Genomic DNA, 55,202 nt, shown 5'->3' on the forward strand with positions numbered 1-55,202 from the left:
AGCGGCGTAAGCCGCGTCCTCCCCTCTTGCTCTATCAATAATGAGGCGGAGGCGCCTCCTGATTCCCCCCCTCGTATTGCCCCGCCATTTCTTCCTGACGCTTGAGCATTGCCGCGAGCTGCATCTGCAGCCGCTCGATTGCACGTTGCTGCAGCACCAGTTCATCGCTCAGAGCGCCGAGGGTGTCATCCTGGAAAGCCAGTCGGGTTTCCAGCTCCATCACGCGGTCTTCCAGACTCATGCTCCAGTCCCCGCCCATACGAACTCTGCAGGCAGCTCAGCCTTCACCTTGTCGCGAAGTGCCTGCAACTGCGTTTCACTGTAGGGAATACCCGGCACCTTGCCCCATACTGGCGCCGGCCAGGCTGCATCGGTTTGCTTGCGAACGATCACGTGCATATGTAGCTGGCTAACTACATTACCCAGTGTCGCGATGTTCATCTTGTCTGCCTTGAAACTGCGATGCAGCAACTCAGCCAGGACGTTAGTTTCTTTCCACAATTGCTCGCGATCAGCGTCATCAAGTTGAAACAATTCGGTGATTGCCTCACGTCGTGGCACCAGAATGAACCATGGATAGTTGCTGTCGTTACTCAACAGCAGACGACACAGGGGAAAGTCGCCGATGACATGGGTATCTTGCACAAGGCGGGGGTCAAGGCTGAACACAGGATGCTCCGATGGGCTGTGGGACCGATGCACGGTCAGGCTAGCAATTTCCAGCGCACAGGATACCCCGCTTTGACCGAAGCTTCACGGAGGCGCTTTGCGATGCGCTTACCGCCCTGCTATCGAACAGCGCTGCCCTGCCCTATCTCGAGCAAGAGTCGGCACAACAATGGTGCCCGATGCCCCAGGACGATCCGAGCCGCCGGTCCGTTCGCGACTGGAGAGCCGAACTCCTCATACCGCGCATGCAGAAAGTCACGTAACTGGCTGACCAGTGGTGATTCATTCATCAGGGTGCAGGTTGCCAAATCGTGGACCTGGGCTAGCCTCTGTGTTCCAGGCGCTACTTTTCGCACCAAAAAGGTACGGGCTGGTTGGAATCAGTGCGCAGTGTTCCCGTGCGCTACCCACTTGGCCGGCCGAGCGGTAACGTTTTAGCCTGATGGAGGGCCTCTTGATGGTGGTGACTACGGAACCGTCATGGACCAAAAAAGCCTTAGCCCCCCGTTTTTATGAGGCTTTGAGAGGTACCGGAAAAAAAAGTGAAAAAATCGTGAACTGCTGGCACGTTTGTGCACGCTTGTTGCATTGGTACTGACATGGCCGTCTGGGCAGCGTGGGAAGACGCGGACCGGCGGCAAACAGCGACAGTTGCATGGTTTGGGCCATGGCGTTTTCAAAGTCGCTAGTGTCAGAAAACCTGACCTGGTGTTTAAGAAAGCGGTGCTGAAGTTGTGCAGCCTGAAACACGAGGCTGTGATTTGCGACACCGACGTAACTGTTAACGCCACGGCGTAAAGAACGGATACAGGCAGACTTGCAAGTATCGCCAACATGACCGGCGTGATATAAGTTTTGCGCCGTCAATAAAAGAAAGAACTGCCTCAGATAAAAAAACAGGTGAGGCAGTGGTTACTCTTCTTAAAACCAAAGGAGCAAATCACGATGCGCGTGATGAAGTGGAGCATGATCGCACTGGCTGTAACGGCCGGCACCTCGCAAATGGCACAGGCGTTGGAACTGCAGCCTTCTGCCCAGGCCGAGTCCAAGGGTTTTGTGGAAGACAGCACCCTGAACTTGAAGCTGCGTGCGCTGTACATGAACCGTGACTACAAGCATGGTGCAGGCAACCCTACCGCCGGCTCCGACAAGGGCTACCGCGAAGACACCGGTCTTGGCGCGCAGATGTTCTACGAGTCGGGCTTCACTCAAGGCACCATCGGTACCGGTGTAGACGTTCTGGGCTTCGGTTCCGTGCGCCTTGACGGTGGCACCGGCCGCCGCAGCAACGGCCTGTTCGCCAGTGACAGCGACGGCAACCTGGAACACAGCCAGACCAAAGGTGGCGCGGCCGTCAAGTTCCGTGTCTCCAACACCGTACTGAAATATGGCCAACAAATCGTCGCCAGCCCGGTCTTCGCGACCGACGACGGTCGTTTGCTGCCTGAAGTGGCTACCGGTACTTCGATCACCAGCAACGAGATCGAAAACCTCACCCTGAACATCGGTCGTTTCACCGCCATGAGCGCACAGACCGGCATGGGTTATGACTCCATTGTTGGTAGCGGCCTGAAATCGGCTGACATCGCCGGCGCCACCTACGCCTTCACCAAGAACTTCAGCGCTACCGTTGCAGCTTCCGACGTTGAAGACTACTGGAAGCGTCAGTACGTCAACCTGAACTACACCCTGCCAATCGACGACATCCAGTCGGTAAACGTTGACTTCAACGCCTACCGTACCAAGAGCCAAGAGCAGGAGTTGGGCGGCGAAGTCGACAACAAGATCTGGTCCACTGCCGTGGCCTACAGCCTGGGCGCGCACAAATTCACCCTGGGTTACCAGCGCAGCTCCGGCGACACCGGCTACAACTACGGCGTCGACGGCGGCGGTACCGTGTTCCTGAACAACTCCGTTCAGTACTCCGACTTCGTCGGTGCCGAAGAGAAGTCGTGGCAGGTTCGCTACGATCTCAACATGGCTACCTACGGCGTGCCTGGTCTGAGCTTCATGACCCGCTACATCACTGGCGATAACATCGAAGCCAGCAACGGCGAGGAAGGCAAAGAGCACGAGTGGGACTTCGAAACAAAATACGTCGTTCAGCAGGGCCCAATCAAGGACATGTCCTTCCGCCTGCGTAGCGCTGTATACCGCGCGAACAACGCATACGATGCAGACTACGGTCCGTCCAACAACGACCTGCGCCTGATCGTGGAATACCCTCTGAGCATCATGTAACACGCCCAGGGCAAGCAATACCTCGAGAAGCCCGGCCCATGCCGGGCTTTTCTTTGCCTGCCAATTGCCCAGCCATAAAGCGGCAAGCCCTACGCCTGTACGTCGCCGGATCACCGCCGTACAATGCCAGGCCTCTATAAAATTCAGCAACAGACAACGGTCAACCATGCGCACCAGTCAATATTTGCTCGCCACACAGAAAGAAACCCCTTCCGATGCGGTCGTGATCAGCCATCAGCTGATGCTGCGTGCCGGCATGATCCGCAAGCTCGCCTCGGGCCTCTACACCTGGCTGCCGATGGGTCTTCGTGTGATGCGCAAGGTTGAAAACATCGTGCGCGAAGAAATGAACGCCGCTGGCGCCCTGGAAGTGCTGATGCCTGGCATCCAGCCGGCAGAACTGTGGCAGGAATCGGGGCGCTGGGAACAGTACGGTCCTGAACTGCTGCGCCTGAAGGACCGTCACGACCGCGACTTCTGCGCAGGTCCTACCCATGAAGAGGTCATTACCGACCTGATGCGCAATGAGTTGAACAGCTATAAACAGCTGCCTATCAACCTGTATCAGATCCAGACCAAGTTTCGCGATGAAATCCGCCCACGCTTCGGCCTGATGCGCGGCCGCGAGTTCATCATGAAGGACGCCTACTCCTTCCACGCTGATCAGCCGTCGCTGCAGGTCACCTACGACCGCATGCACCAGGCGTACAGCAATATATTCACCCGTCTGGGCCTGAAATTCCGCGCAGTGGAGGCCGACAACGGTTCCATCGGCGGCGCTGGCTCCCACGAGTTCCACGTGCTGGCTGAGTCCGGCGAAGACGATATCGTGTTCAGCGACACTTCCGACTACGCCGCCAACATCGAGAAGGCTGAAGCCATTCCTCGCGAAACCGCCCGCGGTGCCGCCACCGAGGAACTGCGCCTGGTCGACACGCCGAACGCCAAGACCATCGCGCAACTGGTGGAAAACTTTGGCCTGGCTATCGAGAAAACCGTCAAGACCCTGGTGGTTCACGCCGCAGAAGAAGGCAAGCTGATTGCCTTGATCATCCGGGGTGATCACGAGCTCAACGAAATCAAGGCGAGCAACCACCCGCTGGTGGCCAGCCCCCTGGTCATGGCCAGCGAAGCTGAACTGCGTGACGCCATTGGCGCCGGTGCAGGCTCCCTCGGCCCGCTGAACTTGCCACTGCCCTGCATCATCGACCGCTCGGTCGCATTGATGAGCGACTTCGGCGTGGGTGCCAATATCGACGACAAGCATTACTTCGGCCTGAACTGGGAGCGCGATCTGCCGCTGCCGGAAGTCGCCGACCTGCGCAACGTCGTCGACGGTGACCCAAGCCCTGACGGCAAAGGCACCCTGACCATCAAGCGCGGCATTGAAGTGGGCCATATCTTCCAGCTGGGCACCAAGTACAGCGAAGCGATGAAGTGCCAGGTGCTGGGCGAGAACGGCAAACCCGTGACCCTGGCCATGGGCTGCTACGGCATCGGCGTGTCCCGCGTAGTGGCTGCCGCCATCGAGCAGAACAACGACGAAGGCGGCATCATCTGGAGTGACACTCTGGCGCCGTTCCAGGTCGCACTGGTGCCGCTTCGCTATGAAACCGAGCAGGTTCGCGAGGCCACCGACAAGCTCTACGCCGAGCTGACTGCGGCCGGCTACGAAGTGCTGCTCGATGACCGCGACAAGAAGACCAGCCCCGGCATCAAGTTTGCCGACATGGAGCTGATCGGCATCCCGCATCGCATCGTCATCAGCGACCGCGGCCTGGCCGACGGCAATCTGGAGTACAAGAACCGCAGCGAAAGCGCGCCTCAAGCACTCCCGGTAGCCGACGTGCTGTCTTTCATCCAGGCTCGCGTGCGCCGCTGACAGACTCGAGAACCCATGTTCAAGCAACCGACCTTGACCCTTGGGGGCGCCGCCTTGTGCGGCGCCTTGCTGGTAAGTGGCTGTGCCAACCACATGTCCCAGCGCAACGAACAGGAAGAGCGGGTGGAGCGCAAGCTTCTGGAGCACACGCTGCAGATCGACGTGGGCGAGCCCAGCATCATGGAGCAGCCACAACGCCGAGTGCGGGTGCATGAATTGAAGGACTTCGAAGTCACCACCTTCGAAACCACCCGTCACTATGACCGCTACACGCCCTACCAACCCTGGCGGGAAATCTACGAGATCCCGCTCGGCGCGGTAGCAGTGGTGGCAGGCCTGGGCGCCAACGTGGTCAATGTGGCGACCTTCGGCAGTTTGCCGGAGAGCGTTACCAAGGACTGGATCGGCTACGGCTTCGCTGGGCTCAACCCGTTCATGAACACCCAGTCCAATGGCCGCGCCGAGCAGAACCTGGCCGGTATCGACGAGTTGCAGAAAGACAAGCGCCTGGAGCACACCAGCCTGCCCTGGAGTGAGCGCGCTGTTCAGGTGACCGCCGGACGCAAGACCTACGATCTGGAAACCGATCGCAATGGTCTGCTGCGCATCGACCTGCTCGACAGCCCCTTTGCCGAGCAGGACCTGACCCGCGTGCCCCGCCTGCAATTCAGCGTTGTCGACGAGGAAAGCCAGACCAGGTCCACTGCACTGCTGTCCATCGGTTCGAGCCTGCGCAGCAAGCTGGTCGAGGCTCATGCGTTGATCTATGACGACCTGGAAGACGACGAGGTCAGCCAGTGGGTGCACCGGGTCAAGCGCCTGTCCGAACTGGGCCTCGAGAACGAAGCCAGCGAGCTGGAGCGAAGCTTGATCGAGTTGACCGGCAACGATCCTGAATTGCAGCAGGAATTTCTCAAGCTGCTGAAAAAGGAAACCGGTCGGGTGGTGGCACAAGCAACCAAGTGAGCGATCGCTCAGCGCCTTTCGAACAGTTCCAACTGCTCATGGGCGCTACGCAAGTCCTCCAGCCGCACACCGATACCCAGTAAGCGCACAGGCTTGCCGCCCCGGGCGAACGCCTGGCTGAGCAGTTGCTGGTAGCTGCCCAGGTCTCGACCCGCCCCAGCCTGCTCCAGGGTGGTTTGGGTGAAGTCGTGGAACTTCACCTTGACGAAAGGTTTGCCTGGACGATAGCTGCTGTCGATCCGACTCATGCGCTCGCTCAAGGTCAGCATCAGTTCGGGTAGCTTAGCCAGGCAACTGGCCAGGTCTGGCAAGTCGCTCTCGTAAGTGTTTTCAACACTGATCGACTGCCGGCGACTGTCGTTCTGCACGATTCTCTCGTCGATTCCCCGCGCCAAACTGTACAGCCGCTCGCCAAAGCTGCCGAACTCGCGGACCAGTTTCAGCTTGCTCCAGTCGCGCAGTTGCAGGCAGCTCTCGATACCCAGCCGGGTGAGCTTGTCCGCCGTCACCTTACCCACGCCGTGCAATTTCTTCACCGGCAATGCCGCGACGAAATCCTCGACTTCTGGCGGGGTAATCACGAACAACCCATTGGGTTTGCGCCAGTCACTGGCGATCTTGGCCAAGAACTTGTTCGGCGCTACCCCGGCCGACACCGTGATGTGCAGCCTTTGCGCGACCTTGCGCCGGATGTCCTGGGCAATGCGCGTGGCGCTGCCGGAAAAATGCGGGCATTCGGACACATCCAGATAGGCCTCATCCAGTGACAAGGGCTCGATCAGATCGGTGTATTCCCGGAATATGCCCTGAATCTCCCGTGAAGCTTCCTTATAGGCGTCCATGCGTGGCTTGACGATGGTCAGGTCGGGGCACAGCTTCACGGCATGCCGCGAGCTCATGGCCGAGCGCACTCCGTATGCACGGGCCTCATAGTTGCACGTGGCGATCACTCCACGGCGCTCGGCCGAGCCCCCTACGGCAAGCGGCTTGCTGGCCAGACTGGGGTCGTCGCGCATTTCAATGGCTGCATAAAAGCAGTCACAGTCGACGTGGATGATCTTGCGCTGCGTCATGGCGTGGACAGACTACCAATCCGGTGGATTATTCGTACAACAGGACCGGTATTATCCCACCAGCGCACTGAACTGGCACCTGAAACCAAAGCCCAGGATTTATTTCATCAATCGAAAAGACGCCACCAATAGCCCTGAAACCCCCGCCCAGCCTGCTTCGAACCGCCTAAGGCGGCCCCTAACCGATTGAACGAAAAGAGTTTTCCCGAAATGAGCGTTTGACAAGCCACGGCTGCGCTGTAGAATAGCCCACACAGACGCGGGATGGAGCAGTCTGGTAGCTCGTCGGGCTCATAACCCGAAGGTCGTCGGTTCAAATCCGGCTCCCGCAACCAAACAACGAAGAAGGCCACTTGAAAAAGTGGCCTTTTTTGTGCCCGTCGTTTGGCCGGATCAGTCCGATGCCTGCCTCATCCCAAATCGGTGGGCACGTCGATGTCACGATAGATACCAGGGTCATCGGTCAGCACTTGCTGAACGGCTCCGGCAGCGAACAGCCTTCTCGCGCCCTGATCGCCGCGCAGTGCCAGCAGCGACTTCTTGAATGCGCCACCGAAAGCCACGGGATGGCCATACCCGCCCTGCCCGACCGGCACGCAGATAACTTCGTCAGACAAGGCAGTCAATACGCTGTGGAAGGTTCGGGGCTGGATGAAAGGCATATCCCCCAGGCAAATCAGCCAGCCGGCAGCGTCCGCGCTCGCTGCCACACCGGCGGCCAGACTGTCGCCCATTCCCGCGGAATCGAGCAATACCACCTCGCAGTCATAGGCTCGCGCCAGAGCGAGGACGTCGCGCTTGTGCGGCCGGGTGACGACGACCCGGCGCACGGCAGCCTGACTCAGGTTCAACAGGCAATGCTCGAACACTGCTCGCTCGACGCCGTCCAGACCTTGGCAAGGCGCCAGGAGTTTGTCCACGCCCTGTCCGGCCAGCGCCTGGTAACGTTGGCCGTGGCCGGCGGCGAGAATCACGGCACAGGGGGCGCGATAGGCAGTCATCAGTACAGGTTGGGCTCCATTTCCAGCACCACAGCGAAGCGCTTCTGGATATCGGCCTGGATGCGCTGTGCCAGGGCATGCAGCTGAGCCCCGGTGGCCTGACCATAGTTCACCAGTACCAAGGATTGCTGTCGATGCACGCCCGCATCACCGTCGCGAAAACCTTTCCAGCCGGCGCGCTCGATCAGCCACCCGGCGGCCAGCTTTGCCTGCCCATTGGCGAGTGGGTATGCCACCACGTCGGGATGTTCGCGACGTATGTTCTCCAGCACTTCGGCCATCACCACCGGGTTCTTGAAGAAGCTGCCGGCGTTGCCGAGCGTGGTCGGATCGGGCAGCTTCTCCCGGCGAATGCTGCAAATGGCCTCGCTGACGTCCATCGCTGTTGGCTGCTCGACACCGCGCTCTGCCAGACGTTGGCGAACAGGTCCGTAGTCCAGATGCAACGCGGCGCTGGCGGACAGCGCGAAACGCACACGCAGAATGACCCAGCGCCCGGGCTCGCGCTTGAACAGGCTGTCGCGATAGCCGAACTCGCACTCCTCCAGAGTGAACACTCGTTGCTCCAACGTGTGCCTGTCCAGCGCGACAAGGCTGTGAAACACATCCTTGATCTCGACCCCATACGCGCCGATGTTCTGCATCGGCGCGGCACCCACGGTGCCTGGAATCAGACTCAGGTTTTCCAGGCCAACCAGCCCCATCTTCAGGGTCTTGAGCACAAAAGGATGCCAGGGCTCGCCGGCCTCTGCCTCGACTATCTGCTGCTCACGGGCTTGATCCAACACCCGTACGCCACGGCTGGCCATGCGAATGACCAGCGCATCGACGTCGCCGGTGAGCAGCAGATTGCTGCCACCGCCGATCACCAGCGCCGGACGATCCTGTCGATGGGCCAGCGCCAGCGCGTCCTTCAGTTGCGCGTCGTTTTTCACCTCGACGAACCATCGGGCACTGACATCGATGGCGAAGGTATTGAACGGTTTCAGAGAAACGTTGGCGCGCAGATCCAGGCTCATGACGCCACCTGCATCAAAGCCGGAGGGCTCGTCGACATGCGCACCATCAGGCCCCCAGCAAGCGCCTTACGCGCTCCAGGTCATCGGGTGTGTCCACGCCCGCCGGTGGCGCCTCGACGGCATCAGCAACGTGAATGCGCACCCCGTGCCACAGGGCACGCAACTGCTCCAGACGCTCGACGTTTTCCAGCCAGCAAGGCCCCCATGCCACGAAATCCTGAAGAAAGCCGGCGCGGTAGGCATAGATGCCGATATGGCGACGGTACGGAACACCAGCAGGCAACTCGCTGCGATCTTCGGCGAACTGATCCCTGGCCCACGGCAACGGTGCCCGGCTGAAGGTCAGGGCCAGGCCGTGTACATCGGTCGCCACCTTGACCACATTCGGATTGAACAGCGACTCGACGTCCACGATCGGCTCGGCCAAGGTCGCCATGGCGGCGGCCTGGGCGCTGGCGAGATTGGCCGCGACCTGATCGATCAACGCCGGTGGAATCAGCGGCTCGTCTCCCTGGACATTGACCACGATGGCGTCGGCCGCCAGGCCCAGCGCCTGGGCGACTTCGGCCAGGCGGTCGGTACCGGATTCGTGATCGGCGCGGGTCATGACCACCTGGGCGCCAAACCCCTGGCAAGCGGCGACGATACGCGGATCGTCGGTGGCGACCACGACCTGTTCGGCGCTGCTTTTGCAGGCCTGTTCCCACACCCATTGAATCATCGGCTTGCCGGCGATCAGTTGCAGCGGCTTGCCGGGCAGGCGCGTGGACTGGTAACGCGCCGGAATCACCACGGTGAACGCGGTAGTCATTTATCCAGGCGCTCGTCGTCGGTCAAGGTGCGTGCTTCGGTTTCCAGCATCACCGGAATGCCGTCACGGATCGGATAGGCCAAGCCTGCGCCCTTGCTGATCAGCTCGGTCTTGTCGGCGCTGAGCTTGAGCGGGCCCTTGGTGATGGGGCAGGCGAGGATGTCGAGCAGTTTGGTGTCCATCGAAGAGTCCTTGAAGACGAAATGAATCAGAGTTTCAGGCTGGCCAGGCGCTGGTCGAACCAGGCCCGGAAGGCTGTCGACGGTTGCGCATCCACAGCCAGGTACCACCAGTCGGCGCCGGCAAAGGCACGGCACTTCACCGCATCCTTTTCGGTCATCACCAGCGGCAGGGCCGGATGGAACTCCAGGGCCTGGGCCGTGAACGGCGCGTGGTCGGCAAAGGGGTGCGCGATGGGCTGCCAGTGTAGCGCCTGCAGCGTGGCGAAGAAACGCTGGGGGTTGCCGATGCCGGCGACGGCGTGCAGCGCTTGACCCGCTGGGAAATACTCGAGGGGCTGGCGTTGCCCGGTCCGGACGTTGATCAATGCCTGGGGCTGCAACGTGAAGGCAAAACCACCGTCGCGATCCGCGCTGGCGCCGTTGTACAGCACTGCATCGACCGACTGCAGGCGTTCGGCAGGCTCGCGCAAGGGGCCGGCCGGCAGGCAGCGACGATTACCCAAACCCCGCACAGCGTCGACCAGCACCAGTTCAATGTCCCGAGCCAGGCGGTAGTGCTGCAGGCCATCGTCGGACAGAATCAGGTCCAGGGGCTCGCTGGCGAGCAAGGCGCGCACCGCCTGGCTGCGATCGGGATCGATCATCAAAGGCACGCCACTGCGCTGGACAATCAGCAGCGGCTCATCACCGGCCTGCGCCGGGTCCTGCTCGGCGCTTACCCGCCAGGGCAGGCTTGGAGGCTTGGCGCCATAGCCGCGACTGACCACGCCCACGCGCAGGCCGCGCTGGCGACAATGCTCGATCAGCCAGAGAATCATCGGTGTCTTGCCGGTACCGCCCACGGTGATATTGCCCACCACCAGCACCGGTACCGGGGCACGATAGATATCACCCTCGCCGGCTTCGAAGCGCCGCCGTTTACTGGCCACCACGCGCCGGTACAGGCACTCCAGCGGGCGCAGCAACATCAGGGCCGGGTGGCCCGCATACCATGCGGCGGTCAAGCGCTCGGCGAAGGCCATCAGGGATTCGCCTGCGCCTCGACCGTGGTCATGCTGATCTGGCCGAAGCCCAGCTTGCCAGCGGCGTCCATGGCAGTGATAACCGCTTGATGCGGGGTCTTGCCATCGGCACTGATCGACAACGGCAGCGTGCTGTCGCCACCCGAGGCTCTCTGCAGCGCAGCCATCAAGGTGCTCAGATCACTTTTGGGCAGCAGTTCGTCATTGATGGCATAGACACCTTCGGCACTGATGGCAATATCCAGCCGCTTGAGATTGGCGGCCTGCTCGGGTGCACCGTTCACTGCCTCGGGCAGCTCGACACGCAATTGGGTTTCGCGCGTGAAGGTGGTGGTGACCACGAAGAACAGCAGCAGCACGAACACCACGTCGATCAGCGAGATCAGGTTGAGCTCGATGTTTTCTCGGCTTCGACGGCGGAATTTCACGCTTTGTCCTCGCCCAGATCGACCTCGCGGTCCCCCTGCACCACTTCCACCAGCTTGATGGCTTCCTGCTCCATGCCCACGACCAGCTCATCGATACGGCGCTGCAGCAGGCGATGGAAGAACAGCGCCGGAATGGCCACGATCAGACCCGAGGCGGTGGTCACCAAAGCCTTGGAAATACCGCCAGCCATGACCCCGGGGTTACCGCTGAGGCCGGAACCGGTAAAGGAGCTGAAGATGTCGATCATGCCCAGCACGGTGCCCAACAGGCCCAACAGCGGCGCCATGGCAGCGATAGTGCCCAGGGTGCTGATGTAACGCTCCAGCTCGTGGATGACCCGGCTGGCGGCTTCCTCGATGCTTTCTTTCATGATCTCGCGGCCATGCCGGGAATTGGCCAGGCCGGCGGCCAGGATTTCACCCAAAGGCGAGTCGGCGCGCAGCTCCTTGAGCTTTTCCTTGTTCAGCTGTTTGTCTTTCATCCAGCGCCACACCTGGCCGACCAGATGGGCCGGCGCAACCCGGCTGGCGCGCAAGGTCCAGAGGCGTTCGGCGGTGATGGCCAGGGCGACGATGGAGCTTACTATGATTGGCAACATCATCCAGCCGCCAGACTTTACCAATTCCCACACAGTCGCTATCCCCTTGCAAAAGTCCGCCACTCTACCATAGGGGTCGAGCGCGTCGAATAGCGCGATGACGGCTGGAGCGCTCAGGGCGCCTGCACCGGATCACGCCAGAAACGTCGCTGCGCCCGCCAGCCTTGCACTGGCTGATAGGTGCCCAGCTGAACCCGCAGGGCGCCGAGCAGCGCAGTGTCGTAGGCCGCAATGCCCATCGCCCGATAGCGTGCCAGGACGGTTTCATGGGGGTGGCCGAAGGTATTGCCCTGACCGCGGGAGATCAGCACGCCCTGGGGCCGTACGGCGTGCAGAAAAACCTTGCTCGAGGAGGTGCGACTGCCGTGGTGCGGGGCTTGCAGCCAATGGGCCTGAACGGGCAGAGCGCTGGCGAGCAGCGCCTGCTCAGCCGCGGCGTCGATGTCACCACCGAGCAGCAACACCTCGCCGTTGGCCTCGACCCTGAGCACGCAGGAAGCCGCATTGCTGTGCGCAGCAGCACTCCAGCGCCAAAGCTCGAAGCGCACGCCGTCCCACTCCCATGCGGCACCCGTCTCACACGCCTGGGCCTGCCATGCCGGGGGCAGTGCCTGCGGCTCGCCGCTGATGACCCGCGCCACCGGCAGGCGGCGACGAACGCTGCCGGCGCCGCCGAAATGATCCAGGTGCGCGTGGCTGATGACCAGCGTATCCAGGCGTCTCACACCGACGGACAGCAGGCTTGGCACCACCGTACTGGTGCCGGCATCGGTCTCGCCCATGGCCGGGCCGGCGTCGTACAGCAATTGATGATGAGCGGTGCGCACCAGCACCGCCAGCCCTTGTCCGACATCCAGCTGCCAGACCTCGGCCTGCCCGTGGGGCGGCCCGTTGCGGGGCGCGAACAGCGCCAGCCCCATCATCGGCACCCCGAGCAGTCTCAATGGAATGCCTGCCGGCAATAGCAACAGCAGCGTCCCGATCACCATCAGTCCCCACAAACCCGGGGACAGGCCAGGAGGCAACCAGGCCGGTGCCAGTGCGGCGGCTTGTTCGAGCACCTCGAACAGCACTGCCAGCGCACCTCCGGCCAGCCACAGCAGCGACTCGCCAAGCAGCGGTACGGGTAGCAGCAGCGTACCCAGCAGTGCCAGGGGCAACACCACGATACTGATCCAGGGCACCGCGACCAGGTTTACCCACGGCCCCGTGACGCTGATCGGCAACGCCAGGGCGACCATGGCCGGCAACAGTCCGAGGGCCACACAGCATTGGGCGCGGGTCCAGGCTCGCCACCAGGACCAACCGCCCAGGCGCCCGGAGAACGTCAGCAGCAACACCGCAACGGCGCAGAACGACAACCAGAAGCCTGGCTGCAGGCTGACCAGCGGGTTGAACAGCACCACGAGGGTCAACGCCACCAGCAACGGCCACCACACACCCAGATGGCGAAAACGCAGTCGCCACAGCAGCACCAGCGCAATCATGATGCATGCGCGGCGCACCGGCACCTGAAAGCCTGCCAGCAGTCCATAGGCCAGTGCCGCGACGAACGCCAGGGCGCAGGCCCACGGCAGCCATGGCCAGCGTCGGGGCCACAGTCCCACCCGAGCCGCACCACTGACCAGGCCATAGACCAACCCCGCCAGCAAACCGACGTGCTGACCGGAGATCACCCATAAATGCACCGTGCCCGTCGCTTGCAGCGTGTCCCATTGGGTCCGCGACATCCCTGAGCCGTCGCCCAGCACCAAGGCGGCCAACCCGGCGCCCTGCCCCTGACTGTCGACGGCCAGCAGCCGCTTGCGCAGCCGATCCCGCCAGGCCATGCCGGCCTCGCGCAGGCGTTCGCCGGCCTTGATGCTGCCCGCTGCCCCGATGCCCCTGCCCAATGCCCAGGCCTGAGCATCGAAGCCGCCGGGGTTGGCTGAGCCCCGCGGGCGTTTGAGCTTCACCGCCAGGCGCCAACGCTCACCACTGGCCACCACCGGCCCACCGTACCAGGACAATCGCAGCAATCTGGGCAACGCAGCGCGGCGTGACCAGGGTTCGGCCAGCTCGAAACGCACCGATGTGCCGCTGTAGGCGGGCAGCCCGACCACTTCACCCTCCAGCCATACGGTCTGGCCATCGAGCGCCGCATCCAGCCGATCATCGAGCGCCACCTGGGCGCAGGCACAGGCCCAGCACAAGCCCAACACGAACAGCCCCACAGCGAAGCCGCGCGTCAGCGCCAACAACAAGCCTGCCGCTGCGGCCAAGCCCAGCCAGCCGGGTGACGGCAACAAGGGCAACAGCCGCAGGCTCAACATGCCCAGAGCAAACGCCAGCATCCCTGCGCGCATCCAATCCTCCTTGGCAGCATGCGTGACATCCTCCATGAACGTCTCTGTACGCAAGGCTACGGCCAAAGGCCGGGGGATGGCCCTTATCAAATGTCACAAAGTCTGAATTATGTGTAACGGGAAACTGTGCATACTGGCGGCACACATCCAGTCGAATATGCACGAGTCCGTTATGCCGCGTCGCTTGTTCAAGCGCTACATGCCCGACCCCAGCACCATCCGGGAACACAAGTCATTGCGGTTCCTGGGGCGCCTGCTGCACGACCCCAACCTGTGGCACCTCAATCGACACTCGGTAGCGCGGGCCATGGCGGTAGGCTTGTTCGCCGCGTTCATGCCCATCCCGTTGCAAATGCTCCTGGCGGCAGCACTGGCCGTGCTGGTGCGCGCAAACATGCCCATCGCGGTCAGCCTGGTGTGGTTGACCAACCCCATCACCATGCCCCCGGTGTTCTATTGCACCTACAAGGTGGGCTCCTGGTTGATGGGGCAGCCGCCACGGCATCTGCCTGATGAATACACCTGGGACTGGGTGATGAGCCAGATGTCGACGCTGTGGCAGCCGTTCCTGCTCGGCTCGCTGGTCACCGGGCTGGTACTGGGCGCGCTGGCGTATTGCCTGACCATGGTGTACTGGCGCTGGTGGGTAGCCCGCCAATGGCGCCGCCGCAAACACCGCAATCTGTAGCAGCGGCGTAAGCCGCGTCCGCATGTATCCGCGCCGGCGGGTCAAACCCTGTAGCAGCGGCGTAAGCCGCGTCCGGCCTTTTGACGCGGCTTACGCCGCTGCTACGGTTTTGTTTGTGCGGTAAAAACTCAGGGGCTTGGCAACTTGCCACCAGCTCGGTTGTCTTAGCCTCGAACGTCAAGAAAGCATTCTCCTCTAGGGACTCCGTCATGCTCCGATCATTGCGCTTCGCTGCCCTGCTTGGCGGCCTCATCATGAGTGCGTCCGCGTTGGCGAAGGATATCGACCCCGCCACCTATGGCTATCCTTTGACCAACCCGTTCGAGGCCACTATCGCTTCGACACCGCCAGACCTGCGGCCCAAGCTGCCTTTGGACGAAGACATCAATCAGGCCGACTACAGCCTGAACCTGCGCCCTGAACGTGAGTTCATCCTGCCCGACAATTTCTGGGCGGTGAAGAAACTGCGCTATCGCCTGGCCGAGCAGGATCATGCCGCGCCACTGATCTTTCTGATTGCCGGTACCGGCGCACCCTACACAAGCTCACTCAACGAATACCTGAAGAAGCTTTATTACCAGGCTGGCTATCACGTGGTGCAACTGTCGTCACCTACCAGCTTCGACTTCATCAGCGCCGCCTCTCGTTTCGCCACGCCCGGCATCACCCGCGAAGACGCCGAAGATCTGTACCGCGTGATGCAAGGCGTACGCGCTCAACATCCGAAGCTGCCGATCACCGACTTCTACCTCACCGGTTACAGCCTGGGCGCGCTGGATGCGGCCTTCGTCAGCCAACTGGACGAAACCCGGCGCAGTTTCAACTTCAAGAAAGTGCTGCTGCTCAACCCGCCGGTGAATCTCTACACCTCCATCACCAACCTGGACAAGCTGGTACAGACCCAGGTCAAGGGCATCAACAACAGCACCACGTTCTATGAACTGGTGCTGAACAAGCTGACCCGCTACTTCCAGCAAAAAGGCTATGTCGACCTCAACGACGCCTTGCTGTACGACTTCCAGCAATCCAAGCAGCACTTGTCCAACGAACAGATGGCCATGCTGATCGGCACCTCGTTCCGCTTCTCGGCAGCCGATATTGCCTTCACCTCCGACTTGATCAACCGTCGCGGCCTGATCACTCCACCCAAGTATCCGATCAGCGAAGGCACCAGCCTGACGCCGTTCCTACGCCGGGCTCTGCAATGCGATTTCGACTGCTACCTGACCGAGCAGGTGATCCCCATGTGGCGTGCCCGTACCGACGGTGGCAGCCTGCTGCAACTGGTGGACCAGGTGAGCCTCTACGGCATCAAGGACTACTTGCAGAACAGCACCAAGATCAGCGTGATGCATAACGCCGACGACGTGATTCTGGGCCCGGGCGATCTGGGCTTTCTGCGCAAGACATTTGGCGATCGCCTGACCGTTTATCCTTACGGCGGCCATTGCGGCAACCTCAATTACCGCGTCAACAGCGACGCTATGCTGGAGTTCTTCCGTGGCTAGAAAATTCCTGTTGATGGCGACCTTGCTGTGCGCCAGCCTTGCTCAGGCCGACGAAGCTCCAGCCCAGAAGGTCGATGGCGATGGCTTCAAACAGCCCTTGCAGGTGCTCAAGTTCAACCCGGGCCTGGACCAGCGTGAGTTCGAACGCTCGACCCTGACGGCATTGAACGTGTACGACCCGTTGGAGAATCTCAACCGTCGGGTCTACCACTTCAACTATCGTTTCGACGAGTGGGTATTCCTGCCGGTGGTCAATGGCTACACCTACATCACCCCAACGTTCCTGCGCACTGGCGTGAGCAACTTCTTCAGCAACCTGGGCGAAGTACCGAGCCTGGTCAACAGCCTGCTGCAGTTCAAGGGCAAGCGCGCCCTGGACACGTCTGGCCGGCTGCTGATCAACACCACGGTAGGTGTGGCTGGGCTGTGGGATCCGGCGACCTACTTCGGCATTCCCAAGCAGAGCGAGGACTTCGGTCAGACCCTGGGTTTCTACGGGGTGCCAGGTGGCGCGTACCTGATCCTGCCGATCCTGGGACCTTCGAACCTGCGCGACACCACCGGGCTGCTGTTCGATTTTGCCGTGGAGAATCAGATCAACTTCCTCAACGTGGCCGAGGTCAGCAGCAACCATCCGGAGCTGTGGGCGTTGCGTGCGGTGGACCGTCGGTACACCAACAGCTTCCGTTACGGCCAGCTGAACTCGCCGTTCGAGTACGAGAAAGTGCGGTATGTGTACACCGAAGCACGGAAGTTGCAGATAGCTGAGTGATTGCAGGGTGTCAGTGAGGGCCCCATCGCGGGTAGAACCCGCTCCCACAGGGGTCCTCCACAAATTTCTGCCCTACAGGCCCCTTTGAAAGTTGCCCCAAAGGGCCTCCAAAGGTGTCTGCACTGGTTTGATCAGGTAGCAGGCTCCTTTGAAAGGTGCCACAAAGGGCCTCCAAGCTGTCTGCACTGGTTCGATCAGGTGGCAGAACCCTGTGGGAGCGGGTTCTACCCGCGATGGGGCCCGCATTTACAACACAATGATCAGCGCTTCTCGTAAAGCTTCGGCGCCCCGGCCGGTCTCGACTTGAAGCGCCGGTGTGCCCACAGGTATTGCTCCGGGCACGCCGTCACCGCTTGCTCTACCCACTGATTGATGCGCAATGCATCGGCCTCTTCGGTTTCCCCCGGAAAATCCGCCAACGGGGGATGCAGCACCAGTCGATAACCGCTGCCATCGGCCAGGCGTTCCTGGGTGAAGGGGATGACCCGCGCCTTGCCCAGGCGAGCGAAGTGCGTGGTAGCGGTGACCGTGGCGGCGGGGATGCCGAACAGCGGCACGAAAATGCTCTGCTTGGCACCGTAGTCCTGATCGGGGGCGTACCAGATCGCCCTGCCCTTGCGCAGCAGCTTGATCATGCCGCGCACGTCCTCTCGCTCCACCGCCAGGGAATCGGCATTGTGCCGCTCGCGACCGCGACGTTGGACGTAGTCGAACAGAGGGTTCTTGTGCTCGCGGTACATGCCATCGATGGTATGACGCTGCCCTAGCAACGCCGCGCCGATTTCCAGGGTAGTGAAGTGCAACGCCATGAGAATGGCACCCTCCCCGGCCTGCTGGGCCTCCTGCAAATGCTCCAGCCCCTGGATGTGCGCGAGCTTGGCCAGCCGGGCCTTTGGCCACCACCAGCTCATGGCCATTTCGAAGAAGGCGATACCGGTCGAAGCGAAGTTTTCCTTGAGCAGGCGCTTTCTTTCGACGGACGGTAAATGAGGGAAGCACAGCTCCAGATTTCGCCCCGCGACCCGGCGCCGTTCGCTGGCCACCCGGTACATGCCCCAGCCCAGCAAGCGCCCCAGCTGGACCAACACAGCGTAGGGCAATTGCACCGTCAGCCACAGTAAACCCAACCCTGACCACAGGGCCCAGAAGCGCGGGTGAAGAAAATAACGACGAAAGCGCGGGCGTTCCATTGACGAGTCCGAACAGCAACATGGCCGCGCATTCTACATGGGTTGGCCGGGGATCGGCGCGTCGCGGCTTGCAGGTCCATGTGGTTCTCGTTATAAGTCTCGGCACTTTTTTCGTAACAAGGCGCTTTTTGCCGACCATGAGCCAGACCGATCAGCTAGACCAGGAACCCGTGTTCCAACTCAAGGGCAGCATGCTCGCCATCACCGTGCTTGAGTTGGCGCACAACGACCTTGAAGCCCTCGACCGCCAGTTGGCGGCCAAGGTCGCGCAGGCCCCCAATTTCTTCAGCAACACGCCGCTGGTGTTGGCGCTGGACAAGTTGCCTGCCCATCAAGGCAGCATCGATCTGCCCGGCCTGATGCGCGTTTGCCGCCATCACGGTCTGCGGACCCTGGCCGTGCGCGCCAGTCGTATCGAGGACATTGCCGCAGCCATCGCCATCGACCTGCCGGTCTTGCCACCTTCCGGCGCGCGCGAACGGCCACTGGAGCTGGAAGAAAAAAAGCCGGAGAAGCCACCACAACCGCTGATTCAACCGACCAAGGTGATCACCACGCCCATTCGTGGTGGCCAGCAGATCTATGCCCAGGGCTGCGACCTGGTGGTGATCAGTTCGGTCAGTTCGGGTGCGGAACTTCTCGCCGATGGCAACATCCATGTGTACGGCCCCATGCGCGGACGTGCACTGGCCGGTATCAAGGGCGACAAGAAGGCACGCATTTTCTGCCAACAACTTGGCGCCGAACTGCTGTCGATCGCCGGGCAGTACAAGGTCTCCGAAGACCTGCGCCGCGATCCCTTGTGGGGGACACCCGTTCAGGTCAGCTTGTCCGGAGATGTGTTGAACATCACCCGTCTTTAACGGATACTGCCGCCATTTTAAGCGCAACTTTCAAATAGCGCGGTCGAGGGTCACCGACGGTTGCAAGGCCTCCGGCCAGCCTGTCCGCCTTTGTTCAGAAGTCATGTTTTTTCGGGGACTACACAGTCTCTTTTTCACTAGGGGTGATACACCTTGGCCAAGATTCTCGTGGTTACATCCGGCAAGGGTGGTGTGGGCAAGACCACCACCAGCGCCGCCATCGGTACCGGCCTCGCACTGCGCGGTCACAAGACAGTCATCATCGACTTCGACGTCGGCCTGCGTAACCTCGACCTGATCATGGGTTGCGAGCGCCGCGTCGTGTACGACTTCGTCAACGTGGTCAACGGCGAAGCGACGCTCCAACAAGCTTTGATCAAGGACAAGCGCGTCGAAAACCTGTTCATCCTCGCCGCCAGTCAGACCCGCGACAAAGACGCCCTGACCAAGGAAGGCGTCGAGAAAATCATCGAAGAGCTGTCCAAGACTCACGACTTCATTCTGTGCGACTCCCCTGCCGGTATCGAGAAGGGTGCGCATCTGGCCATGTACTTCGCCGACGAGGCGATCGTGGTCACTAACCCTGAAGTGTCCTCGGTACGCGACTCCGATCGCATGCTCGGGCTGCTGGCCAGCAAGTCGCGGCGTGCAGAGCAAGGTGAAGATCCGATCAAGGAGCACCTGCTGATTACCCGTTACAGCCCTGAACGCGTAGACAAGGGCGAAATGCTTGGCGTGGAAGACGTCGAGGAAATCCTGGCTATCCGCCTGCTGGGCGTGATCCCGGAATCCCAGGCGGTGCTCAAGGCATCCAACTCGGGTACGCCGGTCATCCTCGACGACCAGAGCGACGCCGGTCAGGCCTACAGCGACGCCGTAGACCGTTTGCTGGGCAAGGAAAAGCCCCATCGTTTCCTTGATTTCAAGAAAAAGAGCTGGGTCGAGCGCCTGTTTGGAGGCCGCTAATGAATATTTTCGACTTCTTTCGGGACCGTAAAAAAGGTAATACCGCTTCGGTAGCGAAAGAGCGTCTGCAGATTATCGTGGCGCACGAACGCGGCCAGCGTACTACCCCTGACTACCTGCCCGCCCTGCAGAAGGAGCTGGTGGAGGTGATTCGCAAATACGTGAATATCGAGAACGACCAGGTGCAGGTCGACCTCAACAGTCAGGGCACTACGTCGATTCTGGAATTGAACATTACCCTGCCTGACCGCTAAGCCCAGGCTTGGCTCCGCGGCGGCTCACGAGCCCTTTCCTCTGAAAGGGTTCGCGAGCCGCCGTTGGCGTTTCTGAGAGATAGACTTTTCATGCCGTTGTCGAACATTCGCATCATTCACCAAGACGCTGCCGTGCTGGTCATCGACAAGCCCACCCTGTTGCTGTCCGTACCCGGCCGCGCCGAGGACAACAAGGACTGCCTGATTACGCGACTGCAGGAGAACGGCTTTCCCGAAGCCCGCATCGTGCATCGGCTGGATTGGGAAACCAGCGGCATCATCCTGCTGGCGCGGGATGCGGACAGCCATCGTGAACTGTCCCGTCAGTTTCATGACCGCGAAACGGAGAAGGCCTACACCGCGCTGGCCTGGGGGCAACCGGCCTTGGACAGTGGCAGTGTCGACCTGCCGCTGCGTTACGACCCGCCGACCAAGCCGCGTCACGTGGTCGATCACGAGCATGGCAAGCATGCCCTGACCTTCTGGAAAGTGCTGGAGCGTTGCGGCGATTGGTTCAGGGTGGAGCTGACGCCCATCACCGGGCGCTCCCATCAGCTGCGCGTGCACATGCTGTCTATCGGGCACCCGTTGCTGGGTGATCGGCTGTATGCCCATGACCAGGCGTTGGCCGCCCATGAGCGCCTCTGCCTGCATGCCAGCATGCTGGCCTTCACCCACCCGGTAACCGGCGAACGCCTGACGTTCGAATGCCCCGCCCCCTTCTAACGTAGCCGCGGCGTAAGCCGCGTCCCAGCGATCCACGGAAAACCCAGGGACGCGGCGTACGCCGCGGCTACGGGAATGGGGTAAACTTCGCGCACTGCTGTCTGGAGTTTTCTATGCGCGAAGCTTTGAACCAGGGCCTGATCGATTTCCTCAAGGCCTCCCCCACCCCTTTTCATGCCACTGCCAGCCTGGTGCAACGTCTGGAGGCTGCCGGTTACCAACGCCTCGACGAGCGCGAAAGCTGGGCCACGGTGCCCGGTGGGCGTTACTACGTCACCCGCAACGACTCTTCGATCATTGCCATCAAGCTGGGCCGCCAATCGCCGCTGCTGGGCGGCATGCGCATGGTCGGCGCTCACACCGACAGCCCTTGTCTGCGGGTCAAGCCCCAGCCTGAACTGCAGCGTCAAGGGTTCTTCCAGCTTGGCGTCGAAGTGTACGGCGGCGCCCTGCTCGCCCCTTGGTTCGACCGCGATCTGTCCCTGGCCGGCCGCGTGACCTTCCGGCGCGATGGCAAAGTGGAAAGCCAGCTGATCGACTTCAAGGTACCGCTGGCCATCATTCCGAACCTGGCGATCCACCTGAACCGCGAAGCCAATCAGGGCTGGGCGATCAATGCCCAGACCGAATTGCCGCCCGTGCTGGCCCAGGTTGCCGGCGACGAGCGCATCGATTTCCGCGCCTTGCTAACCGAGCAACTGGCGCGTGAGCATGGGCTCAACGCCGATGTGGTGCTGGACTACGAGCTGAGCTTCTACGACACCCAGAACGCTGCGGTGATCGGGCTGCATGGCGACTTCATTGCCGGCGCGCGGCTGGACAACCTGCTGTCCTGCTACGCCGGCCTGCAAGCGCTGCTCAACGCCGAAGGTGACGAAACCTGCGTGCTGGTGTGCACCGACCACGAAGAAATCGGCTCCTGCTCGGCCTGCGGTGCGGACGGTCCGATGCTCGAACAGACCCTGCAACGCCTGCTGCCCGAAGGTGATGAGTATGTGCGCTGTATCCAGCGCTCACTGCTGGTATCGGCCGACAACGCCCACGGTGTGCACCCCAACTATGCCGACAAGCATGATGCCAACCACGGCCCCAAGCTCAATGCCGGACCGGTGATCAAGGTCAACAGCAACCAGCGCTACGCCACCAACAGCGAAACAGCTGGGTTCTTCCGCCATCTGTGCATGGCAGTCGAGGTGCCCGTGCAGAGCTTCGTGGTGCGCAGCGACATGGGCTGCGGCTCCACCATCGGGCCGATCACTGCCAGCCATCTTGGCGTACGTACCGTAGACATCGGGCTGCCGACGTTCGCCATGCACTCGATCCGCGAACTGGCGGGGAGCCAGGATCTGGCTCATCTGGTGAAAGTGTTGGGCGCGTTCTACGCCAGTACTGAGCTACCGTAGTACGACGGGCGGCCTCAGCGCGGGCAGAATCTGCTCCCACAAGAGCGTTCCAGGTGACCGGGGAACCGATGTGGGAGCGGGCTCCACTCGCAACGGGCCTCCCCCAAACACCGATCAACAGGTGATCCAACTGATGGCCCTATTCCTGCGCCTGGCGCTCGCATTTCTCCTTTTGCTTCCGGTCACTGCCCACGCTGTCGGCCTGCCGAGCCTGCTGGGCGGCAGCTCGAGCAAACCTGCCGAGCAACCCGCACAACCCTTGGGTCAGTCCCTGGACCAGGTGATCCAGACCTTGGAAAACGACCAGCAGCGGACCCGGCTGCTGAGTGATCTGAAGAAGCTTCGCGACAGCACCCAACAGGCCCAGCCTGCCGCCGAGCAAGGCGTGCTGGGCATGATCGGTGGCGTGCTGGGCCATCTGGACCAGCAATTTACCGGCGAAAACAGCCCATTCAAGCGCTGGGACGAAGAAGCCGCGCTGGCCCGCGACGAGTTGCAGGCTCTGGCACTGCCCATGGCCGAGTGGCCGCCGATCATTGGCGGATTTCTGCTGATCATCATGGTCTGGAGCTTGCTGGCCTATGGTTTGATCTGGATCAGTCACCGCGTTCGGGTCCGCTTCGGCCTGTCCGAGGAACTGCCCCAGCATCCGCGCACCCTCGACCTGCTGCGCTTCGCCCTGCGCAAGCTGGGGCCATGGCTGGTGGCACTGATCATCACGGTCTACGTGGGCTACGCCTTGCCCTCGTCGCTGGGCAAGAGCCTGGCCATGGTGCTGGCCTATGCCCTGGTGGTGGGCACGCTGTTCTCGGCCATCTGCGTGATCGCGTTCTCGCTGCTCGATGGCCCTCACCGTCATCGCGCGCTCAATATCCTGCGCCACAAGGCGTTCCGGCCCCTGTGGTTGATCGGCAGTTTCGCGGCCTTCGGCGAGGCGTTGAGCGATCCACGGATGATGGCCGCACTGGGCCAGCACCTGGCGCATACCACGGCGACCGTGGCCAACGTGCTGGCAGCGCTGTCCACCGGGCTGTTCATTCTGCGTTTTCGACGGCCTATCGCGCACCTGATCCGTAACCAGCCGTTGTCCCGACGCCTTACCCGCCGAGCCCTGAGTGACACCATCGAGATCCTCGGCAGTTTCTGGTACCTGCCCGCGCTGGTGCTGGTGGGGATCTCGCTGTTCGCCACCTTCTTCTCCGCTGGCGATACCAGCACCGCGCTGCGCCAGTCTTTGATGTGCGCCGTGCTGTTGGTGCTGTGCATGGTGATCAACGGCCTCATTCGCCGGCACTCGTTGCGCCCGGCCAAGGGGCCCAAGCGCCATGCGCTCTATTCGGACCGCTTGCGCAGTTTCTGCTACACCCTGCTGCACATGATCATCTGGGTGGTTTTCATCGACCTCGGCCTGCGCGTGTGGGGCATGTCACTGGTGGGCTTCACCGAAGGCGACGGCCACGACATCAGCGTGCGGCTGGCCAGCCTGGTGGGCACATTGATACTGGCCTGGCTGGTGTGGATTCTGGCCGACACCGGCATTCACCACGCCCTGACCCGCTCACGCAAAGGCCTGGCCAATGCCCGCGCACAGACCATGATGCCGTTGATCCGCAACGTGCTGTTCGTGACCATTTTCATCATTGCCGCCATCGTCGCCCTGGCCAACATGGGCATGAACGTCACGCCGCTGCTGGCAGGTGCCGGTGTGATCGGCCTGGCGATAGGCTTCGGTGCACAGTCCCTGGTGGCCGACTTGATCACCGGCTTGTTCATCATCATCGAAGACTCCCTGGCCATCGACGACTACGTGGATGTCGGCGGGCATCTAGGCACGGTCGAAGGCCTGACCATCCGCACCGTGCGCCTGCGCGACATCGACGGCATCGTGCACACCATCCCGTTCAGCGAGATCAAGAGCATCAAGAACTACTCCCGTGAGTTCGGCTACGCGATCTTCCGCGTGGCGGTGCCGCACAGCATGGGCATCGACGACGCGATCAAGCTGATGCGCGAGGTTGGGCAGAAAATGCGCAGCGACCCTCTGCACCGGCGTGATATCTGGTCACCGCTGGAGTTTCAAGGGGTCGAAAGCTTCGAGTCGGGCACGGCCATCCTGCGTGCCCGATTCAAGACCGGGCCGATCAAGCAATGGGAGGTGTCGCGGGCGTTCAACCTGGCACTCAAGCGCCAGCTGGACGAGGCCGGCCTGGACCTGGCCACGCCGCGTCTAAGCGTGCAAGTCCTCACCGCCGCCCCCGAAAAAACGTAGCAGCGGCGCAAGCCGGCTGCACGGTCCAGGGACGCGGCTTATGCCGCGGCTACAGGTTGATGACGTTGGCGATGCGTACGGGGGCGTTTTCGTCGATGCGCAGATTCTGGAAGTCGAACAGGGTGCGGTCCGCCAGCTGTGACGGCACCACATTCTGCAGGCCTCGGAAGATGCTGTCCGTGCGCCCTGGCGTCTTGCGCTCCCATTCCACCAGCATGTCCTTGACCACCTGGCGCTGCAGGTTCTCCTGCGAGCCACACAGGTTGCAGGGGATGATCGGGAACTGCTTGAAATCCGAATAGGCCTGAATATCCTTTTCGCTGCAGTAGGCCAACGGCCGGATCACCACGTTTCGCCCGTCATCGGCGCGCAATTTGGGCGGCATGGCCTTGAGCGAGCCGTTGAAGAACATGTTGAGGAAGAACGTCTCGACGATGTCGTCGCGGTGGTGTCCGAGGGCCATCTTGGTCGCGCCGATTTCGTCGGCGAAGGTGTACAGCGTGCCACGACGCAGGCGCGAGCACAGCGAGCAGGTGGTCTTGCCTTCCGGGATCAACTCCTTGACCACCGAATAGGTGTCTTTCTCGACGATGTGATATTCCACACCCAGTTGCTCGAGGTAGGCCGGCAGCACGTGCTCGGGGAACCCAGGCTGCTTCTGGTCCATGTTCACCGCCACGATGCTGAACTGGATCGGTGCGACTTTCTGCAGGTGCAGCAGCACGTCGAGCATGGTGTAGCTGTCCTTGCCGCCGGACAGGCAGACCATGACCTTGTCGCCATTCTCGATCATGTTGAAATCGGCGACGGCCTCCCCGGCCTGGCGGCGAAGGCGTTTCTGCAGTTTGTTCTGGTTGACTGAAAGAGTGCCCATAGCGCTGGAATCCGCGAGGTGTGTGACAAAAGCCGGGTATTTTACGCGGTTTGCGGGGCCAGGTGTATCGCAGGACAGTCGAGGCAAGGGCACCCTACGCAGCAATCGCCGACAAGCGGCTCGGCACGCCACCCCACATACGGCATAATCGCCCCATCTGGAGTGTCTTCAAGAATGCCCGAGCAACTCAATACCCGCGTCGAATCCTGCTACCTGCAAGCCGAAGCTTTCTTCAAGCGCCCGTTCAAACGCCCGGTGGTCAGCCTCAAGTTGCGTGGACAGAAAGCTGGCGTGGCGCACCTGCATGAAAACCTGCTGCGCTTCAATCTGCAGCTTTATCGCGAAAATGCCGACGACTTTCTCAAGCAAACAGTGGCGCATGAAGTTGCCCATCTGGTGGCGCATCAGCTGTTCGGCGACAGCATCCAGCCCCACGGCCAGGAATGGCAGTTGATCATGCGCGGCGTGTACGAACTGCCGCCCAATCGCTGCCACAACTACGAGGTCAAGCGCCGCCGGGTGACACGATACATCTACAAGTGCCCCTGCGACGGCAGCGACTTCCCGTTCACCGCCCAGCGCCACGGCATGGTCCGGCAAGGCCGCCGGTACCTGTGTCGGCGCTGCCGCAACACCTTGGTGTTCACCGGTGAAACCCGGGGTGAGTGAAGCCGGTTCCCATCCGGCGCGACGCTGGGCAAAATGCGCCTCATGAACACTACCCTGCCCCCCTGCCTCTCCCCGCCCCGACAGCACTGGCCGCTACCCGATGCGCTACCCGGAGCCCTGTTGCTGAGCAGCCGCTTCGCCTCCAGCGAACTGGGCGCAGATGACTTTCAGCGCTGCGGCATCGAACCTCCACCGTCGGTTCAGCGTTCGGTCGCCAAGCGTCAGGCCGAGTACCTCGCCGGTCGGCTCTGTGCTCGCGACGCCTTGCGCGCGCTTGCGGGGCTGGACAGGGTGCCCGCCATCGGTGACGACCGCGCGCCGGTGTGGCCAGCGGACATTGCCGGTTCCATCACCCACAGCAGCGGCTGGGCCGCCGCGGTGGTCGCACACAAGCAGGATTGGCGGGGTCTGGGACTCGACGCCGAAAGCTTGATGCCCGCTGCTCGCGCGCAACGACTGGCCGCCGAGATACTGACCCCTGCGGAGATTCAGCGGATGGACCCGGCCCAGGTGGCGCTGTGCGTGACGCTGACCTTCTCGCTCAAGGAAAGTCTGTTCAAGGCCCTGTATCCGCTGGTGGGGCAACGATTCTATTTCGAGCACGCCGAAGTTCTGCAGTGGTCCGCCGACGGCCGCGCGCGCATGCGCCTGCTGACGTCGCTGTCGCCGGAGTTCGACCACGGCTATGAAGTGACCGGGCAATTCGCCTGGGTGGGAGAGCATCTGCTGAGCCTGGTGGCGGTGCGCTGAGGCTCGCGGGTATGCATGCATACCCGCAATGGGATCAACGCCCCTGTCCCAGATTGGCTTCGTTCATGTCCAGCTCCGCCAGCACTTCGCGCAGCGCCTCATCGCCGATCAAGTGGCGTCTACGCAGGTCGTAGAGTGCAAGGCGCTGCGCGCGCAGCGCCTTGATGCGCAGCCGCCGTTCCAACTGATCCATCTGGCGTGCCAGCGCCTGAGCTTCGGCGGAGTCGTTGAATACGTCCAGCTGATGACGGTATTCGGACATGATCCGCCCTTTCAGCTCGGTGGCCAAAGCTGCCTGGGCGGCATCCTGACCCGCCGCTTTCTCGGCCGGCTCCTCCTCTTCCAGCGAGCGTATCGCGGCATCGGCGATACGCCGCCAGGCATCGCGAACCTCTTCACGCCCACCATCGTCGGTACTGGCCACAACCCCGCGCAGCAGGAGCGGCAAGGCAATGCATGCTGCCACCAGCGACAATAGAATCACGCCTGCTGCAATGAAAATCAGCAGGTCACGCTGGGGAAAGTCCTGCCCTGGCGCCATCAGCAGAGGCACCGACAGCACACCGGCCAAGGTCACCGCCCCACGCACCCCACCGACCGTCAGCAACCAGCAGGAGCGGGCGTCCGGCACCTTGGTCAGGCCACTCTTGCCCCGCAGGCGACGCACGATCGCGATGGACCGCCAGGTGCTTTGCACCCAGACGAAGCGCAGCGCCAGGAGTACGCAGAAGATTGCCACCACCTCCAGGCAGCGCCACAGCAGCGCGGGCCACAGGGTGGGCTCGTGGCTGACCACCGCCTTGATGATGTCGGGCAGTTGCAAACCCAGCAGCAGGAAGATCAATCCGTTGAAGGCGAACTCCAGCAGCGACCATACGCTGCGGTTGAGAATGCGCGTGCGGGTCTGGCGCGGCAGCAGGTCCAGCCAGCTCTGCATCATGCCTGCGGCCACGGCCGAAAGAATGCCCGACGCGCCCAGACGCTCGGCCAGAACATAGGCGGCGAACGGCAGCAACAACATGAACACCACGTGAGTGGCCGGGTCATCCCAGCCGCGGGCGATCATCAGCAAGCGCAAGCGCCCCACCACCCAGCTCAGCGCGACGCCGATAGCCAGGCCGCCTACCGCCACCAGGACGAAGGTCACGCTGGCATCGGCGATCGAGAACACACCCGTGATAGCCGCCGCCAGGGCGAACTTGAAGGTCACCAGGCCCGACGCATCGTTCATCAGCGCTTCACCCTGGAGAATGCGCATGAGCGGTGTCGGCAAGCGGTCCTGGGCGATCGCCGAGACCGCCACGGCGTCCGTCGGTGACAACACCGCGGCCAAGGCGAAGGCTACCGGCAGCGGAATGTCCGGCAACAGCCAATGAATGAACCAACCAGCGCCCAGCACGGTGAACAATACAAGCCCCACGGCGAGCATCAATACCGGGCCACGGTAGTGCCACAGGTCACGCTTTGGAATGCGCCAGCCATCGGAGAACAGCAAGGGCGGCAGGAACAGAAACAGGAACAGCTCCGGTTCCAGCGCCACGTGCAGGCCCAGGGTGGGCCAGGCCAGGATGGCCCCGGCAGCAATCTGCAACAGGGGCAGCGGCAGCGGGATCACCCTCGCCACCAACCGGGAGACGCTGACCAGCATCAGCAAGATCAGCACGGTGTAGGCAGTTTGCATTGCAGCGGATTTCCTTCTGATTCGACAGATGCACCCATGGTAACGACTTGTGACAACGTGGAGCGCTGCGACAAGGTTTCACATCGAGGTTTCATCTGCACGCCAGGTCTGGATGGGCCTGGATCAAACCTTGTCACCATAGAGTCATGGCGTTGACACATCCGATGCCGCATAATTCCGCGATTCGTTTTCGGGAGACTGTGGGGAGCATTCGTAGCCCCTCCTAGATCAATGGCTTATATTCTCTACGGCATCAAAGCCTGTGACACCATGAAAAAGGCCCGCACCTGGCTCGACGAGCACCAGGTGGAGTACGGCTTCCACGACTACAAGAGCGCGGGCATCGACCGTGAACACCTGGCCCGCTGGTGTGACGAGCACGGCTGGCAAGTGGTGTTGAACAAGGCCGGCACCACCTTTCGCAAGCTCAGCGATGAACAGAAGGCCGACATCGACCAGGCCAAGGCCATCGAGCTGATGCTCGCTCAGCCGTCGATGATCAAGCGCCCGGTGCTGGAGCTCGGCAGCAAGACCCTGATTGGCTTCAAGCCCGACATCTACGCGGCGGCCCTCGAATAACCACGGCCCGGCCCGCACTCATTCTGCAAGAGGTATCTTCATGTCCAATTCCCTGTTCAGCCTGGCCTTCGGTGTCGGCACCCAGAACCGTCAAGGCACCTGGCTGGAAGTCTTCTACGCCCAGCCACTGGTCAATCCGGCCGCTGCACTGATCGACGCGATTTCCCCAATCCTGGGCTACACCGGCGGCAACCAGGCCATCAGCTTCAGCAACACCCAGGCCTCGCAATTGGCCGAGGCGCTGAAGAACGTCGACCCTGCCCAGGCTGCCCTGCTGACCCGTCTGGCCGAAAGTCACAAGCCGCTGGTCGCCACCCTGCTGGCCGAAGACGCTGCGTTGACCTCCACCCCCGAGGCCTACCTCAAGCTGCATCTGCTGTCGCACCGCCTGGCCAAGCCCCACGGTCTGAGCCTGGCCGGCATCTTCCCGCTGCTGCCAAACGTCGCCTGGACCAGCCAGGGTGCGGTTGACCTGGCCGAGCTGGGCGAACGTCAACTCGAAGCGCGCCTCAAGGGCGAACTGCTGGAAGTGTTCTCAGTCGATAAATTCCCGAAAATGACCGACTACGTGGTTCCTGCCGGCGTACGTATCGCCGACAGCGCTCGCGTGCGCCTGGGTGCCTACATCGGTGAAGGCACCACCATCATGCACGAAGGCTTCGTCAACTTTAACGCCGGCACCGAAGGCCCTGGCATGATCGAAGGCCGTGTGTCGGCCGGTGTATTCGTCGGCAAGGGTTCGGACCTGGGCGGCGGTTGCTCCACCATGGGCACCCTGTCCGGCGGCGGCAACATCGTGATCAAGGTCGGCGAAGGCTGCCTGATCGGTGCCAATGCCGGTATCGGCATCCCGTTGGGCGACCGCAACACTGTCGAGGCAGGCCTGTACATCACCGCAGGCACCAAAGTGGCCCTGCTCGACGAGCAGAACCAGTTGGTCAAAACCTTGAAAGCACGTGACCTGGCCGGCCAGCCTGACCTGCTGTTCCGTCGCAACTCGGTGACCGGTGCCGTGGAGTGCAAAACCCACAAGTCCGCCATCGAGCTGAACGAAGCGCTGCACGCTCACAACTAAGTGGCGATACAGGGCCCGGCGCATCTGCCGGGCCCTTTGCCCGGGGCCCTCACACCATGTTTCATGCCTCCCCCTGGCGCTCTGACTTTCCAGCCATCGCCGCCCTGCACCGCCAGCACCAGACCTATCTGGACAACGCTGCCACCACCCAGAAACCACAGGCAATGCTCGATGCCATCGGCCACTACTACGCCAATGGTGCTGCCAATGTTCATCGTGCCCAGCATCTGCCCGGCGCCCTGGCCACCCAGGCCTTCGAGTGCACTCGGGAGAAGGTAGCGCAGTGGCTCAATGCCCGGGCATCACAGGACATCATCTTTACCCACGGCGCTACCAGTGCGCTCAACCTCCTGGCATACGGCCTTGCCGGCGAATTCAGCGCCGGTGATGAACTGGTGATCAGCGCGGCCGAGCATCATGCCAATCTGCTGCCTTGGCAGCAGTTGGCCAAGCGCGGCGGCCTGAATCTGCGGGTACTGCCCCTGGCCCCTTCTGGCGTGATCGACATCGAAGCCGCAGCTCATATCATCGGGCCGCGCACTCGCCTATTGGCAGTGACTCAACTGTCCAACGTGCTGGGTGCCTGGCAACCGCTGGCGCCGCTGTTGGCCATGGCCAAAGCCCAAGGGGCGCTGACCGTGATCGACGGTGCTCAGGGCGTCGTGCATGGTCGCCACGACGTGCAGCAACTGGGCTGCGACTTCTATGTGTTTTCCAGCCACAAGCTCTATGGACCGGAGGGTGTCGGTGTGCTGTACGGCCGTCGCGAGGCGCTTGCACGATTGCAGCACTGGCAGTTCGGCGGTGAGATGGTGCACCAGGCGGATTATCAGAGCGCTACCTTTCACCCGGCGCCGCTGGGCTACGAGGCGGGCACGCCGCCGATCGCCGGGGTGATCGGGTTGGGGGCCAGCCTGGACTATCTCAGCGGCCTGGATGCTGACGCCGTGGCCGCCCATGAAGCAGCCCTGCATCAGCAGTTGTTGCGTGGCCTGAACGATCGCGACGGGATCGACCTGCTGGGCAGCCCGGCAGTGGCCCTCGCCAGCTTCGTGGTGCAGGGCGTGCACAATGCCGACCTGGCGCATTTGTTGACGGATCAGGGCATCGCCGTGCGGGCCGGGCACCACTGCGCCATGCCACTGATGCATAACCTGGGTCTGGGCGGCGCCATCCGGGTATCACTGGGGTTGTACAACGACTCTGGGGATCTGCAACGCTTCTTTGATGGGCTGGACAAAGCCTTGGAGATACTGCGATGAGCCTTTCTGCGCAGGCGCAACAGGCGCTGGAAGCTTTCAGCCAGGCGCCAGGCTGGGAGCAGCGCGCGCGGCTGCTGATGCAATGGGGTGAGCGGCTGGAGCCGCTGACCGACGAGCAGAAGGTAGAGGCCAATCGCGTGCACGGTTGCGAGAGCACGGTGTGGCTGGTGGTGGAGCAGCGCGACGAAGGCTGGCATTTCAGGGCGGCCAGCGATGCCCGGATGATTCGCGGCTTGCTGGCGTTGCTGCTGGTACGGGTTCAGGGGCTCGGTTCGCAGGAACTGCGGGCGCTGAACCTTGCGGGTTGGTTTGAAGCGCTGGGGCTGGCGCGGCAGTTGTCGCCTTCGCGCAGCAATGGGTTGAATGCGGTGTTGCAGCGGATGGCGGCGTTGACTTGAAATCCGCGTCGCGGCCATCGCGGGTAGAACCCGCTCCCACAAGGGATCTGCGGTGAGCCGTATATCTGGGAGAGGTCCCAGAATCCTGTGTGATCTGTAGTGTGCCTTAGGTCTGGGATAGGTCCCAGAATCCTGTGTGATCTGTGGTGTGCCTTAGGTCTGGGATAGGTCCCAGAACCCTGTGGGGTCTGGGGTGTGCCTCAGGTCTGGGATAGGTCCCAGAACCCTGTGGGATCTGTGGTGCACCTTAGGTCTGGATAGGTCCCAGAATCCTTTGGGGTCTGTGGTGTGCCTTAGGTCTGGATAGGTCACAGAACCCTGTGAGATCTGTGGTATGCCTTAGATCCAGTGTCAGGCACGGGACTCTGTGGGAGCGGGTTCTACCCGCGATGGGGCCCTGATGAACGCAGCAAAAATCCCCTGCGCCACCCTTGCACCTGCTACTTGACCCGGTCAGCAGGCCGCCGCACCCCGGCCACGATCTTGTCCACCGCCTTGGTCGCCGCCACCATGCCGAAGGTCGCCGTCACCATCATCACCGCGCCAAAGCCACCGGCACAGTCAAGCTTCACGCCATCGCCGACAAAACTCTTCTGCAGGCAGATGCTGCCGTCAGGTTTGGGATAACGCAGTTGTTCGGTGGAGAACACGCAAGGCACGCTGTAATGGCGGGTTACCGTACGCGAAAAACCGTAATCACGGCGCAGGGTAGACCGCACCTTGGAAGCCAGTGGGTCGTTGAACGTGCGGTTGAGGTCACAGACCTGGATCAGGGTCGGATCGATCTGCCCGCCCGCGCCACCGGTGGTGATGATCTGAATCTTGCGGCGCTTGCACCAGGCAATCAGCGCGGCCTTGGCATTGACGCTGTCGATGCAGTCGATCACGCAATCGATGTTCGGCGTGATGTATTCGGCCATGGTGTCGCGCGTGACGAAGTCCGCCACGGCGTGCACCTTGCAGTCCGGATTGATACCGCGCAGGCGTTCGGCCATGACCTCCACCTTGGGCTTGCCCACGGTACCGTCCAGCGCATGCAACTGGCGATTGGCGTTGCTGACGCAAACGTCGTCCAGGTCGAACAGCGAGATCTCGCCAACCCCGGTACGCGCGATTGCCTCGGCGGCCCAGGAACCCACGCCGCCTACGCCAACGATGGCCACGTGAGCATCACGCAGGCGCTGCATGCCCTCAAGGCCATACAAGCGGGCAATACCGGCGAAACGGGGATCTTCTGTACTCATCAGGGGGACCTCAAAAACCGGCGCGCAGTATACACGTCCCGGCGCCTGTCGGCAGGGCCCGCTCGGCGCTTGCGCGGGCCACGCGGGCGCTTGGGAAAACCGGTAGAATGACGCCTGACCGTCATTATCCGAGGTGAACCCCATGAGTTCGTCCACTCCCCATACCGCCAAGCTCGATCGTATCCTGGCCGATGCCCAGCGCGAGCGCGAAAGCGGCTACCGCGACAAGGCCCTGAAGATGTACCCGCATGTGTGTGGCCGCTGCGCTCGGGAGTTCGCCGGTAAGCGCCTGAGCGAGCTGACCGTGCACCACCGCGACCACAACCACGACAACAACCCGCAGGACGGCTCCAACTGGGAGCTGCTGTGCCTGTACTGCCACGACAACGAGCACTCGCGCTATACCGACCAGCAGTACTACGCCGAAGGCTCCACCAGCAGCCCGACCATCGCCAAGGCGACACACAACCCCTTCGCGGCCCTGGCCGGACTGATGAAGAAAGACTGAGCGATCACGTGGCGAACAAAAGGTACAGTTGCATCGGGTTGTTCAACCCCAAATCTCCTGAAAATGTCGGCTCGGTGATGCGGGCCGCCGGCTGCTACGGGGTCAACTCGGTGTTCTACACCGGTAAGCGCTACGAGCGCGCCCGTGACTTCGTCACCGATACCAAGCGTATTCATTACGATATTCCGCTGATCGGCATCGACGACCTGCAGAAGATCATCCCGCTGGGCTGCACGCCGGTGGCGGTGGAGTTGGTGGACGGTGCGCGCCCATTGCCCGAATACACGCATCCGGATCGAGCCATCTACATCTTCGGCCCCGAGGACGGCAGCCTCGACCAGAGCGTGCGCGACTGGTGCGAAGACACCATCTACATTCCCACCACCGGCTGCATGAACCTGGCCGCCACGGTGAATGTGGTGCTCTACGACCGCATGGCCAAGGGCAACAACACGCGCTCCGGACCGAAATTCAAGTAAGCCCGATGGAACAGCTCCGCGTTTTGGCAGTCAGCTTGTTATCACTGCCTATCAGGAGATTGAACATGAGCGACAGCAAAACCTTGGATGTCATCAAGTCCGTTACCGAACCGACCTACCATAACGTCAAGGGCTGGGAGCGCGCGGGCTCGCTGTTCGTGGGCGTCATCACCGTGGGCAAGGGGCTGCGTCGCGGCGGTATCCTGGGGCTGGCGCAGATTGCCATTGGCGGCGTTGCCCTGGCGCGTGGCTGGACCGGCCACAGCGCGGCGAAGACCCTGATCGAAAACAGCCGCCGCGATCTGGACGATATCCGCAGCAAGATCGAGCGCGCGGGCGATGAGCTGGTGAACCTGAAAAAGAATGCCGAGTCGGCCGTCAAGGGCGCAACCGTAACAGGCGACGAGCCTGTGGTGCCGCCCAAGGCGTGATTCTGCGGGGCGGGCCTCTTCGCGGCTGTAGCTACTACAGCGTTATGCCCTTGTAGGAGCGGCGTGCAGCCGCGAAGACGCCCGCCCCGACACCGCCAACTCCCCTGGTGACACGATCACCCCGCCCTGAAGATCAGATAATCCTCCCAATCGTCCTCATTCACATCTTTCTCGCTGACCATCTTCCCTGACTGGGAAATGCGCTGCTTATGCACCTGTTCGCGGTCACCGCAGACCAAGTGGTGCCACAGCGGCAAGTCCTGACGTTCGCTCACCAACCGATATCCGCACGTCGGCGGCAGCCATTTGAACTGGTCAGCCTGACCGGGCGTAAGCTGGATACAGTCCGGTACCTGTTGCTTGCGATGGGGGTAATCGCTGCATTGACAGGTTTTCATGTCCAGCAGCTTGCAGGCGATGCGGGTGTAATAGACGCTGCTGTCGTCTTCGTCTTCCAGTTTCTGCAGGCAGCACAGCCCGCAGCCGTCGCACAGCGACTCCCACTCGACGGCGTCGAGTTGCTCGAGCGTCTTGCGGATCCAGAAGGGTTCGACTTTGGCGGCCATGTTACCGGGTGTCCTGTACGAAAATGACGGTCCAGACGGAGGCAGCGTCTGAAAAGGCCGCCAGTCTAGTGTGATGCATGCCCGCGGCCAAGCCCTGACGACTGTCGGTAGGAAGCACTTCTCAGCCAAGGGCCATTCGCAGTAGGTTGCGCCCTAATCATTAGCTCCCTAAGCCCACCAGGAATGCTGCCATGAGCGACAACCCTCGTATCGCCGACTATGCCATCCATGAGCAATTCATCAATCGCTGGTCGCCACGCGCCTTCGAACCCGTCGAGATCGACGAGCCCACCCTGCTCAGCTTCTTCGAAGCGGCGCGCTGGGCACCCTCGGCGTACAACTCGCAGCCTTGGCGTTTTCTCTATGCACGTCGCGGCACCCCGAACTGGGAGCGCTACCTGGGCCTGCTCAATGAATTCAATCGCTCATGGGCCCAGCATGCCTCGGCGCTGGTGATCATCGCGTCGAAGACCACCTTCACCGCGCCCGGTGCCAGCGAGGAAACCCCTGCACTGTGGCACACCTTCGATACGGGGTCGGCGTGGGGTCATCTGGCGTTGCAAGCCAGCATCAGCGGCTGGCACACCCACGGCATGGCAGGGTTCGATCAGGACAAGACCCGCGCTGAACTGAAGATCCCGGCCGAATACGCCCTGCACGCAGCCATTGCCATTGGCAAGTTGGGCGATAAGGCTTCGTTGGCCGAATACCTGCAAGGACGGGAGTTGCCAAGTTCCAGGGTGCCGTTGAGCCAGCTGGCGGCGGAAGGAGACTTCAGTCTGTAAAACCGATCTGAGCAGAGTTGAGGGTGGCGGTGTTCGGCCCCCTCACCTTGACCCTATCCCTAATACCCGCGCGAAAAATCCACTGCCCCACGCAACGCCGCGCCCTGCTCCCACGCCCGCAGGTTCTCGACGAACAAACGCACCAACGCCAGCGGCGAGGTCGGCCCCGAACTATGCCCAGTCAGCAGCAACCCCCAGGCTGTCCAGAACGGATGTTTGACCGGCAGCGGCTCCTGGCGACACACGTCAATCACTGCACCGGCTAGATGGCCCTGTTTCAACGCCTCGACCAAATCCGCATCCACCACTGAAACACCTCGGCCGGCGTTGATGAACAGCGCCTCCGGGTTGAAGCGCTTGAACATCGCAGCATCGTACAGGTCGTGGGTCTGGTCTGTGTCCGGCAGCAGGTTGATGACGTAATCCGCCTGCCCTACCAGCCGTCCCAGCTCCGCCAAGGGTGCCACTTCCACGAATGGAGCCTGATCGCGGGCAGTACTGGCAATGCCGTACAGGACCACACCAAAAGGCTGGAGGAATTGCGCCACCGTCTGGCCAATTTCACCGGTACCGACGATCAACACTCGACGGCCCAACAAGCTGCAGCCCGGGCGCGAGTCCCATTTGCGCTCGACCTGGCTGACCAGCCGCGCCAGTACCTCGCGTTCATGGCCCAACATGTAGGTCAGCATGTATTCGGCCATCACTTGACCAAACACGCCTACCGCACGGGTCAACCGGTAGTCGGTGGGCAAACCGTCGGCCAGCAATGGCCGGACGCCCGCCCAGGTGGACTGCGCCCACTGAGGCTTGGCGCCTTGACGCAACAGGTTCAGGAACAGGTCAGGCTGCCCCAGCCATACCGGGCAGTCGACGGCCAGACGGGCCAGTTCGGCGGAGTCGCCGCTGGTGAGGATATCGAGGTCCGGGGCGGCCTCGGACAGCAGTTTGGCGTAGAGGGCGTAATCCTGTTCGGCGATCAGCACGCGGGTCATTGCAAAACCTTACGTAGGGCAGAAGCGCAGCCTCGCTTGAACGAAGGCCGCGGTAAAAAAGAACTCAGTGATTACATCGGGTCGTTGCGGCGCAACAACTCTTCTGGAAGGTGTTCGATGTATTCATCTTCGGCGGGAGGCATCTGCAGGTGGTAACCCTGGGTTTCCAGATGCTCGAGCACCACGTGAATATCCTCGCGGGCCAGGGCGCGCTCCGGGCTCAGCACCAGGTCGAATGCGTGCACCGGCTTGCCGAATACGCCCAGCAAACCTTCGGGGATACGCTCCAGGCCATCGCTCTTGAGCACGTAAAGGTACATCTCGTTGCGGCGCGGGCTCTTGTAGATCGAGCAAATGCGTTTCATGGCTGTTCTCCGGTATTGGCCAGGCTGTCGAGCAAGGCCTGCCCCATACGCTCTCGCCGCCAGCCGCGGAGCGAGTCGGGCAATTGATAAGGTCCGTTGGGATATCCGCTCTTGAGCAGCGCTTCCAGGGTTTTCTTGCGCAGCATCAACTCGGGCGCCATACCTAGGCGTTCGGCTTCGGCCTGGCCAATGGCGCGCAATTGCTTGAGCACTGCCGAGGCGTCGATGGGCAACGGTTCGGGCAACGCTTCGGGCCATTGTTCCGGGGGCAGGCTGGCACTGCGCTGGATCAGTTCTAGCAGAAGCTCGCCGTCCTGACGCACGGTGCGCGGGTGCATGTCTTCGATCTTGGCCAGGGTCTGCAGGTTATTGGGCTGGGTTTTGGCCAGCGGCCACAGCGACTGCTCGCGCACGATGCGGTTGCGAGGCACGTTGCGCGCTCGAGCTTCGCGCTCGCGCCAGGCGCATAGCTCGCGCAACACAGCCAGCTGCGCGCGGGAAAGCTTCCAGGCAAGCTTGGCGTCGCGATACAGCTCGTAGGGATCTGTTTCGCGGCGCAGCTGCGCCACCAGCTCGGCGCCATCTTCCAGTACCCAGGCGTATTTTTCCGCCGACAGCTGCGGCCGCAGTTTTTCGAACACCTCGGCCAAATGCACCGCGTCCTCGGCGGCGTAGCTGATCTGTGTATCGGACAACGGCCGCTGCAACCAATCGGAACGGGTTTCGCCCTTGGGCAGCTCCAGCCCCAACACTTCGTTGACCAGGCGCGAATAGCCCATGGAGAAACCCAGGTTCAGATAGGCCGCCGCCAGTTGGGTGTCGAACAGTGGAACCGGCAGGCTGCCGGTCAGACGCAGCAGCACCTCTAAGTCTTCACTGCAGGCGTGCACGACCTTGATCACCGCCGGGCTTTCCAGCAGGTCGGACAAAGGTTGCCATTGGCTGATCGTCAGCGGGTCGATCAGGTAGGCGCTCTTGCCGTCGCCCACTTGCAGCAGGCCGGCGATAGGATAGAAGGTGTCGACCCGCATGAACTCGGTATCGACGGCGATGTAAGGCAGGGTTTGCCAGTGGGCGCAATGCTCAGCCAGGCTGGCATCGTCGCGAATCCAGTGAATGTCGATGGCCACAAGGCTCTCCCGCGAATAATGGCGCGCAGTATATATCGACGCCGCCTGCACATGGGCGTTGACTCGACGAGAACCGCCCCAGCAGTAGTTTTTTGCCATGGATTTGCGTGGACTTCCCTGCACCGCTGCTCGATAGGCGACCGGGTACTGACTTTGCTCGGTTCTGCAAATGCCGGGGAACATTCACCCCCCGGCAGGGGGTCGAAGCTGTGAACGGGAACTGTTCTGGAACAGCGCCCAATCCCGCCCACCACTCTCAGAGGTGTCGAGATGCCGGTAAAACACAATTTGTTCGCCGATCTTAAAGTCAGCAAGGAAGAAGTCGAGAAGCGCGCCAAGACCGACGACAGGCTCAGTCAACTGCTCACCGAATACCATGCCAGCGACGCCGACGTAGTCAAGGCAGAGGACAGTTCCGCGCCCGACGACCAGCTCAAGAAGCTCAAGGAAAAACGTCTGCTGATCAAGGACAAGATCGTCCAGCAGTTGGAGTATCCCAACTCTCGCGGAGCCGCCCAGCAGTTCTGACCCACCTCACGCCCGCTGCGAATGCTCGCCGCTCAGTCAGTGGGGGTTTCGCACGGGCTCACCGCTCAAAGCGCCGAACGCCGCGCATGCAGATCCTCATGGGTGAAAGGTACGGCGGCGCCAGACAGTGAGGTGGCGAAGCGGTCGAGCATGCGTTCGGCCGTAACCTTGGGCGCGGAGGCGGCCAGCCCCAGCAGCACCACGCCCAGCGCCAGGGATGCAGGGGATACCGCGCGCAGCGTGGCCCGCTCCAGAAGCCAAAGAAAGCCCAGCGCTGCCGCCGACCCGATCACCGCCCCAGCGACCGCCTCGGGAAGGGGATGAAGCCGGTGCGCCACCAGGGTGACCGAGAACCACCAGCCAAACGCGATGCCCAGCGCCGCCGCTGGCCAGCGCAAGCCTGGCACCCATTGTCGGACGAGCAGACTGGCGAAAACCGGAACCATGAGCGTGACGTTCATCGCATGACCGCTTAATACCGCAATTCCCAGTCCCGGCAAACCAATGCCCCACCCCTTGAACAGCACCTTGCTGAACCCGACCAGCACATAGCAACCCACCACCGTGAGCAACCACTGCCTGCACGCCGTACGGGCGTGCGCCTGCCATAGCCAGCCGGCGATCAACAATGCGATGGGAAACATGACGGTGACACCGCCGTATTGCAGCAACATAGCCACCTTCGGTCTTGAGTTTTGCGCAGCGGGCGATTACATCACCTTATTCACGGTGATGCGCGAGATATCACTGACCGCGATGTATTTCTTGTCGTTTTTCGACAGACGTACACAGCCGAAGACCAACACATAGGCGCCCGCCAGGTCTTCGAGCTCCATGATAGGGAAACGCTGGGTAAAATCGTCCACCAGGTCCGCCCCCACCACGACGCTGAGATCCTGCCGGCCACCGGTATTGAGCCACAGGCTGGGCGGTTGATCGCCCGTGGCGGCCGCATCCGACACCAGCCCCCAGTAGCCGCGCATGAGGCCCCGCTCATCGACCCGCGCCTGGGCAAATGGCACGAAGAACTCACGCACCGGAAATAGCCCCGTGTCCACGGAGATCAGTTGGTCGGACCCGCGAAAGTCTTCACTGAACATCAGGTTCTTCAACAGCGTGCTCAGCCGCCGCTGCCGCGTGTGCGTGCGCTGCCCACCCTGCCCCGTGCCTCGCGCACTCCGGCCGTAGGCCGAATCCGGATGCGACTCGGCGACATGAATGAACGCCTGTGCGCCAAAGTCGAAATCCACCTCGATGCGCTCGCCGCTATTGACGACATCGGCGTCGGCCAAGGTATCGCCCAGGCACGTTTTGCTCTCCGGCCCCGCCATGTCGCAGTAATCGGCGTGAGGCCGCGCACCGAAGCACGCCGCCTGCCCGCTGCGGGCCGCCTTGCGGTAATACCCCGCACCCAGACAGCGTGGACACAGCAGATGTCGACGCAGCTGCGACAGGGTGGGCTCGCCAAGCGCTTCGAAAGTGGCGATGTCGTAGATGGTGTTGTTGATGGTGCACAGGGCAACGTCCATGGGGCTCTCCAGACCGATAAAACGAGGAAGGGACCCAGGGAGGTTGGCAGACGGGATAGGTCAGGGACAGGGATGCGGAAAAAATCGGACGTTTCTTACAACAACAAATCAGCAACTAATTTATGAATAAGTCGTGATATCAATCGCCGTGTTAATCGTTGATCTCGGTCGTCTTGACAGTAAACAGCCTCGATTAATAAAGGAACCTGTTGTCGCCGTACTTTCATGAACAACTCACTAACGCAATGGATGTTTTGGACACACCTTGTCACTGCCCAGCTCACGTTATCGGACGGATCCGACAGACGACGGATTGCACAACCGCTAACCTTCACACCAATACGAGAGATCAGGCAGGACGCATGGACAGCGCTGTATACCTGGGCAAGGCGGCCAAGACGGCAGAATCCGCAGCCCGTAACTCATCATGCAGTGGTGACGCCCCTATGAACGATGTCAACCGCGAGGAACTGAACGCCAAGCTGTCCGCCGTGGAAGCACGGATGGACCGGCGCGTTGCGGATTTTCACAGTGAAATGCGTCAGGCGGTGGCTGATTTCAAGGCTGATATGCTGCGGTTTCAACATGAGACGACACTGCAACTTCACCCCCTGAAAGGTCTGAAAGCGAATGTCTGGTCCGCAGCGGCCTTCGTCGCGGCAACATCGGTAGGGATAGCCGCCATGTGCTTCACGGTTTTCGACTCCGGACGCAATACAGGTGCCCTGGTGCAGGAGACCAAACAACAGGTGTCGGAGATCAGAGCGCTGTCCAAGCATGTCGAGGATCAGGTCAAGGCGATTCAGGCGTTGCAGCAGTCCGGAGAAAGTTAGCGGAGCTCAGCACTACAAATAAGCATACGACCTGAAAAGAAAAAGCCCCGAAGCTTTTCAGCTTCAGGGCTCTTCGAATAATGGCGGAGAGATAGGGATTCGAACCCTAGGTACCGGTGAAGGTACAACGGATTTCGAATCCGTCCCATTCGGCCACTCTGGCATCTCTCCAACGGCGCGAATCATACCAGCGTCCGCGCCAAACGCGAAGCCCCTGATGCAAAATAATTTGCGAATTCAGGCGCTTGCGCGTTTCAAGCGCTGTTACAGCGGTACGCCCAGGCGGTGGGCGACTTCTTCGTAGGCTTCGATGACGTCACCGAGGCCCTGGCGGAAGCGATCCTTGTCCATTTTCTTGCGGGTGTCCTTGTCCCACAGGCGGCAGCCGTCAGGGCTGAATTCGTCGCCCAGAACGATGGAGCCATCGCTGAACACGCCGAACTCCAGCTTGAAGTCCACCAGCAGCAGGCCGGCGTCGTCGAAGAGCTGGCTGAGCACGTCGTTGACCTTCAGCGACAGTTCTTTCATCTTCGCCAATTGCTCGGCGGTGCCCCAACCGAACGCCACCACGTGGGATTCGTTGATGAACGGGTCGCCCTTGGCGTCGTCCTTGAGGAACAGTTCGAAGGTGTAGGGCTCAAGCTTCATACCCTCTTCGACGCCCAGACGCTTGACCAGGCTGCCGGCGGCGTAATTACGCACGACGCATTCGACCGGGATCATGTCGAGCTTCTTGACCAGCACTTCATTGTCGGCCAGCAGCTTGTCGAACTGGGTCGGGATGCCGGCGGCTTCCAGCTTCTGCATGATGAAGGCGTTGAACTTGTTGTTCACCATGCCCTTGCGGTCCAGCTGTTCGATGCGCTTGCCGTCGAACGCCGAAGTGTCGTTGCGAAACAGCAGGATCAAGCGGTCAGCGTCGTCGGTCTTGTACACCGACTTGGCTTTGCCGCGGTAGAGTTCTTCACGTTTTTCCATGATGGGCTCCGCTTGCTAAAAGTATGGGCTAGGCGCCCCTTTGGGGACGCTAGGCGATGTGGCGCCAGTCGAGCCCTGAATCTTGATCGGCCAGTTGCAGCCAGTTCGGGTCGCACCCCAGGGTGTCGACGAAACATTGCCGGGCCAACTGCGGCAAATTGTTCTTGCTGCTCAGATGGGCCAGCACCAGGTGCTGCAGGTTCTGCCAGCCCAACTCGGCCACCAGGCCTGCGGCCTGATGGTTGTTCAAATGGCCCCAGTCACCGCCAACGCGCTGCTTGAGGAAATAAGGGTAGTGCCCCCGCGCCAGCATGTCGCGGCAGTGGTTGCTCTCGATCATCAGGGCATCCAGGCCCTGGTAATGGTCACGCACCTTGGCGCAGTGCGAGCCCAGGTCGGTGAGCAGGCCGAAGCGCCGCTTGCCGTCACTGAATACGTACTGGGTCGGTTCGAGCGCATCATGGGCCACCGCGACCACTTCGATCCGCAGCGCGCCGATTTCCAGCACGTCGCCACACCCTAAATGGCCACGCACCTCGACCGGCTTGCGCAGGCCCCGCAGGGTGCCACGGCTCATGTACACCGGCACATTGTAGCGCCGCGACAGCAAGCCTACGCCATGCACGTGGTCGGCATGTTCGTGGGTCACCAGTACGGCGCTCAATTGTGCGGGGCTCAGGCCCAGGCGTGCGAGGCGGCGTTCGGTTTCCCGCAAGGAGAAACCGCAATCCACCAGCACGTGAGTGTCTTCACTGCTGATCAGCGTGCCATTCCCTTGGCTACCGCTGCCGAGAACGGCAAAACGCATGGCTTAACCCAGGTTGTCCTGGATCACGCCCAGTACGCGGCGGGCCACATCGGCCGGCGCCACGGTGTTGATGTTCTTCTCGACAGTGACCTGGACGCTGTCACCCACCTTGCTCAGGCGAACCTGATAACGCTCGGCACGGGCTTCGATCTCTTCCTTGCTCGGCGCGCTGCCGAACACACGGCTGAAGAAACCGGGCTTGTCGTCGGCACGCTGGGCGCTTTCGGCGAGGTTGATGTAGTAGAGGCCCAGGCTGCGGTTGATGTCTTCCACGCGCCACTGGCCCTGCTCGAGGGCGCGGCCTACGCTGGACCAGGCGCGGTCCAGGTCGGCGCCGACGCTGAGCACCGGGTTGCCGCTGCCGTCTTCGCTCATCGCGACACGGCTAGGGGCATCGAAGTCGCGAGCGGCGACCAGCGACACGGAGCCGCCTTTTTCCGAATCGCGGGTCATGCCGGCGAGCATCTGGTCGACCAGGATCGAGTCCAGGCCGGTGTTCACCGAGCGGGCAGGGAAATCCGGCTCGCTGGTGCTGCCCGCCGGACGAGCGACGCTGACCACGTACACTTCGCTGCTGTTGCGCTGCACGCCTGGCTCGATACGAACCCGTACACGGGTTTCGCTTTCACCGGCAGTCGTGGCACCGCTCAGGCGCTGCGCCATGGATGCCGACAATTCATCGAAATGCTGCCAGGTGGTGGTGAACTCACCCGTTTGCGGACGATCTTCGGCAATGCGGAAGCCGTTGTCTTCGAAGAACTGGTGAGCGATGGGCCACACTTCGGCCGGCGAGCGCTGCGCCAGGATCCAGCGGCTGTCGCCACTGCGCTGCAGGGTGAAGTCGCTGGCTTCGGCGGCTACCTGCAACGGCAGCGGGCGAGGCACCTGGAATTCGTTTGCCCGAACGTTATCGTCGGCGACGTTGCGCGGGATCGGCAGCAGCGGATCCAAACGCTTGTCAGTCTGTACGCCAGGCGGCAGTTGCATCGGGGCGGTTTGCGTCGCCTCGAGGTAATCATTGCCACGATCGCGGAAGTAACCGTTTTCGCCCCAGAGCCACCCGCAACCGCTGGTGCTCGAAATGACCAAGGCAAGGGCAGAAAGGCCAGCCAATCGCTTCATGCGTCTTACTTCCTCAATTAAACCAGGACGCCGGACTGGCGCAGGGCCTGCCGCAGCGGTTCGTGACAGGTGGCGCTCAACCAGGTGAGCGGCAGGCGAATGCCTTCGGGCATCAAGCCCATTTCATGCAACGCCCATTTGACCGGAATCGGGTTGGCTTCCAGGAACAGGTTCTTGTGCAGCGGCATCAGTTTCTCGTTGATGCCACGTGCCAGCTCGGCGTCGCCCTTGAGCGCCGCGTTGCACAAGTCGGCCATGGCGCGCGGAGCGACGTTGGCGGTGACCGAGATATTGCCCCTGCCGCCCAGCAGGATCAGCTCGACGGCGGTTGGATCGTCCCCGGACAGCACGACGAAGTCGCTGGGCACGCGGCTGATGATGTCCTTGGCACGGGCCAGGTCGCCGGTGGCTTCCTTGATGCCGATGATGTTCGGCACGGCGGACAGGCGCACCACGGTGTCGGCGAGCATGTCGCAGGAGGTGCGGCCCGGCACGTTGTAGAGAATCTGCGGGATGTCGACGGCTTCGGCGATGTGCTTGAAGTGCTGGTAAAGGCCTTCCTGGGTCGGCTTGTTGTAGTACGGCACCACCAGCAGGCAGGCATCGGCGCCGGCGGCCTTGGCGTTGCGGGTCAGTTCGACCGCTTCGCGGGTGGAGTTCGCGCCGGTACCGGCGATGACCGGGATACGCCCGTTCACCTGCTTGACCACGTGCTCGATCACCTGAATGTGCTCGTCGACGTCGAGCGTGGCGGATTCGCCAGTGGTGCCGACCGCAACGATGGCATGGGTGCCCTCTTGCAGGTGGAAGTCCACCAGTTTGCTCAGGCTGTCCCAGTCGAGACGCCCCTGTGCATCCATGGGTGTGACCAGTGCCACCATACTGCCCGCAATCATGCAACCGCTCCTGCCGGAAAAAGAGAGCGGTAATGGTACTGGCGCCACCGGCCTTGCACAAGCGAAGTACCACGCGGCGAGCATTCCCCTTCGCGCCGCTTTTCTATACCCTTTCAGACTTTGATCGGTATGGGTTGCATTTGTAGTCTGGTTATTGCCTGCCGTTACGCCGCCTCGAACCCTGTCCCCAAGCCCTGGCGCCCGGCCTGCCCGCTGTTTTCGCGGGGGTGGGCGGGGCCGACGCGGCCTGTGGCACGAACCGGGAACGGTACGGAGTAACGGCCTGGACTCAGTCATTTACCCCTTTCACTCTGCCGACCGCTCATCGCTTTAGGAATGCTGCATGTCCACCCCCACAGTTCGCGAACAATTCCTCGTCATCAGTGCCCTGGGCCGCAACCCCATGGAGCTGACCAATGTACTGTGCCGCGCGGCTCACGACGCCCGCTGCTCGGTGTCCACTTCGCGCCTGACTCGCCACGGCGAGTACAGCGCGCTGGTATTGCAGGTGGCAGGCAACTGGGACGCCCTGGCGCGTCTGGAAACCAGCCTGACGTCCCTGGCCAAGAAACACGACTTCACCGTCAGCCTGGTGCGCAGCGCCACCCTGGACAGCCGCCCTCAGGCCCTGCCCTACGTGGCCTACGTCAGTTCGGCATACCGCTCGGACATCATCAACGAGTTGTGCCAGTTCTTCATCGACCACAACGTGGAGCTGGAGAACCTGACCTGCGACACCTACCTGGCCCCGCAAACCGGCGGCACCATGCTCAACGCCACGTTTACCGTGACCCTGCCGGCGGGCGTGCAGATCAGCTGGCTGCGCGACCAGTTCCTGGACTTCGCCGATGCCTTGAACCTGGATGCCCTGATCGAACCGTGGCGCCCACAAAACCCCATGTAAGGATTTGCCGATGCCTGTAGCCCTCGACCAACCGGTCGCCGACTTCGAAGCCGTGGCCACCAGTGGCCAGACCGTCAAGCTGAGCGAGCTCAAGGGCCGCCAGGTGGTGATCTATTTCTACCCCAAGGACAGCACGCCGGGCTGTACCACCCAGGGCCAGGGCTTTCGGGACCTGCACGAGGCGTTCAAGGCGGCCGACACCGAAGTGTTCGGCGTGTCCCGCGATGGGCTCAAGTCCCATGAGAATTTCAAGGCCAAGCAGGGTTTCACTTTCGAGCTGATCAGCGACAAGGAAGAGGCGCTGTGCCAGTTGTTCGATGTGATCAAGCTTAAAAAGCTGTATGGCAAGGAATACCTGGGGGTCGATCGCAGCACCTTTCTGATCGACAAGGCCGGCGTGCTGCGCCAGGAGTGGCGCGGGGTGAAGGTGCCCGGGCACGTGCAGGCCGTGTTGGAAGCGGCGCAGGCAATGAGCAAGGGTTGAGATCGGTGGTGCGGCCTTCGCGGCTTTACGCCGCTCCTACAGGTGACCGCGGTGCGGCCTTCGCGGCTGTACCATGGTCTCACAGCATGGGCGCGACCGATGCTTCCTGCCGTGGCCAGGCATCGAGCACGGCCTTGAACAGGGTGGCCAGGGGAATGGCGAAGAATATGCCCCAGAACCCCCACAACCCGCCGAACAGCAATACTGCGCAGATGATCGCCACCGGGTGCAGGTTCACCGCTTCGGAGAACAGCAGCGGCACCAGCACATTGCCGTCCAATGTCTGAATGATGCCGTACACCGCCATCAGGTAGATGAACTGATCACCCCAGCCCCATTGAAAGAGCGCGATCAGCGTGACCGGCACGGTGACCACCACCGCGCCGACATAGGGCACGACCACCGAAAGCCCCACCAGCAGGGCCAGCAGCGCGGCATAGTTCAGGCCCAGCGTAACGAAGGCGATGTAGGTCACGACTCCGCAGATGAAGATCTCGATCACTTTGCCGCGAATGTAGTTGGCGATCTGCCGATTCATTTCCTGGGCCACGCGGGTCAGCAGCGCGCGCTCGCGCGGCAGGTAGCCGCGTACCCAACGGCCGATCATTTCGCGGTCCTTGAGAAAGAAGAACACCAGGATCGGAACCAGCACGAAGTAGATCATGATGTTGACCAGCAATGGCAGGCTGGACAGCGAGAACGTCAACGCCCACTGGCCAAACTTGCCGATTTCCCCGCGAGCCGCTTCGATCGCCTGCAGCACCTGTTCATCACTGACCAGGTGGGGGTAGCGCTCGGGCAGCAGCAACAGCAGCGACTGCCACTTGCCAAGCATGCCGGGCAGTTCGTTGAACAGGGTGATCAACTGGTGCCACAGCAGGGGCACCAGCACCAGCATGAACAGCGCCAGCGCGCCCATGAACAGGGCGAACACCGCCCCCACCGCAATGCCTGAGGGCACCCGCAGTCGTTCCAGACAGTTCACCAACCCCTGCATCAGGAACGCCAGCACCATGCCCGCCAGCACCGGCGCAAGCATGCCGCCCAAGGTCAGCACGGCGGTAAACGCCAGCACCAGCAGGACAGCCAGCACCACCGCTTCCTCATCCGAGAAGTAGCGCTGGACCCAGTCGCGAAGCACTTTGAACATCAATATTCCTTTGAATAGCGGGGCGAACCAAGGAGCTGTTTCAGGCCTTGCGCAGCCAGTAGGTGTAAACGCCATCCAGCACCTGTTCGTGTAACAGGGTATGACCCGCCAGGGTTGCGAAGGAACGGAAGTCGCGCTGCGATCCGGCATCCGTGGCGATCACTTTCAACACCGTGCCACTGGCCAGGCGATTGAGTTCAAGCTTGGCCTTGAGCAGAGGTAACGGGCAATTAAGACCGCTGGCATCCAGCTCGGCGTCACATTCAACAGCGTCTTTCATCGATTCTCTCCACAGCAGGCCGGGCCAGAGGTCGGGTTCACGTCGGCCCATCAACAAGCGCGACAGGATACCCCAAGCTCGGCGCCTCTGGTCCTCGACCAACGGGACCGCTACAGTAGGGCCTTTCATCTGCCGAGCTTAGTGCATGTCATTTTTGCGCCCTACCCTGCTGGCACTGGCTTGCGTGTTGGCTGTTCCGAGCCAGGCCAGCGACCTGCCGTCGCTTGGCGATGCCAGCTCGGCGATCGTTTCACCGCAACAGGAACACCAACTGGGCCGGGCCTGGCTGAGCCTGCTGCGTGGCCAGGTCAAGCAACTCAACGATCCGCTGCTCAAGGATTACGTCGAGACCAGCGTGTATCGGTTGTCCGAGACCAGCCAGCTGAACGACCGGCGCCTGGAATTCATCCTGATCGACAGCAAGGAACTCAACGCCTTCGCCGCGCCAGGCGGAATCGTCGGGGTCAACGGCGGGCTGTTTTTCAACGCCGAGACGGAGGGCGAGTACATCGGTGTGCTGGCCCACGAGCTGGCTCACTTGTCGCAACGCCACTTCGCCCGTGGCGTCGAGGCTCAGCAGCGCATGCAGTTGCCGATGATGGCGGCGCTGCTGGCCGGCATCGTGATTGCCGCCTCCGGCGCCGGTGATGCCGGCATCGCTGCCATCGCCGGGACCCAGGCAGCAGCCATCCAGGAGCAACGGCGCTTCTCTCGGCAGAACGAGCAGGAAGCCGACCGCATCGGCATCATCAACATGGAGAAGGCCGGCTACGATCCGCGCAACATGCCCACCATGTTTGAGCGCCTGATGCGCCAGTACCGCTTCGATGCGCGGCCGCCGGAGTTTCTGCTGACTCACCCGGTCAGCGAGTCGCGTATCGCCGACACCCGCAACCGTGCCGAGCAGGCGCCACCGGGTGGCAAGGAAGACAGCCCCTGGTATCAGTTGATGCGTGCGCGGGTGCAGTTGTATTACGAAGAAACTCCCGGCATCGCCGCCAAGCGTTTCCGCGCTCAGCTCGACGAGCATCCTGATTCACTGCCTGCCCGCTATGGCCTGGCTTTGGCCCAGGTCAAGGCCGGACAGCTCAACGAGGCCCGCGAGAACCTCAAGCCATTGCTGGCCAAGCAGCCCAACGACATCACCCTGAACCTGGCTCAGGTGGATCTGGACATCACCAACAACCGCGTGGCCGATGCCCAGCAGCGGATCGAGCGCCTGTTGTCGCTGTATCCGGACAACTATCCCATCAACCAGAAGCGCGTGGACGTGCTGCTCAAGCAGGGCCGTGTGGCGGATGCCGAGAAAGCCCTGGAGAACCTGCTCAAGAGCCGTGCCGACGACCCTGACGTCTGGTACATGGTGGCCGAGACCCGTGGGCAGAATGGCAACATCATCGGCCTGCACCAGGCGCGGGCGGAATATTTCGCGTTGGTCGGCGAGTTCGACCAGGCGATCCAGCAGTTGGACCTCGCCAAGCGGCGTGCGGCGAACAACTTCCAACTGGCCTCGCGAATCGATGCGCGGCAGAAGGAGATGTTGGAGCAGGATCGGCTGGTCAAGGATATGTTGCGCTGATAGCAGTGCGGGCCGGCCAAGCGCAGATCCCTGGTGGAAGCGGGTTCCACCCGCGCTGAGGCCGGCCCTGACACCCCTCCCTCCGGCAATTGCATTTCACATTTTTTTCACCAACCCCCACCACCGTCTAGACTGGTACCAGGTGCGATGAATTTTCCGTAACCGGTATGAAATCTATGGGCGCTTTGTGGCAAACCGAACCCACCAAGACTGCAACCACGGCTGTCAGTCCTGATCCGTCTCCTTTGCCGAAAAGCTCTCGCCAACGCCATCTGTGGCGGCGGCTGTTCTGGGTTCTGGTGGTGATCATTCTGGCGTCCCTGGCCTTTGCCTTGTACGCCGAGATGCGTACGTCCCGCTTGCAGGCACGGGAGTTCACGCGTCTGGCCGGCTCGCTGAGCTACTCGCTTGAGCCTGGGCCGAGCGACGCGATCGTGTACCCAGGGGCCGGGCCGTTCGACAAGCGCCTGGGCTACAGCGCGCTGGGTGAGTTTCTGCCGCGGTTGCTCAAGCGCGACTACGTGATCAAGCAGCAGACCCACTTCTCCCCTGCCCTGATGAACTATGCCGGGCACGATCTGTTTGTGCCCTATCAGGAAAAAAGCCAGGCGGGCCTGGTGATCAGCGACTGCAAGGGCGACCCGCTGTACCTCTATCGCTACCCTCAGCAGCTGTATACCGAGTTCGCGCAGATCCCACCGGTCATGGTCAGCAGCCTGCTGTTCGTCGAGAACCGTGGCCTGCTGGACAACCGCGAGCCATTGGTCAACCCGGCAGTGGATTGGCCACGGTTCGCCAAGGCTGCCTGGTCGCAGGTGGCGAAGGTGTTCGCCCTGCCGGGCCAGTCGGCAGGCGGCAGCACCCTGGCCACCCAGCTGGAGAAATACCGCCACTCGCCCGATGGGCTGACCGGCTCGGGGCCGGAAAAGATTCGCCAAATGATTTCCGCCAGCGTTCGCGCCTATCAGGGCGGGCCGCAGACTCTGGAAGCGCGCCAGCGTGTCGTGCGGGACTACCTCAACAGCGTGCCGCTGTCTGCGGTACCGGGGCACGGCGAGGTGCATGGCATGGCCGAAGGGCTGCGGGTCTGGTACGGCGCCGATTTCGAGCAGGTCAACCGGGCCCTGGCCAGCACCGCCACCGACTCTGCCAACGAGGCCGCACGTGGCTTGGCGCTGCGTCAGGTGCTGTCGCTGATGATCGCCCAGCGCCGCCCCTCGTACTTTCTCAACAAGGGCCATGATGATTTGGCGGAGCTGACCGACAGCCACATTCGCGTGCTTGCCGCCAACGGCGTGATCGATCCGCTGTTGGCCAAATCCGCGCTGGCCAGCAAAGTCAGTTATCGCGACTGGGTGCAGGAGCCAACCTGGCAACCCAACGAGTCGAACAAAGGCATCAGCGTGGCCCGCAACCGCCTCTCGGCGATGCTCGATCGTCCGCTGTACGACCTCGACCGGTTGGATCTGTCCGCCACCACTACCCTGCAAGCCGATCTGCAAAAAGAGGCCAGCGACTACCTGCGCCATCTTGCCGACCCGGCTTTTGCCCAGCAGTTGGGGCTGATCGGCGAGCGCCTGCTGACCCCGGCCAGCACCCGCGAGGTCAACTACAGCTTCACCCTGTTCGAACGCACTGCCGATGGCTCGCGGGTGCGGGTGCAGACGGACAACACCGATCAACCTTTCGACATCAACGAAGGCAGCAAGCTGGAGCTGGGCTCTACAGCCAAAATGCGCGTGCTGACGACCTACCTGGAGGTCATTTACGAGCTCCACGAACGTTACAAAGGGCAGACTCCGGCGCAACTGCGCAAGGTACAGATCGAAGAGGCTGACCGCCTGTCACGCTGGGCGCTGGACTACATGACGCAGAACCCCGGCGTCGAGGCCAGCACCATGCTCGCTGCGGCGCTGGAACGTAAATACTCGGCCAGCCCCGCCGAAAGCTTTTTCACCGGTGGCGGCATCCACTCCTTCGTCAACTTTCGTCGCGAGGACAACGGCCGTATTCCGACGCTCAAGGACGCACTGCGCGAGTCCATCAACCTGCCGTTCATTCGCTTGATGCGCGATCTGGTGCGCTATAGCACCTATGCTTCGCCCAACAACAGTGGCCAACTGCTCAAGGACGACGACGACCCCCGACGCCAGGAATACCTGGCCCGCTTTGCCGACCGCGAGGGCACCGAATTCCTCAAGCGTTTTTGGAAGAAATACCAGCGCAAGACCTCCGAGCAGCGGCTGGAAACCTTCCTGGACAGCATGCGCGTCACGCCACAGCGCCTAGCTGCGGTGCATCGCTATCTCTATCCCAATGCTCCCCAAGAGCAATTCGAAGCCTTCGTGCGCGCTCACAGCAATAGCGATACGGTGACGCCCAAGCGCCTGACCGAGATGTACAGCGCCTACGGCCCGGGCGCCTACGATCTGCCCGATCAAGGCTACATCGCCAAGGTTCACCCGCTGGACCTGTGGCTGTTGGGTTACCTGCTCGATCACCCGGAGGCAAAGTTTGCCGAAGCAGCCCAGGCTGGCCGCTTCGAGCGCCAGGAAGTGTATGGCTGGCTGTTCAAGAGCCGCCACAAGAGTGCGCGAGACAACCGCATTCGAACCATGCTGGAGATCGAGGCGTTTACCGACATTCACCAGCGCTGGCAGCGCGTGGGCTATCCGTTCGACCATCTGGTGCCCTCCCTGGCCACGGCAATCGGCAGCTCGGGAGACCGTCCGGCGGCGTTGGCAGAGCTGATCGGGATCATCCAGAACGATGGCATCAAGCTGCCCACGGTGCGTCTGGACACCTTGCACTTTGCCGCCGATACCCCCTATGAAACCACCGTGATCAGCGACCCGGATCGGGGCAAACGAGTGTTGCCCAGCGAGGTCGCAGCGGCCATGCGCGAGGCACTGTCGCAGGTGGTGGACGCGGGCACCGCGCGGCGAGTGTCGGGAAGTTTCAAGATCGACGACGGTACCGCGCTGGTGATGGGCGGCAAGACCGGTACCGGTGACAACCGCATCTCCAGCTTTGGCGCCGGGGGGCGGGTGATCAGTTCCAAGGCGATCAACCGCACGGCGACTTTCGTGTTCTTCATCGGCGAAAACCATTTCGGCACTTTGACGGCGTTTGTGCCGGGCAAGGCGGCGGAGGGTTTCCGGTTCACCTCGGCACTGCCCGTGCAGGTGCTCAAGGGCATGGCGCCGATTCTGACGCCGTATCTGCAGCCGGGGGCGCATACCCGGTGTACGGCGCCATTGCAGGCTGCTAGGTAGGCTTAGTGACTGGGCTGGCCTCATCGCGGGTAGAACGCGCTCCCACAAGAGTGTGGTGTTAGCGCTTTTCTGTGGGAGCAGGTTGCATTACGCACTCTTGACCCTGACATAAGATATATCTTAAGGTATATCTTAACTAGACAGGAGAAAGAGCGAATGAGAGAACACCCCCACCACCGCCCGCGGGAATTGGGTGATGGCCACGACGGCCTGGAAAAACGCCCCGGTCGAGAACGCGGCGGGCGCGGCCCGCGCGTGTTTGCCCCTGGCGATCTGAAATTGCTGCTGCTGGCGCTGGTCGCCGAGCAGCCTTGTCATGGCTACGACCTGATTCGCCAGATCGAAGGCATGTTCGATGGCGCCTATAGCCCCAGCCCCGGCGTCATCTACCCCACCCTGACGTTTCTTGAAGAAAGCGAACTGGTCAGCGGCGACGCTCAGGCCGGCAAGAAGCTCTACAGCGTAACCCCCGCCGGCCGCGAATCCTTGGCCGAGCAGGCGGTAGCCCTGGACGGTGTGCGCACCCGCATCGATGTGAGCAAGCGCTCTCTGCGCGGCCATGACCGCCCTGCGGAAATTCATGAGGCGGTGCACAACCTGCGCCACGCCTTGCAGATGCACCATGGTCGCTGGAGCCCGGAAGAAATCATCCGCGTGCGCGACCTGCTCAACGCCACCGCCCGCGCCGTCGTCGACGGCCCCCACATTCATCAGGAGACCGCGCAATGAAAGCTGAGAATCCCTACGGCATCCAACGCGTGATGCACGAGATCAAGCGGCGCCGCCTGCAAGTGCTGCGGGTCAGTGACCTGACCCCGCGCATGCGCCGGATTACCTTGGGTGGGCCCGATCTGGCGGGCTTTCTGAGCGAAGGCCCTGATGACCATATCAAATTGATGTTCGCATCGACGCCCGAGCAACAGGCGGTACTGGACACCATGGTGCTCGGCGCACCTGCTCCTGACGGTGTCAAGCCGGACATGCGTGACTACACGCCCCGGCGTATCGACCTCGCAGGCGGCGAGCTGGACATCGATTTCGTGCTGCACGGCGATGGCCCCGCCTCGACCTGGGCGGCCCAGGCCGAGCCCGGACAATTCCTGCATATCGGCGGGCCGCGCAGCTCCATGTTGGTGCCGGATGTGTTCGATGCCTACCTGTTGATCGGCGATGAGACGGCTATTCCCGCCATCGCTCGGCGGCTGGAGGAGTTGCCGGCGCAGCGACGCGCGTTAGTCGTCGTTGAGGTCGAGAATGCGCAGGAGCAGCAGGTGTTTACCAGTGCCGCCCAGTTCGAGGTGGTCTGGGTGGATCGCCACCAGGGTGATCTGCTGAAGACGGTCCGCGAGCTGGCAGTGCCTGAAGGGGTGGTGTACGGCTGGATTGCGACCGAAGCAGGGTTGTCACGCAAGGTGCGGCGAGTGCTGCTGGATGAGCATGGGTTGAACGAAGATCAGGTCAAGGCTGCGGGGTACTGGCGGGCTGAGGGGACTGAGGCTGAGTGATCGGGTTGTAGATTCGGGGTGAATGGTCCCCTCACCCCAGCCCTCTCCCTGAGGGAGAGGGAGCAGTACGATGGAGCTACGGACACAGGTGATCTGCCTTTAGCTCCCTCTCCCTGGGGGAGAGGGGGCAGTACGATGGAGCTACGGATACAAGTGATCTGCTTTTAGCTCCCTCTCTCTGGGGGAGAGGGGACAGTACGGTGGAGCTACGGATGCAGGTGATCTGCTTTTAGCTCCCTCTCCCTCAGGGAGAGGGCTGGGGTGAGGGGACCATCCACCACAAAACCCCCGGACACCCAGCCCACCCCACCCTCAANNGTGAGGGGACCATTCACCACGAATGCCACTCACCTCCCCCGCCCCCACCACCGATCCACGCCCACCACCGCCAACGCGCACAGCACGAACCCCGCCAGCACCCCCAGGGCATTCAGCCAAACCTGCGCCATCCCCAACTTCGCCACGTCGATGAACGGATACGGATACACCCCGATCGAGGCCCCGCGCGTCAGGCTGTAAGCGAAAAAAAGCACCGGATACAGCGCCCAGACCGCCACATGCCATAGCCGCAGGTGCCCCTTGGGCACGCACAACGCCCAATACAGCACGAACACCACGGGCATCACGTCGTGGAGCAGCTCGTTGGCCAGCCACTGCCAGCCC

Annotated in this window: 58 protein-coding genes and 2 tRNA genes (1 of these 60 running past the window's edge); 31 read left to right on the forward strand and 29 right to left on the reverse strand. The window is 62.0% G+C overall.

The window, feature by feature from the left end; genetic code table 11:
* Positions 1-34: 34 nt before the first annotated feature.
* Both B3397_RS18335 and B3397_RS18340 read right to left on the reverse strand, forming a co-directional pair.
* Positions 35-241: a SlyX family protein gene (locus B3397_RS18335; RefSeq protein WP_296252847.1), complete on the reverse strand. Its 207-nt coding sequence runs from the start codon at positions 239-241 to the stop codon at positions 35-37.
* Entirely contained in the window at positions 238-669 is a 432-nt protein-coding gene (locus B3397_RS18340) for an HIT family protein (protein WP_296252849.1), read from the reverse strand. The genes B3397_RS18335 and B3397_RS18340 overlap by 4 nt, the downstream gene beginning before the upstream one ends.
* A gap of 945 nt (positions 670-1,614) precedes the next feature.
* Here B3397_RS18340 and B3397_RS18345 point away from each other — a divergent pair.
* From B3397_RS18345 to B3397_RS18355, 3 genes are all read left to right on the forward strand, one after another.
* Positions 1,615-2,910 carry an OprD family porin gene (locus B3397_RS18345; protein ID WP_296252851.1) on the forward strand — a complete coding sequence of 432 codons (1,296 nt, stop codon included), beginning with the start codon at positions 1,615-1,617 and terminating at the stop codon, positions 2,908-2,910.
* Between the two features lie 166 nt (positions 2,911-3,076).
* Entirely contained in the window at positions 3,077-4,792 is a 1,716-nt protein-coding gene (locus B3397_RS18350; RefSeq protein ID WP_296252854.1) for a proline--tRNA ligase, read from the forward strand.
* A 15-nt stretch (positions 4,793-4,807) separates the two neighbouring features.
* Complete coding sequence (locus B3397_RS18355; protein ID WP_296252856.1) at positions 4,808-5,758, forward strand: hypothetical protein; 951 nt, start codon at positions 4,808-4,810, stop codon at positions 5,756-5,758.
* An 8-nt stretch (positions 5,759-5,766) separates the two neighbouring features.
* Here the strand turns inward: B3397_RS18355 and dinB are convergent, their stop codons facing one another.
* A complete protein-coding gene (gene dinB / locus B3397_RS18360; RefSeq protein WP_296252857.1) occupies positions 5,767-6,831 on the reverse strand; it encodes a DNA polymerase IV in 1,065 nt (354 codons plus the stop codon).
* Positions 6,832-7,089: 258 nt separating this feature from the next.
* Here dinB and B3397_RS18365 point away from each other — a divergent pair.
* Positions 7,090-7,166 (forward strand) — tRNA-Met (locus B3397_RS18365).
* 75 nt (positions 7,167-7,241) lie between these two features.
* Here the strand turns inward: B3397_RS18365 and B3397_RS18370 are convergent.
* The 8 genes from B3397_RS18370 to B3397_RS18405 all read right to left on the reverse strand — a co-directional run bounded on the left by B3397_RS18370 (position 7,242) and on the right by B3397_RS18405 (position 14,238).
* Entirely contained in the window at positions 7,242-7,832 is a 591-nt protein-coding gene (locus tag B3397_RS18370; RefSeq protein WP_296252859.1) for a nucleotidyltransferase family protein, read from the reverse strand.
* On the reverse strand, positions 7,832-8,851 hold the full coding sequence (gene murB / locus B3397_RS18375; protein ID WP_296252861.1) for a UDP-N-acetylmuramate dehydrogenase: 1,020 nt from the start codon (positions 8,849-8,851) through the stop codon (positions 7,832-7,834). The genes B3397_RS18370 and murB overlap by 1 nt, the downstream gene beginning before the upstream one ends.
* Before the next feature lie 46 nt (positions 8,852-8,897).
* Positions 8,898-9,662: a 3-deoxy-manno-octulosonate cytidylyltransferase gene (gene kdsB, locus B3397_RS18380; protein ID WP_296252862.1), complete on the reverse strand. Its 765-nt coding sequence runs from the start codon at positions 9,660-9,662 to the stop codon at positions 8,898-8,900.
* A complete protein-coding gene (locus tag B3397_RS18385) occupies positions 9,659-9,844 on the reverse strand; it encodes a Trm112 family protein (protein WP_049861532.1) in 186 nt (61 codons plus the stop codon). The genes kdsB and B3397_RS18385 overlap by 4 nt, the downstream gene beginning before the upstream one ends.
* A 26-nt stretch (positions 9,845-9,870) precedes the next feature.
* Entirely contained in the window at positions 9,871-10,866 is a 996-nt protein-coding gene (lpxK, locus tag B3397_RS18390) for a tetraacyldisaccharide 4'-kinase (protein WP_296252865.1), read from the reverse strand.
* Complete coding sequence (locus B3397_RS18395; protein WP_296252867.1) at positions 10,866-11,294, reverse strand: ExbD/TolR family protein; 429 nt, start codon at positions 11,292-11,294, stop codon at positions 10,866-10,868. Before B3397_RS18395 ends, lpxK begins: the two co-directional genes overlap by 1 nt.
* On the reverse strand, positions 11,291-11,926 hold the full coding sequence (locus B3397_RS18400) for a MotA/TolQ/ExbB proton channel family protein (protein WP_414704409.1): 636 nt from the start codon (positions 11,924-11,926) through the stop codon (positions 11,291-11,293). The genes B3397_RS18395 and B3397_RS18400 overlap by 4 nt, the downstream gene beginning before the upstream one ends.
* 80 nt (positions 11,927-12,006) lie before the next feature.
* A complete protein-coding gene (locus B3397_RS18405; RefSeq protein WP_296253054.1) occupies positions 12,007-14,238 on the reverse strand; it encodes a DNA internalization-related competence protein ComEC/Rec2 in 2,232 nt (743 codons plus the stop codon).
* Between the two features lie 172 nt (positions 14,239-14,410).
* Here B3397_RS18405 and B3397_RS18410 point away from each other — a divergent pair, with 172 nt between their 5' ends.
* The 3 genes from B3397_RS18410 to B3397_RS18420 all read left to right on the forward strand — a co-directional run bounded on the left by B3397_RS18410 (position 14,411) and on the right by B3397_RS18420 (position 17,206).
* A complete protein-coding gene (locus tag B3397_RS18410; protein WP_296252872.1) occupies positions 14,411-14,926 on the forward strand; it encodes a DUF2062 domain-containing protein in 516 nt (171 codons plus the stop codon).
* Positions 14,927-15,135: 209 nt separating this feature from the next.
* Positions 15,136-16,434, forward strand: a complete 1,299-nt coding sequence (locus tag B3397_RS18415; protein ID WP_296252873.1) for a serine/threonine protein kinase — start codon at positions 15,136-15,138, stop codon at positions 16,432-16,434.
* Complete coding sequence (locus B3397_RS18420; RefSeq protein WP_296252876.1) at positions 16,427-17,206, forward strand: MlaA family lipoprotein; 780 nt, start codon at positions 16,427-16,429, stop codon at positions 17,204-17,206. Before B3397_RS18415 ends, B3397_RS18420 begins: the two co-directional genes overlap by 8 nt.
* A gap of 260 nt (positions 17,207-17,466) precedes the next feature.
* On the opposite strand, the gene B3397_RS18425 is transcribed toward B3397_RS18420, so the two are convergent.
* Complete coding sequence (locus tag B3397_RS18425; RefSeq protein WP_296252878.1) at positions 17,467-18,396, reverse strand: lipid A biosynthesis lauroyl acyltransferase; 930 nt, start codon at positions 18,394-18,396, stop codon at positions 17,467-17,469.
* A 137-nt stretch (positions 18,397-18,533) separates the two neighbouring features.
* Between B3397_RS18425 and minC the strand changes: the two genes are divergently transcribed.
* The 6 genes from minC to B3397_RS18455 all read left to right on the forward strand — a co-directional run bounded on the left by minC (position 18,534) and on the right by B3397_RS18455 (position 24,877).
* Entirely contained in the window at positions 18,534-19,259 is a 726-nt protein-coding gene (gene minC / locus B3397_RS18430; protein ID WP_296252880.1) for a septum site-determining protein MinC, read from the forward strand.
* 153 nt (positions 19,260-19,412) lie between these two features.
* On the forward strand, positions 19,413-20,225 hold the full coding sequence (minD, locus tag B3397_RS18435; RefSeq protein WP_296252882.1) for a septum site-determining protein MinD: 813 nt from the start codon (positions 19,413-19,415) through the stop codon (positions 20,223-20,225).
* Positions 20,225-20,479, forward strand: coding sequence for a cell division topological specificity factor MinE (gene minE / locus B3397_RS18440; RefSeq protein ID WP_296252884.1), 255 nt, complete (start codon positions 20,225-20,227; stop codon positions 20,477-20,479). Before minD ends, minE begins: the two co-directional genes overlap by 1 nt.
* Before the next feature lie 90 nt (positions 20,480-20,569).
* Positions 20,570-21,205: an RluA family pseudouridine synthase gene (locus B3397_RS18445; protein ID WP_296252886.1), complete on the forward strand. Its 636-nt coding sequence runs from the start codon at positions 20,570-20,572 to the stop codon at positions 21,203-21,205.
* Positions 21,206-21,318: 113 nt separating this feature from the next.
* Positions 21,319-22,608, forward strand: coding sequence for a M18 family aminopeptidase (locus B3397_RS18450; protein ID WP_296252888.1), 1,290 nt, complete (start codon positions 21,319-21,321; stop codon positions 22,606-22,608).
* A gap of 133 nt (positions 22,609-22,741) precedes the next feature.
* Positions 22,742-24,877 (forward strand): mechanosensitive ion channel family protein, encoded by a 2,136-nt coding sequence (locus tag B3397_RS18455; protein ID WP_296252890.1) that lies wholly within the window; start codon positions 22,742-22,744, stop codon positions 24,875-24,877.
* Positions 24,878-24,926: 49 nt separating this feature from the next.
* Here B3397_RS18455 and ttcA read toward each other — a convergent pair whose 3' ends face one another.
* Entirely contained in the window at positions 24,927-25,751 is an 825-nt protein-coding gene (ttcA, locus tag B3397_RS18460; protein WP_296252892.1) for a tRNA 2-thiocytidine(32) synthetase TtcA, read from the reverse strand.
* A 174-nt stretch (positions 25,752-25,925) separates the two neighbouring features.
* On the opposite strand from ttcA, the gene B3397_RS18465 reads away from it, so the two are divergent.
* Both B3397_RS18465 and B3397_RS18470 read left to right on the forward strand, forming a co-directional pair.
* Complete coding sequence (locus tag B3397_RS18465) at positions 25,926-26,420, forward strand: SprT family zinc-dependent metalloprotease (protein WP_296252894.1); 495 nt, start codon at positions 25,926-25,928, stop codon at positions 26,418-26,420.
* A gap of 33 nt (positions 26,421-26,453) precedes the next feature.
* A complete protein-coding gene (locus B3397_RS18470; protein WP_414704410.1) occupies positions 26,454-27,170 on the forward strand; it encodes a 4'-phosphopantetheinyl transferase family protein in 717 nt (238 codons plus the stop codon).
* Positions 27,171-27,204: 34 nt separating this feature from the next.
* On the opposite strand, the gene B3397_RS18475 is transcribed toward B3397_RS18470, so the two are convergent.
* On the reverse strand, positions 27,205-28,851 hold the full coding sequence (locus B3397_RS18475) for a Na+/H+ antiporter (RefSeq protein ID WP_296252897.1): 1,647 nt from the start codon (positions 28,849-28,851) through the stop codon (positions 27,205-27,207).
* 231 nt (positions 28,852-29,082) lie between these two features.
* Here B3397_RS18475 and B3397_RS18480 point away from each other — a divergent pair, with 231 nt between their 5' ends.
* From B3397_RS18480 to B3397_RS18495, 4 genes are read left to right on the forward strand one after another with little or no spacing between them, the layout of a single operon-like run.
* Positions 29,083-29,430, forward strand: a complete 348-nt coding sequence (locus tag B3397_RS18480; protein ID WP_296252898.1) for an ArsC family reductase — start codon at positions 29,083-29,085, stop codon at positions 29,428-29,430.
* Between the two features lie 40 nt (positions 29,431-29,470).
* Complete coding sequence (dapD, locus tag B3397_RS18485; RefSeq protein WP_296252900.1) at positions 29,471-30,505, forward strand: 2,3,4,5-tetrahydropyridine-2,6-dicarboxylate N-succinyltransferase; 1,035 nt, start codon at positions 29,471-29,473, stop codon at positions 30,503-30,505.
* Between the two features lie 56 nt (positions 30,506-30,561).
* The gene (locus tag B3397_RS18490; protein WP_296252902.1) at positions 30,562-31,767 is read left to right on the forward strand and encodes an aminotransferase class V-fold PLP-dependent enzyme; all 1,206 of its coding nucleotides are present in this window, start codon (positions 30,562-30,564) and stop codon (positions 31,765-31,767) included.
* Complete coding sequence (locus B3397_RS18495; RefSeq protein WP_296252903.1) at positions 31,764-32,165, forward strand: SufE family protein; 402 nt, start codon at positions 31,764-31,766, stop codon at positions 32,163-32,165. The genes B3397_RS18490 and B3397_RS18495 overlap by 4 nt, the downstream gene beginning before the upstream one ends.
* Before the next feature lie 440 nt (positions 32,166-32,605).
* On the opposite strand, the gene tcdA is transcribed toward B3397_RS18495, so the two are convergent.
* The gene (gene tcdA / locus B3397_RS18500; RefSeq protein ID WP_296252905.1) at positions 32,606-33,409 is read right to left on the reverse strand and encodes a tRNA cyclic N6-threonylcarbamoyladenosine(37) synthase TcdA; all 804 of its coding nucleotides are present in this window, start codon (positions 33,407-33,409) and stop codon (positions 32,606-32,608) included.
* A 142-nt stretch (positions 33,410-33,551) separates the two neighbouring features.
* Here tcdA and B3397_RS18505 point away from each other — a divergent pair, with 142 nt between their 5' ends.
* The 3 genes from B3397_RS18505 (at position 33,552) to B3397_RS18515 (ending at position 34,827) form a co-directional block, all read left to right on the forward strand.
* Positions 33,552-33,917: a YajD family HNH nuclease gene (locus tag B3397_RS18505; protein WP_296252906.1), complete on the forward strand. Its 366-nt coding sequence runs from the start codon at positions 33,552-33,554 to the stop codon at positions 33,915-33,917.
* Positions 33,918-33,925: 8 nt separating this feature from the next.
* On the forward strand, positions 33,926-34,396 hold the full coding sequence (locus B3397_RS18510) for an RNA methyltransferase (RefSeq protein ID WP_296252908.1): 471 nt from the start codon (positions 33,926-33,928) through the stop codon (positions 34,394-34,396).
* A 65-nt stretch (positions 34,397-34,461) separates the two neighbouring features.
* Positions 34,462-34,827, forward strand: coding sequence for a YgaP-like transmembrane domain (locus B3397_RS18515; protein WP_296252911.1), 366 nt, complete (start codon positions 34,462-34,464; stop codon positions 34,825-34,827).
* 116 nt (positions 34,828-34,943) lie between these two features.
* On the opposite strand, the gene B3397_RS18520 is transcribed toward B3397_RS18515, so the two are convergent.
* The gene (locus B3397_RS18520) at positions 34,944-35,393 is read right to left on the reverse strand and encodes a YcgN family cysteine cluster protein (RefSeq protein WP_296252912.1); all 450 of its coding nucleotides are present in this window, start codon (positions 35,391-35,393) and stop codon (positions 34,944-34,946) included.
* A gap of 191 nt (positions 35,394-35,584) precedes the next feature.
* Here B3397_RS18520 and B3397_RS18525 point away from each other — a divergent pair, with 191 nt between their 5' ends.
* The gene (locus B3397_RS18525; RefSeq protein ID WP_296252914.1) at positions 35,585-36,178 is read left to right on the forward strand and encodes a nitroreductase family protein; all 594 of its coding nucleotides are present in this window, start codon (positions 35,585-35,587) and stop codon (positions 36,176-36,178) included.
* A 59-nt stretch (positions 36,179-36,237) separates the two neighbouring features.
* On the opposite strand, the gene B3397_RS18530 is transcribed toward B3397_RS18525, so the two are convergent.
* From B3397_RS18530 to rnd, 3 genes are all read right to left on the reverse strand, one after another.
* On the reverse strand, positions 36,238-37,173 hold the full coding sequence (locus tag B3397_RS18530) for a D-2-hydroxyacid dehydrogenase (protein WP_296252916.1): 936 nt from the start codon (positions 37,171-37,173) through the stop codon (positions 36,238-36,240).
* Positions 37,174-37,244: 71 nt separating this feature from the next.
* The gene (locus B3397_RS18535; protein WP_296252918.1) at positions 37,245-37,538 is read right to left on the reverse strand and encodes a YcgL domain-containing protein; all 294 of its coding nucleotides are present in this window, start codon (positions 37,536-37,538) and stop codon (positions 37,245-37,247) included.
* Positions 37,535-38,668 carry a ribonuclease D gene (gene rnd / locus B3397_RS18540; RefSeq protein WP_296252919.1) on the reverse strand — a complete coding sequence of 378 codons (1,134 nt, stop codon included), beginning with the start codon at positions 38,666-38,668 and terminating at the stop codon, positions 37,535-37,537. The genes B3397_RS18535 and rnd overlap by 4 nt, the downstream gene beginning before the upstream one ends.
* A 270-nt stretch (positions 38,669-38,938) precedes the next feature.
* On the opposite strand from rnd, the gene B3397_RS18545 reads away from it, so the two are divergent.
* Positions 38,939-39,196: a DUF465 domain-containing protein gene (locus B3397_RS18545; RefSeq protein WP_296252921.1), complete on the forward strand. Its 258-nt coding sequence runs from the start codon at positions 38,939-38,941 to the stop codon at positions 39,194-39,196.
* A gap of 65 nt (positions 39,197-39,261) precedes the next feature.
* Here B3397_RS18545 and B3397_RS18550 read toward each other — a convergent pair whose 3' ends face one another.
* Both B3397_RS18550 and B3397_RS18555 read right to left on the reverse strand, forming a co-directional pair.
* Positions 39,262-39,870: a hypothetical protein gene (locus tag B3397_RS18550; RefSeq protein ID WP_296252923.1), complete on the reverse strand. Its 609-nt coding sequence runs from the start codon at positions 39,868-39,870 to the stop codon at positions 39,262-39,264.
* Positions 39,871-39,906: 36 nt separating this feature from the next.
* The gene (locus B3397_RS18555; RefSeq protein WP_296252925.1) at positions 39,907-40,725 is read right to left on the reverse strand and encodes a hypothetical protein; all 819 of its coding nucleotides are present in this window, start codon (positions 40,723-40,725) and stop codon (positions 39,907-39,909) included.
* 446 nt (positions 40,726-41,171) lie between these two features.
* Here B3397_RS18555 and B3397_RS18560 point away from each other — a divergent pair, with 446 nt between their 5' ends.
* On the forward strand, positions 41,172-41,558 hold the full coding sequence (locus B3397_RS18560) for a hypothetical protein (RefSeq protein ID WP_296252929.1): 387 nt from the start codon (positions 41,172-41,174) through the stop codon (positions 41,556-41,558).
* A gap of 81 nt (positions 41,559-41,639) precedes the next feature.
* Here the strand turns inward: B3397_RS18560 and B3397_RS18565 are convergent.
* The 5 genes from B3397_RS18565 to dapA form a co-directional block, all read right to left on the reverse strand.
* Positions 41,640-41,729: transfer RNA gene (locus B3397_RS18565), tRNA-Ser, on the reverse strand.
* 93 nt (positions 41,730-41,822) lie between these two features.
* Complete coding sequence (gene purC, locus B3397_RS18570) at positions 41,823-42,536, reverse strand: phosphoribosylaminoimidazolesuccinocarboxamide synthase (protein ID WP_296252930.1); 714 nt, start codon at positions 42,534-42,536, stop codon at positions 41,823-41,825.
* 49 nt (positions 42,537-42,585) lie between these two features.
* Positions 42,586-43,344 carry an MBL fold metallo-hydrolase gene (locus B3397_RS18575; protein ID WP_296252932.1) on the reverse strand — a complete coding sequence of 253 codons (759 nt, stop codon included), beginning with the start codon at positions 43,342-43,344 and terminating at the stop codon, positions 42,586-42,588.
* 3 nt (positions 43,345-43,347) lie between these two features.
* Positions 43,348-44,466, reverse strand: coding sequence for an outer membrane protein assembly factor BamC (bamC, locus tag B3397_RS18580; RefSeq protein WP_296252934.1), 1,119 nt, complete (start codon positions 44,464-44,466; stop codon positions 43,348-43,350).
* A 17-nt stretch (positions 44,467-44,483) separates the two neighbouring features.
* On the reverse strand, positions 44,484-45,362 hold the full coding sequence (gene dapA / locus B3397_RS18585) for a 4-hydroxy-tetrahydrodipicolinate synthase (RefSeq protein WP_296252937.1): 879 nt from the start codon (positions 45,360-45,362) through the stop codon (positions 44,484-44,486).
* 343 nt (positions 45,363-45,705) lie between these two features.
* On the opposite strand from dapA, the gene B3397_RS18590 reads away from it, so the two are divergent.
* Together B3397_RS18590 and B3397_RS18595 are read left to right on the forward strand one after the other, a co-directional pair.
* Positions 45,706-46,266 carry a glycine cleavage system protein R gene (locus B3397_RS18590; protein WP_296252938.1) on the forward strand — a complete coding sequence of 187 codons (561 nt, stop codon included), beginning with the start codon at positions 45,706-45,708 and terminating at the stop codon, positions 46,264-46,266.
* A gap of 10 nt (positions 46,267-46,276) precedes the next feature.
* A complete protein-coding gene (locus B3397_RS18595; RefSeq protein WP_296252939.1) occupies positions 46,277-46,750 on the forward strand; it encodes a peroxiredoxin in 474 nt (157 codons plus the stop codon).
* Between the two features lie 79 nt (positions 46,751-46,829).
* Here B3397_RS18595 and B3397_RS18600 read toward each other — a convergent pair whose 3' ends face one another.
* Together B3397_RS18600 and B3397_RS18605 are read right to left on the reverse strand one after the other, a co-directional pair.
* The gene (locus B3397_RS18600) at positions 46,830-47,900 is read right to left on the reverse strand and encodes an AI-2E family transporter (RefSeq protein ID WP_296252941.1); all 1,071 of its coding nucleotides are present in this window, start codon (positions 47,898-47,900) and stop codon (positions 46,830-46,832) included.
* A 40-nt stretch (positions 47,901-47,940) separates the two neighbouring features.
* Positions 47,941-48,180 (reverse strand): sulfurtransferase TusA family protein, encoded by a 240-nt coding sequence (locus tag B3397_RS18605; RefSeq protein WP_296252944.1) that lies wholly within the window; start codon positions 48,178-48,180, stop codon positions 47,941-47,943.
* Positions 48,181-48,325: 145 nt separating this feature from the next.
* Between B3397_RS18605 and B3397_RS18610 the strand changes: the two genes are divergently transcribed.
* The 4 genes from B3397_RS18610 (at position 48,326) to B3397_RS18625 (ending at position 54,539) form a co-directional block, all read left to right on the forward strand.
* Complete coding sequence (locus tag B3397_RS18610; protein WP_296252945.1) at positions 48,326-49,759, forward strand: M48 family metalloprotease; 1,434 nt, start codon at positions 48,326-48,328, stop codon at positions 49,757-49,759.
* 176 nt (positions 49,760-49,935) lie between these two features.
* Positions 49,936-53,034 carry a transglycosylase domain-containing protein gene (locus B3397_RS18615; protein WP_296252947.1) on the forward strand — a complete coding sequence of 1,033 codons (3,099 nt, stop codon included), beginning with the start codon at positions 49,936-49,938 and terminating at the stop codon, positions 53,032-53,034.
* Between the two features lie 156 nt (positions 53,035-53,190).
* Positions 53,191-53,763 (forward strand): PadR family transcriptional regulator, encoded by a 573-nt coding sequence (locus B3397_RS18620; protein WP_296252948.1) that lies wholly within the window; start codon positions 53,191-53,193, stop codon positions 53,761-53,763.
* A complete protein-coding gene (locus B3397_RS18625; protein ID WP_296252949.1) occupies positions 53,760-54,539 on the forward strand; it encodes a siderophore-interacting protein in 780 nt (259 codons plus the stop codon). Before B3397_RS18620 ends, B3397_RS18625 begins: the two co-directional genes overlap by 4 nt.
* A gap of 347 nt (positions 54,540-54,886) precedes the next feature.
* Here B3397_RS18625 and B3397_RS18630 read toward each other — a convergent pair whose 3' ends face one another.
* Positions 54,887-55,202: the 3' end of a Pr6Pr family membrane protein gene (locus B3397_RS18630; RefSeq protein ID WP_296252950.1), read on the reverse strand. 317 nt of this gene lie beyond the right edge of the window; only the last 316 of its 633 coding nucleotides appear in the window; its start codon lies beyond the right edge, outside the window — the gene reads right to left on this strand; it ends in the stop codon at positions 54,887-54,889.

Origin of the sequence: Pseudomonas sp. UBA4194 (genome assembly GCF_002379585.1) — a bacterium.
Classification (GTDB): domain Bacteria; phylum Pseudomonadota; class Gammaproteobacteria; order Pseudomonadales; family Pseudomonadaceae; genus Aquipseudomonas.

What these genes read in the sequence shown, in the direction of transcription:
- B3397_RS18335 (WP_296252847.1), bottom strand. Translation starts at nt 241, where the DNA reads ATGAGTCTGGAAGACCGCGTGATGGAGCTGGAAACCCGACTGGCTTTC.
- B3397_RS18345 (WP_296252851.1), top strand. Translation starts at nt 1,615, where the DNA reads ATGCGCGTGATGAAGTGGAGCATGATCGCACTGGCTGTAACGGCCGGC.
- B3397_RS18350 (WP_296252854.1), top strand. Translation starts at nt 3,077, where the DNA reads ATGCGCACCAGTCAATATTTGCTCGCCACACAGAAAGAAACCCCTTCC.
- B3397_RS18355 (WP_296252856.1), top strand. Translation starts at nt 4,808, where the DNA reads ATGTTCAAGCAACCGACCTTGACCCTTGGGGGCGCCGCCTTGTGCGGC.
- dinB (WP_296252857.1), bottom strand. Translation starts at nt 6,831, where the DNA reads ATGACGCAGCGCAAGATCATCCACGTCGACTGTGACTGCTTTTATGCA.
- B3397_RS18370 (WP_296252859.1), bottom strand. Translation starts at nt 7,832, where the DNA reads ATGACTGCCTATCGCGCCCCCTGTGCCGTGATTCTCGCCGCCGGCCAC.
- murB (WP_296252861.1), bottom strand. Translation starts at nt 8,851, where the DNA reads ATGAGCCTGGATCTGCGCGCCAACGTTTCTCTGAAACCGTTCAATACC.
- kdsB (WP_296252862.1), bottom strand. Translation starts at nt 9,662, where the DNA reads ATGACTACCGCGTTCACCGTGGTGATTCCGGCGCGTTACCAGTCCACG.
- B3397_RS18385 (WP_049861532.1), bottom strand. Translation starts at nt 9,844, where the DNA reads ATGGACACCAAACTGCTCGACATCCTCGCCTGCCCCATCACCAAGGGC.
- lpxK (WP_296252865.1), bottom strand. Translation starts at nt 10,866, where the DNA reads ATGGCCTTCGCCGAGCGCTTGACCGCCGCATGGTATGCGGGCCACCCG.
- B3397_RS18405 (WP_296253054.1), bottom strand. Translation starts at nt 14,238, where the DNA reads ATGCGCGCAGGGATGCTGGCGTTTGCTCTGGGCATGTTGAGCCTGCGG.
- B3397_RS18410 (WP_296252872.1), top strand. Translation starts at nt 14,411, where the DNA reads ATGCCGCGTCGCTTGTTCAAGCGCTACATGCCCGACCCCAGCACCATC.
- B3397_RS18415 (WP_296252873.1), top strand. Translation starts at nt 15,136, where the DNA reads ATGCTCCGATCATTGCGCTTCGCTGCCCTGCTTGGCGGCCTCATCATG.
- B3397_RS18425 (WP_296252878.1), bottom strand. Translation starts at nt 18,396, where the DNA reads ATGGAACGCCCGCGCTTTCGTCGTTATTTTCTTCACCCGCGCTTCTGG.
- minC (WP_296252880.1), top strand. Translation starts at nt 18,534, where the DNA reads ATGAGCCAGACCGATCAGCTAGACCAGGAACCCGTGTTCCAACTCAAG.
- minE (WP_296252884.1), top strand. Translation starts at nt 20,225, where the DNA reads ATGAATATTTTCGACTTCTTTCGGGACCGTAAAAAAGGTAATACCGCT.
- B3397_RS18445 (WP_296252886.1), top strand. Translation starts at nt 20,570, where the DNA reads ATGCCGTTGTCGAACATTCGCATCATTCACCAAGACGCTGCCGTGCTG.
- B3397_RS18450 (WP_296252888.1), top strand. Translation starts at nt 21,319, where the DNA reads ATGCGCGAAGCTTTGAACCAGGGCCTGATCGATTTCCTCAAGGCCTCC.
- B3397_RS18455 (WP_296252890.1), top strand. Translation starts at nt 22,742, where the DNA reads ATGGCCCTATTCCTGCGCCTGGCGCTCGCATTTCTCCTTTTGCTTCCG.
- ttcA (WP_296252892.1), bottom strand. Translation starts at nt 25,751, where the DNA reads ATGGGCACTCTTTCAGTCAACCAGAACAAACTGCAGAAACGCCTTCGC.
- B3397_RS18465 (WP_296252894.1), top strand. Translation starts at nt 25,926, where the DNA reads ATGCCCGAGCAACTCAATACCCGCGTCGAATCCTGCTACCTGCAAGCC.
- B3397_RS18470 (WP_414704410.1), top strand. Translation starts at nt 26,454, where the DNA reads ATGCGCCTCATGAACACTACCCTGCCCCCCTGCCTCTCCCCGCCCCGA.
- B3397_RS18475 (WP_296252897.1), bottom strand. Translation starts at nt 28,851, where the DNA reads ATGCAAACTGCCTACACCGTGCTGATCTTGCTGATGCTGGTCAGCGTC.
- B3397_RS18480 (WP_296252898.1), top strand. Translation starts at nt 29,083, where the DNA reads ATGGCTTATATTCTCTACGGCATCAAAGCCTGTGACACCATGAAAAAG.
- dapD (WP_296252900.1), top strand. Translation starts at nt 29,471, where the DNA reads ATGTCCAATTCCCTGTTCAGCCTGGCCTTCGGTGTCGGCACCCAGAAC.
- B3397_RS18490 (WP_296252902.1), top strand. Translation starts at nt 30,562, where the DNA reads ATGTTTCATGCCTCCCCCTGGCGCTCTGACTTTCCAGCCATCGCCGCC.
- B3397_RS18495 (WP_296252903.1), top strand. Translation starts at nt 31,764, where the DNA reads ATGAGCCTTTCTGCGCAGGCGCAACAGGCGCTGGAAGCTTTCAGCCAG.
- tcdA (WP_296252905.1), bottom strand. Translation starts at nt 33,409, where the DNA reads ATGAGTACAGAAGATCCCCGTTTCGCCGGTATTGCCCGCTTGTATGGC.
- B3397_RS18505 (WP_296252906.1), top strand. Translation starts at nt 33,552, where the DNA reads ATGAGTTCGTCCACTCCCCATACCGCCAAGCTCGATCGTATCCTGGCC.
- B3397_RS18515 (WP_296252911.1), top strand. Translation starts at nt 34,462, where the DNA reads ATGAGCGACAGCAAAACCTTGGATGTCATCAAGTCCGTTACCGAACCG.
- B3397_RS18520 (WP_296252912.1), bottom strand. Translation starts at nt 35,393, where the DNA reads ATGGCCGCCAAAGTCGAACCCTTCTGGATCCGCAAGACGCTCGAGCAA.
- B3397_RS18525 (WP_296252914.1), top strand. Translation starts at nt 35,585, where the DNA reads ATGAGCGACAACCCTCGTATCGCCGACTATGCCATCCATGAGCAATTC.
- B3397_RS18530 (WP_296252916.1), bottom strand. Translation starts at nt 37,173, where the DNA reads ATGACCCGCGTGCTGATCGCCGAACAGGATTACGCCCTCTACGCCAAA.
- B3397_RS18535 (WP_296252918.1), bottom strand. Translation starts at nt 37,538, where the DNA reads ATGAAACGCATTTGCTCGATCTACAAGAGCCCGCGCCGCAACGAGATG.
- B3397_RS18545 (WP_296252921.1), top strand. Translation starts at nt 38,939, where the DNA reads ATGCCGGTAAAACACAATTTGTTCGCCGATCTTAAAGTCAGCAAGGAA.
- B3397_RS18550 (WP_296252923.1), bottom strand. Translation starts at nt 39,870, where the DNA reads ATGTTGCTGCAATACGGCGGTGTCACCGTCATGTTTCCCATCGCATTG.
- B3397_RS18555 (WP_296252925.1), bottom strand. Translation starts at nt 40,725, where the DNA reads ATGGACGTTGCCCTGTGCACCATCAACAACACCATCTACGACATCGCC.
- B3397_RS18560 (WP_296252929.1), top strand. Translation starts at nt 41,172, where the DNA reads ATGAACGATGTCAACCGCGAGGAACTGAACGCCAAGCTGTCCGCCGTG.
- purC (WP_296252930.1), bottom strand. Translation starts at nt 42,536, where the DNA reads ATGGAAAAACGTGAAGAACTCTACCGCGGCAAAGCCAAGTCGGTGTAC.
- B3397_RS18575 (WP_296252932.1), bottom strand. Translation starts at nt 43,344, where the DNA reads ATGCGTTTTGCCGTTCTCGGCAGCGGTAGCCAAGGGAATGGCACGCTG.
- bamC (WP_296252934.1), bottom strand. Translation starts at nt 44,466, where the DNA reads ATGAAGCGATTGGCTGGCCTTTCTGCCCTTGCCTTGGTCATTTCGAGC.
- dapA (WP_296252937.1), bottom strand. Translation starts at nt 45,362, where the DNA reads ATGATTGCGGGCAGTATGGTGGCACTGGTCACACCCATGGATGCACAG.
- B3397_RS18590 (WP_296252938.1), top strand. Translation starts at nt 45,706, where the DNA reads ATGTCCACCCCCACAGTTCGCGAACAATTCCTCGTCATCAGTGCCCTG.
- B3397_RS18595 (WP_296252939.1), top strand. Translation starts at nt 46,277, where the DNA reads ATGCCTGTAGCCCTCGACCAACCGGTCGCCGACTTCGAAGCCGTGGCC.
- B3397_RS18600 (WP_296252941.1), bottom strand. Translation starts at nt 47,900, where the DNA reads ATGTTCAAAGTGCTTCGCGACTGGGTCCAGCGCTACTTCTCGGATGAG.
- B3397_RS18605 (WP_296252944.1), bottom strand. Translation starts at nt 48,180, where the DNA reads ATGAAAGACGCTGTTGAATGTGACGCCGAGCTGGATGCCAGCGGTCTT.
- B3397_RS18610 (WP_296252945.1), top strand. Translation starts at nt 48,326, where the DNA reads ATGTCATTTTTGCGCCCTACCCTGCTGGCACTGGCTTGCGTGTTGGCT.
- B3397_RS18615 (WP_296252947.1), top strand. Translation starts at nt 49,936, where the DNA reads ATGGGCGCTTTGTGGCAAACCGAACCCACCAAGACTGCAACCACGGCT.
- B3397_RS18620 (WP_296252948.1), top strand. Translation starts at nt 53,191, where the DNA reads ATGAGAGAACACCCCCACCACCGCCCGCGGGAATTGGGTGATGGCCAC.
- B3397_RS18625 (WP_296252949.1), top strand. Translation starts at nt 53,760, where the DNA reads ATGAAAGCTGAGAATCCCTACGGCATCCAACGCGTGATGCACGAGATC.